At 71.6% G+C, this 53,977-nt stretch carries 60 protein-coding genes; 26 read left to right on the top strand and 34 right to left on the bottom strand.

All coding sequences use genetic code 11. The features are described 5' to 3' along the window. The first annotated feature begins 215 nt into the window (after positions 1-215). The gene (locus ABZT02_RS30515) at positions 216-1,337 is read left to right on the top strand and encodes an NADH:flavin oxidoreductase (RefSeq protein WP_356023103.1); all 1,122 of its coding nucleotides are present in this window, start codon (positions 216-218) and stop codon (positions 1,335-1,337) included. Positions 1,338-1,427: 90 nt separating this feature from the next. Then, complete coding sequence (locus tag ABZT02_RS30510) at positions 1,428-2,954, top strand: carboxylesterase family protein (protein ID WP_356023101.1); 1,527 nt, start codon at positions 1,428-1,430, stop codon at positions 2,952-2,954. Between the two features lie 12 nt (positions 2,955-2,966). Here the strand turns inward: ABZT02_RS30510 and ABZT02_RS30505 are convergent, their stop codons facing one another. From ABZT02_RS30505 to ABZT02_RS30480, 6 genes are all read right to left on the bottom strand, one after another. Beyond that, complete coding sequence (locus ABZT02_RS30505) at positions 2,967-3,536, bottom strand: hypothetical protein (RefSeq protein ID WP_356023099.1); 570 nt, start codon at positions 3,534-3,536, stop codon at positions 2,967-2,969. Between the two features lie 31 nt (positions 3,537-3,567). Beyond that, complete coding sequence (locus ABZT02_RS30500; RefSeq protein ID WP_356023097.1) at positions 3,568-3,819, bottom strand: type II toxin-antitoxin system RelE/ParE family toxin; 252 nt, start codon at positions 3,817-3,819, stop codon at positions 3,568-3,570. Beyond that, entirely contained in the window at positions 3,816-4,091 is a 276-nt protein-coding gene (locus tag ABZT02_RS30495) for a type II toxin-antitoxin system Phd/YefM family antitoxin (RefSeq protein ID WP_059206707.1), read from the bottom strand. The genes ABZT02_RS30500 and ABZT02_RS30495 overlap by 4 nt, the downstream gene beginning before the upstream one ends. 47 nt (positions 4,092-4,138) lie before the next feature. Next, on the bottom strand, positions 4,139-4,954 hold the full coding sequence (locus ABZT02_RS30490; RefSeq protein ID WP_356023412.1) for a hypothetical protein: 816 nt from the start codon (positions 4,952-4,954) through the stop codon (positions 4,139-4,141). Between the two features lie 261 nt (positions 4,955-5,215). Next, complete coding sequence (locus ABZT02_RS30485) at positions 5,216-5,752, bottom strand: DinB family protein (RefSeq protein WP_356023094.1); 537 nt, start codon at positions 5,750-5,752, stop codon at positions 5,216-5,218. Between the two features lie 115 nt (positions 5,753-5,867). Beyond that, positions 5,868-6,356: a CGNR zinc finger domain-containing protein gene (locus ABZT02_RS30480; protein WP_356023092.1), complete on the bottom strand. Its 489-nt coding sequence runs from the start codon at positions 6,354-6,356 to the stop codon at positions 5,868-5,870. Positions 6,357-6,420: 64 nt separating this feature from the next. On the opposite strand from ABZT02_RS30480, the gene ABZT02_RS30475 reads away from it, so the two are divergent. After that, positions 6,421-7,101, top strand: a complete 681-nt coding sequence (locus ABZT02_RS30475) for a hypothetical protein (RefSeq protein ID WP_356023090.1) — start codon at positions 6,421-6,423, stop codon at positions 7,099-7,101. Here the strand turns inward: ABZT02_RS30475 and ABZT02_RS30470 are convergent. From ABZT02_RS30470 to ABZT02_RS30460, 3 genes are read right to left on the bottom strand one after another with little or no spacing between them, the layout of a single operon-like run. Then, positions 7,037-7,552, bottom strand: coding sequence for a GNAT family N-acetyltransferase (locus ABZT02_RS30470; protein ID WP_356023410.1), 516 nt, complete (start codon positions 7,550-7,552; stop codon positions 7,037-7,039). The two genes, ABZT02_RS30475 and ABZT02_RS30470, sit on opposite strands and share 65 nt — an antisense overlap. Before the next feature lie 20 nt (positions 7,553-7,572). Beyond that, a complete protein-coding gene (locus tag ABZT02_RS30465) occupies positions 7,573-7,773 on the bottom strand; it encodes a DUF397 domain-containing protein (protein ID WP_356023087.1) in 201 nt (66 codons plus the stop codon). Then, complete coding sequence (locus tag ABZT02_RS30460) at positions 7,757-8,596, bottom strand: helix-turn-helix transcriptional regulator (RefSeq protein ID WP_356023085.1); 840 nt, start codon at positions 8,594-8,596, stop codon at positions 7,757-7,759. Before ABZT02_RS30460 ends, ABZT02_RS30465 begins: the two co-directional genes overlap by 17 nt. Before the next feature lie 115 nt (positions 8,597-8,711). On the opposite strand from ABZT02_RS30460, the gene ABZT02_RS30455 reads away from it, so the two are divergent. The 4 genes from ABZT02_RS30455 to ABZT02_RS30440 are packed head-to-tail and all read left to right on the top strand — an operon-like array spanning position 8,712 to position 11,053. Continuing rightward, positions 8,712-9,104, top strand: coding sequence for a hypothetical protein (locus tag ABZT02_RS30455; RefSeq protein WP_356023083.1), 393 nt, complete (start codon positions 8,712-8,714; stop codon positions 9,102-9,104). Positions 9,105-9,122: 18 nt separating this feature from the next. Further along, entirely contained in the window at positions 9,123-9,809 is a 687-nt protein-coding gene (locus ABZT02_RS30450) for a class I SAM-dependent methyltransferase (protein ID WP_356023081.1), read from the top strand. Between the two features lie 40 nt (positions 9,810-9,849). Beyond that, the gene (locus ABZT02_RS30445; protein ID WP_356023079.1) at positions 9,850-10,488 is read left to right on the top strand and encodes a dihydrofolate reductase family protein; all 639 of its coding nucleotides are present in this window, start codon (positions 9,850-9,852) and stop codon (positions 10,486-10,488) included. Positions 10,489-10,525: 37 nt separating this feature from the next. After that, entirely contained in the window at positions 10,526-11,053 is a 528-nt protein-coding gene (locus tag ABZT02_RS30440) for a GNAT family N-acetyltransferase (protein ID WP_356023076.1), read from the top strand. On the opposite strand, the gene murQ is transcribed toward ABZT02_RS30440, so the two are convergent. Together murQ and ABZT02_RS30430 are read right to left on the bottom strand one after the other, a co-directional pair. Next, a complete protein-coding gene (gene murQ / locus ABZT02_RS30435; RefSeq protein WP_356023074.1) occupies positions 11,050-11,985 on the bottom strand; it encodes an N-acetylmuramic acid 6-phosphate etherase in 936 nt (311 codons plus the stop codon). The two genes, ABZT02_RS30440 and murQ, sit on opposite strands and share 4 nt — an antisense overlap. A 49-nt stretch (positions 11,986-12,034) precedes the next feature. Continuing rightward, complete coding sequence (locus tag ABZT02_RS30430; RefSeq protein WP_356023072.1) at positions 12,035-12,910, bottom strand: MurR/RpiR family transcriptional regulator; 876 nt, start codon at positions 12,908-12,910, stop codon at positions 12,035-12,037. Positions 12,911-12,976: 66 nt separating this feature from the next. On the opposite strand from ABZT02_RS30430, the gene ABZT02_RS30425 reads away from it, so the two are divergent. Further along, a complete protein-coding gene (locus tag ABZT02_RS30425; protein ID WP_356023069.1) occupies positions 12,977-13,372 on the top strand; it encodes a hypothetical protein in 396 nt (131 codons plus the stop codon). Next, on the top strand, positions 13,369-13,629 hold the full coding sequence (locus ABZT02_RS30420) for a DUF4031 domain-containing protein (RefSeq protein WP_356023067.1): 261 nt from the start codon (positions 13,369-13,371) through the stop codon (positions 13,627-13,629). The genes ABZT02_RS30425 and ABZT02_RS30420 overlap by 4 nt, the downstream gene beginning before the upstream one ends. Here the strand turns inward: ABZT02_RS30420 and ABZT02_RS30415 are convergent. Beyond that, positions 13,626-14,732, bottom strand: a complete 1,107-nt coding sequence (locus tag ABZT02_RS30415) for a GNAT family N-acetyltransferase (RefSeq protein WP_356023408.1) — start codon at positions 14,730-14,732, stop codon at positions 13,626-13,628. The genes ABZT02_RS30420 and ABZT02_RS30415 overlap by 4 nt on opposite strands. A gap of 35 nt (positions 14,733-14,767) precedes the next feature. Then, complete coding sequence (locus tag ABZT02_RS30410) at positions 14,768-15,412, bottom strand: hypothetical protein (protein ID WP_356023065.1); 645 nt, start codon at positions 15,410-15,412, stop codon at positions 14,768-14,770. A gap of 43 nt (positions 15,413-15,455) precedes the next feature. On the opposite strand from ABZT02_RS30410, the gene ABZT02_RS30405 reads away from it, so the two are divergent. Both ABZT02_RS30405 and ABZT02_RS30400 read left to right on the top strand, forming a co-directional pair. Beyond that, the gene (locus ABZT02_RS30405; RefSeq protein WP_356023063.1) at positions 15,456-16,121 is read left to right on the top strand and encodes a maleylpyruvate isomerase family mycothiol-dependent enzyme; all 666 of its coding nucleotides are present in this window, start codon (positions 15,456-15,458) and stop codon (positions 16,119-16,121) included. A gap of 89 nt (positions 16,122-16,210) precedes the next feature. Next, on the top strand, positions 16,211-16,909 hold the full coding sequence (locus ABZT02_RS30400; RefSeq protein WP_356023060.1) for a copper homeostasis protein CutC: 699 nt from the start codon (positions 16,211-16,213) through the stop codon (positions 16,907-16,909). Here ABZT02_RS30400 and ABZT02_RS30395 read toward each other — a convergent pair. Both ABZT02_RS30395 and ABZT02_RS30390 read right to left on the bottom strand, forming a co-directional pair. Next, positions 16,906-17,481 carry a hypothetical protein gene (locus tag ABZT02_RS30395; protein ID WP_356023058.1) on the bottom strand — a complete coding sequence of 192 codons (576 nt, stop codon included), beginning with the start codon at positions 17,479-17,481 and terminating at the stop codon, positions 16,906-16,908. The genes ABZT02_RS30400 and ABZT02_RS30395 overlap by 4 nt on opposite strands. A 316-nt stretch (positions 17,482-17,797) precedes the next feature. Next, positions 17,798-19,768 carry a UvrD-helicase domain-containing protein gene (locus ABZT02_RS30390; RefSeq protein WP_356023406.1) on the bottom strand — a complete coding sequence of 657 codons (1,971 nt, stop codon included), beginning with the start codon at positions 19,766-19,768 and terminating at the stop codon, positions 17,798-17,800. Positions 19,769-20,137: 369 nt separating this feature from the next. Between ABZT02_RS30390 and ABZT02_RS30385 the strand changes: the two genes are divergently transcribed. Further along, complete coding sequence (locus ABZT02_RS30385; RefSeq protein ID WP_356023056.1) at positions 20,138-20,320, top strand: hypothetical protein; 183 nt, start codon at positions 20,138-20,140, stop codon at positions 20,318-20,320. A gap of 15 nt (positions 20,321-20,335) precedes the next feature. Here ABZT02_RS30385 and ABZT02_RS30380 read toward each other — a convergent pair whose 3' ends face one another. Beyond that, on the bottom strand, positions 20,336-21,982 hold the full coding sequence (locus tag ABZT02_RS30380) for a DNA repair helicase XPB (protein ID WP_356023053.1): 1,647 nt from the start codon (positions 21,980-21,982) through the stop codon (positions 20,336-20,338). Positions 21,983-22,150: 168 nt separating this feature from the next. Between ABZT02_RS30380 and ABZT02_RS30375 the strand changes: the two genes are divergently transcribed. Further along, positions 22,151-22,696, top strand: a complete 546-nt coding sequence (locus tag ABZT02_RS30375) for a hypothetical protein (protein ID WP_356023051.1) — start codon at positions 22,151-22,153, stop codon at positions 22,694-22,696. A 28-nt stretch (positions 22,697-22,724) separates the two neighbouring features. Here ABZT02_RS30375 and ABZT02_RS30370 read toward each other — a convergent pair whose 3' ends face one another. Continuing rightward, positions 22,725-25,289: a helicase C-terminal domain-containing protein gene (locus ABZT02_RS30370; protein ID WP_356023049.1), complete on the bottom strand. Its 2,565-nt coding sequence runs from the start codon at positions 25,287-25,289 to the stop codon at positions 22,725-22,727. A 156-nt stretch (positions 25,290-25,445) separates the two neighbouring features. On the opposite strand from ABZT02_RS30370, the gene ABZT02_RS30365 reads away from it, so the two are divergent. Further along, positions 25,446-26,489 (top strand): hypothetical protein, encoded by a 1,044-nt coding sequence (locus tag ABZT02_RS30365; protein WP_356023047.1) that lies wholly within the window; start codon positions 25,446-25,448, stop codon positions 26,487-26,489. Between the two features lie 52 nt (positions 26,490-26,541). Next, the gene (locus tag ABZT02_RS30360) at positions 26,542-27,168 is read left to right on the top strand and encodes a haloacid dehalogenase-like hydrolase (RefSeq protein WP_356023044.1); all 627 of its coding nucleotides are present in this window, start codon (positions 26,542-26,544) and stop codon (positions 27,166-27,168) included. Here ABZT02_RS30360 and ABZT02_RS30355 read toward each other — a convergent pair. After that, entirely contained in the window at positions 27,153-27,413 is a 261-nt protein-coding gene (locus ABZT02_RS30355; RefSeq protein ID WP_356023042.1) for a hypothetical protein, read from the bottom strand. The two genes, ABZT02_RS30360 and ABZT02_RS30355, sit on opposite strands and share 16 nt — an antisense overlap. A 163-nt stretch (positions 27,414-27,576) precedes the next feature. On the opposite strand from ABZT02_RS30355, the gene ABZT02_RS30350 reads away from it, so the two are divergent. Both ABZT02_RS30350 and ABZT02_RS30345 read left to right on the top strand, forming a co-directional pair. Next, on the top strand, positions 27,577-27,960 hold the full coding sequence (locus tag ABZT02_RS30350) for a cold-shock protein (protein WP_007382863.1): 384 nt from the start codon (positions 27,577-27,579) through the stop codon (positions 27,958-27,960). Further along, a complete protein-coding gene (locus ABZT02_RS30345) occupies positions 27,960-28,415 on the top strand; it encodes a hypothetical protein (RefSeq protein ID WP_356023040.1) in 456 nt (151 codons plus the stop codon). Before ABZT02_RS30350 ends, ABZT02_RS30345 begins: the two co-directional genes overlap by 1 nt. Here ABZT02_RS30345 and ABZT02_RS30340 read toward each other — a convergent pair. The 4 genes from ABZT02_RS30340 to ABZT02_RS30325 form a co-directional block, all read right to left on the bottom strand. Continuing rightward, entirely contained in the window at positions 28,408-29,259 is an 852-nt protein-coding gene (locus ABZT02_RS30340; protein WP_356023038.1) for a 1,4-dihydroxy-6-naphthoate synthase, read from the bottom strand. The genes ABZT02_RS30345 and ABZT02_RS30340 overlap by 8 nt on opposite strands. Beyond that, positions 29,246-29,914 (bottom strand): futalosine hydrolase, encoded by a 669-nt coding sequence (locus ABZT02_RS30335; RefSeq protein WP_356023035.1) that lies wholly within the window; start codon positions 29,912-29,914, stop codon positions 29,246-29,248. Before ABZT02_RS30335 ends, ABZT02_RS30340 begins: the two co-directional genes overlap by 14 nt. Positions 29,915-29,928: 14 nt before the next feature. Continuing rightward, positions 29,929-30,432 carry a hypothetical protein gene (locus ABZT02_RS30330; protein WP_356023033.1) on the bottom strand — a complete coding sequence of 168 codons (504 nt, stop codon included), beginning with the start codon at positions 30,430-30,432 and terminating at the stop codon, positions 29,929-29,931. Between the two features lie 72 nt (positions 30,433-30,504). Next, entirely contained in the window at positions 30,505-31,848 is a 1,344-nt protein-coding gene (locus tag ABZT02_RS30325; protein ID WP_356023031.1) for an MFS transporter, read from the bottom strand. A 393-nt stretch (positions 31,849-32,241) separates the two neighbouring features. Between ABZT02_RS30325 and ABZT02_RS30320 the strand changes: the two genes are divergently transcribed. Further along, on the top strand, positions 32,242-33,168 hold the full coding sequence (locus ABZT02_RS30320; RefSeq protein ID WP_356023028.1) for a DUF3027 domain-containing protein: 927 nt from the start codon (positions 32,242-32,244) through the stop codon (positions 33,166-33,168). 214 nt (positions 33,169-33,382) lie between these two features. Beyond that, positions 33,383-36,499, top strand: a complete 3,117-nt coding sequence (locus tag ABZT02_RS30315; protein ID WP_356023026.1) for a molecular chaperone Hsp90 — start codon at positions 33,383-33,385, stop codon at positions 36,497-36,499. A gap of 5 nt (positions 36,500-36,504) precedes the next feature. Here the strand turns inward: ABZT02_RS30315 and ABZT02_RS30310 are convergent, their stop codons facing one another. After that, on the bottom strand, positions 36,505-36,735 hold the full coding sequence (locus tag ABZT02_RS30310) for a hypothetical protein (RefSeq protein ID WP_356023023.1): 231 nt from the start codon (positions 36,733-36,735) through the stop codon (positions 36,505-36,507). Next, positions 36,732-36,977, bottom strand: a complete 246-nt coding sequence (locus ABZT02_RS30305; protein WP_356023021.1) for a hypothetical protein — start codon at positions 36,975-36,977, stop codon at positions 36,732-36,734. The genes ABZT02_RS30310 and ABZT02_RS30305 overlap by 4 nt, the downstream gene beginning before the upstream one ends. A 93-nt stretch (positions 36,978-37,070) precedes the next feature. Between ABZT02_RS30305 and ABZT02_RS30300 the strand changes: the two genes are divergently transcribed. Together ABZT02_RS30300 and ABZT02_RS30295 are read left to right on the top strand one after the other, a co-directional pair. Further along, positions 37,071-37,925, top strand: coding sequence for a DUF5707 domain-containing protein (locus ABZT02_RS30300; RefSeq protein ID WP_356023018.1), 855 nt, complete (start codon positions 37,071-37,073; stop codon positions 37,923-37,925). 133 nt (positions 37,926-38,058) lie between these two features. Then, on the top strand, positions 38,059-38,862 hold the full coding sequence (locus ABZT02_RS30295; RefSeq protein WP_356023016.1) for a hypothetical protein: 804 nt from the start codon (positions 38,059-38,061) through the stop codon (positions 38,860-38,862). Between the two features lie 33 nt (positions 38,863-38,895). On the opposite strand, the gene ABZT02_RS30290 is transcribed toward ABZT02_RS30295, so the two are convergent. Further along, positions 38,896-41,283 (bottom strand): cation-translocating P-type ATPase, encoded by a 2,388-nt coding sequence (locus tag ABZT02_RS30290; protein ID WP_356023014.1) that lies wholly within the window; start codon positions 41,281-41,283, stop codon positions 38,896-38,898. 112 nt (positions 41,284-41,395) lie between these two features. Next, the gene (locus ABZT02_RS30285) at positions 41,396-41,680 is read right to left on the bottom strand and encodes a DUF2530 domain-containing protein (RefSeq protein ID WP_356023011.1); all 285 of its coding nucleotides are present in this window, start codon (positions 41,678-41,680) and stop codon (positions 41,396-41,398) included. Positions 41,681-41,792: 112 nt separating this feature from the next. Between ABZT02_RS30285 and ABZT02_RS30280 the strand changes: the two genes are divergently transcribed. Next, on the top strand, positions 41,793-43,187 hold the full coding sequence (locus ABZT02_RS30280) for an NCS2 family permease (protein ID WP_356023009.1): 1,395 nt from the start codon (positions 41,793-41,795) through the stop codon (positions 43,185-43,187). A 22-nt stretch (positions 43,188-43,209) separates the two neighbouring features. On the opposite strand, the gene ABZT02_RS30275 is transcribed toward ABZT02_RS30280, so the two are convergent. Further along, on the bottom strand, positions 43,210-43,392 hold the full coding sequence (locus ABZT02_RS30275) for a ribbon-helix-helix protein, CopG family (RefSeq protein WP_148008990.1): 183 nt from the start codon (positions 43,390-43,392) through the stop codon (positions 43,210-43,212). A 134-nt stretch (positions 43,393-43,526) separates the two neighbouring features. Further along, positions 43,527-44,693, bottom strand: a complete 1,167-nt coding sequence (locus ABZT02_RS30270; protein ID WP_356023005.1) for an RICIN domain-containing protein — start codon at positions 44,691-44,693, stop codon at positions 43,527-43,529. A 272-nt stretch (positions 44,694-44,965) separates the two neighbouring features. On the opposite strand from ABZT02_RS30270, the gene ABZT02_RS30265 reads away from it, so the two are divergent. Continuing rightward, a complete protein-coding gene (locus ABZT02_RS30265) occupies positions 44,966-45,403 on the top strand; it encodes a MarR family transcriptional regulator (RefSeq protein ID WP_356023003.1) in 438 nt (145 codons plus the stop codon). A 97-nt stretch (positions 45,404-45,500) separates the two neighbouring features. Further along, a complete protein-coding gene (locus tag ABZT02_RS30260; RefSeq protein WP_356023000.1) occupies positions 45,501-46,775 on the top strand; it encodes an MFS transporter in 1,275 nt (424 codons plus the stop codon). Between the two features lie 9 nt (positions 46,776-46,784). On the opposite strand, the gene ABZT02_RS30255 is transcribed toward ABZT02_RS30260, so the two are convergent. Beyond that, positions 46,785-47,315 (bottom strand): GNAT family N-acetyltransferase, encoded by a 531-nt coding sequence (locus ABZT02_RS30255; RefSeq protein WP_356022998.1) that lies wholly within the window; start codon positions 47,313-47,315, stop codon positions 46,785-46,787. Positions 47,316-47,341: 26 nt separating this feature from the next. On the opposite strand from ABZT02_RS30255, the gene thpR reads away from it, so the two are divergent. Continuing rightward, entirely contained in the window at positions 47,342-47,914 is a 573-nt protein-coding gene (thpR, locus tag ABZT02_RS30250) for an RNA 2',3'-cyclic phosphodiesterase (RefSeq protein WP_356022996.1), read from the top strand. A 199-nt stretch (positions 47,915-48,113) separates the two neighbouring features. Here thpR and ABZT02_RS30245 read toward each other — a convergent pair whose 3' ends face one another. Then, complete coding sequence (locus ABZT02_RS30245) at positions 48,114-49,106, bottom strand: aldo/keto reductase (protein ID WP_356023404.1); 993 nt, start codon at positions 49,104-49,106, stop codon at positions 48,114-48,116. 133 nt (positions 49,107-49,239) lie between these two features. On the opposite strand from ABZT02_RS30245, the gene ABZT02_RS30240 reads away from it, so the two are divergent. Beyond that, positions 49,240-50,832: an amidase gene (locus ABZT02_RS30240; protein ID WP_356023402.1), complete on the top strand. Its 1,593-nt coding sequence runs from the start codon at positions 49,240-49,242 to the stop codon at positions 50,830-50,832. A 12-nt stretch (positions 50,833-50,844) separates the two neighbouring features. Here the strand turns inward: ABZT02_RS30240 and ABZT02_RS30235 are convergent, their stop codons facing one another. The 4 genes from ABZT02_RS30235 to ABZT02_RS30220 all read right to left on the bottom strand — a co-directional run bounded on the left by ABZT02_RS30235 (position 50,845) and on the right by ABZT02_RS30220 (position 53,664). Continuing rightward, positions 50,845-51,765: an RNA polymerase sigma-70 factor gene (locus tag ABZT02_RS30235; protein WP_356022993.1), complete on the bottom strand. Its 921-nt coding sequence runs from the start codon at positions 51,763-51,765 to the stop codon at positions 50,845-50,847. A gap of 24 nt (positions 51,766-51,789) precedes the next feature. Beyond that, positions 51,790-52,173: a DoxX family protein gene (locus tag ABZT02_RS30230; RefSeq protein ID WP_356022991.1), complete on the bottom strand. Its 384-nt coding sequence runs from the start codon at positions 52,171-52,173 to the stop codon at positions 51,790-51,792. Between the two features lie 73 nt (positions 52,174-52,246). Further along, the gene (locus ABZT02_RS30225; RefSeq protein WP_356022989.1) at positions 52,247-52,876 is read right to left on the bottom strand and encodes a 1,4-alpha-glucan branching protein; all 630 of its coding nucleotides are present in this window, start codon (positions 52,874-52,876) and stop codon (positions 52,247-52,249) included. 50 nt (positions 52,877-52,926) lie between these two features. Further along, positions 52,927-53,664, bottom strand: a complete 738-nt coding sequence (locus ABZT02_RS30220; protein ID WP_356022986.1) for a helix-turn-helix domain-containing protein — start codon at positions 53,662-53,664, stop codon at positions 52,927-52,929. Positions 53,665-53,977: the final 313 nt, after the last annotated feature.

Here is a 53,977-nt window from a genome sequence, read left to right as displayed (position 1 = left end):
TGTCCCGCTTCCTGCGGGGAGATGCAGGTGCAAGGCCTGCCCAGCGCTCGACAGAAGGCCCGTCCCACCATCGTGGGGCGGGCCTTCTTCATGCCGGTGGCCGGAATCACAGCAGGCCGGGGATGCGTGTGGTGGGCGAGGCGGTTGACGCCTGTGTACTTTGCACATACCGACGGGTATCCCGCTCGTCGCCCGTCCCCTCAGGAGTGCCCCACGTGACCGCCCCCGCCACCTCCCGTGCCGCCGAGATCCTCTCCCGCCCGGTCCACATCAACGGCCTGACCGTCCCGAACCGCATCGCGATGGCGCCCATGACCCGCATGTTCTCCCCGGGCGGCGTCCCCGGAGAGAACGTGGCGTCGTACTACTCGCGCCGGGCGGCCGCCGGAGTCGGTCTGATCGTCACCGAGGGCACCTACGTCGGCCACGAGTCGGCCGGGAACAGCGACAGCGTCCCCCGGTTCCACGGTGAGGAGCAGCTGGCGGGCTGGGCGAAGGTCGCCGAGCAGGTGCACGCGGCGGGCGGCACCATCGTCCCGCAGCTGTGGCACATCGGCATGGTCCGCGAGCAGGGCCAGCAGCCCTACGTCGACGCCCCCGCCGTCGGCCCCTCCGGGGTGCGGCCCGGCGCCGACGAGCCCACCGGCAAGGCGATGACCCAGCGCGACCTGGACGACGTCATCGGCGCGTTCGCCGAGGCCGCGGCCGCCGCCGAGCGCATCGGCTTCGACGGCGTGGAACTCCACGGCGCCCACGGCTACCTCCTCGACCAGTTCCTGTGGGCGGGCACCAACCGCCGCACCGACGCCTACGGCGGTGACCCGGTCGCCCGTACGAAGTTCGCGGCCGAGATCGTGGCGGCCGTACGCGAGACGGTGTCGCCCGAGTTCCCGGTCATCTTCCGGTACTCGCAGTGGAAGCAGGAGGCCTACAAGGCGCGGCTCGCGGAAACCCCGGAGGAGCTGGAGGCGATCCTGGCCCCGCTCGCCGAGGCCGGTGTCGACGCCTTCCACGCCTCCACCCGCCGCTACTGGCTCCCGGAGTTCGACGGCTCCGACCTCAACCTCGCCGGCTGGACCAAGAAGCTCACCGGCAGGACCACCATCACCGTCGGCTCGGTCGGCCTCGACGGCGACTTCATCAAGGGCTTCATGGGCGAGGGCTCCCCGGTCAAGGGCATCGACGACCTGCTCGACGCCCTGGAGCGCGACGAGTACGACATGGTCGCCGTCGGGCGGGCGCTGCTCCAGGACCCCGAGTGGGCCGCGAAGGTACTGGCCGGCCGCTTCGACGAGCTCGCGCCGTACGACGCGTCCGCGCTGAAGTCGTTGAGCTGACGGCACAAGGAACCTCGACTTGGTTGACTCAGGCAAGGGACGTGGGCTGAAGTGAGGCGAAACAGCCCCGACCTGTGAGGAGTTCGACCGATGACGTCAGCCGAGGGTCTCGAAGTGCGCACCGCGGCCGGTGCCGTGCGCGGGCGCGCCGAGGACGGACTGGTGGTCTTCCGGGGAATCCCGTTCGCCGAACCGCCGGTCGGCGAGGCGCGCTTCCAGGCGCCGCGGCCCGTCAGCAGCTGGGAGGGGACCCGGGAGGCGTACGCCTTCGGGCCCCCGCCCCCGCAGGAGTCGGGCTTCCAGGGGCGCGCCGGTGTGCCCGAGACGCCCACCGGCGACGACTGGCTGACGGTCAACGTCTGGACTCCCGCGACGGACCCGTCGGTCCGCCGGCCGGTGATGGTGTGGATCTACGGCGGCGCCTACAAGCTGGGTCACACGGGCAGCCCCGGCTACGACGCCCAGCACCTCGCGCGCGCCGGTGACGTCGTCGTCGTGACCCTCAACTACCGCGTCGGCATCGAGGGGTTCGCCCTGTTGGAGGGGGCGCCCGCGAACCGGGGGCTGCTCGACCAGGTCGCGGCGCTGGAATGGGTGCGGGACAACATCACGGCGTTCGGCGGGGATCCCGGCCAGGTCACGGTGTTCGGGGAGTCGGCGGGCGCCGGGTCGGTGGCCTCGCTGCTGGCGATGCCGAGCGCACGGGGACTGTTCGGACGGGCCGTCGCGCAGAGCGTGCCCGGCACGTACTTCTCCGCCGAACTCGCCCGCGACATAGCGGTGGAGATCGGCAAGGAGGCGGGGCCGGCTCCCACGGCCGCCGCGCTGTCCGCCGTGGACCCGCGTGAACTCCCGTCGGCGGGCGAGCGGTTGAGCCTGCGCATGCGTGAGTACGACGACCGGTGGGGACGGGTGGCGCCCACCGTCACCCCCTTCTCGCCGGTCGTCGACGGCGAGGTGCTGCCGTGCACGCCCTGGGAGGCGCTGGCGGCGGGCGCCGGACGGGACGTGGAGCTGCTCGTCGGGCACAACCGGGACGAGTACCGGCTCTTCCTCGCCCTCGGTGAGCAACTCGGCAGGATCACCGAGGAGCAGGCGGCCGCGGCCCTGCGGATGTTCGCGCCGGGCCCGGACGGTGAACGCTTCTACCGCGAGGCCTTCCCGGACGCCACCCCGACCGAACTCTACGAACGCGTGCAGACCGACTGGCTGTTCAACATGCCGTCCCTGCGGCTCGCGGAAGCGCAGGTCGCGGGCGGTGGCCGGGCCCACCTCTACGAACTGACCTGGCCGGCCCCGGGATTCGGCGGCGTGCTCGGCGCGTGCCACGGCCTGGACGTCCCACTGCTGTTCGGCACGTACGACGCCGACCTCGGCAAGCTGCTGTTCGCGGGGACCGGGGTGCCGGACGAGGCCCGGGCACTGACCGCGCTCTTCCAGTCGGCGTGGACGGGGTTCGCGCGGACCGGCGACCCGGGGTGGCCGGCGTACGACGGCGAGGGCCGCCTGACCCGGGTGCTGGACGGGGCGGCTGCGGAGGTACGGCCGTACCCGGAGGAGGTCTCGCGGCGGCTGTGGGAGGGGTACGACTTCCCGGCGCTGCCGCTGCTGAAGTAGTCCTCGTCGGCTCTAGAGGTTGCCGAGCGGCTCGATGTCCACCCGCACCGGGGTGCCCCACACGCGCAGCACCTCGTAGTCGGTGAACTCGTGGACCAGCCGGTACGCCATCGCGGCGCGCGGCCCGCGGCGCTGGGCGTTGAGGTAGAGCTCGGCCTCGTGCCGGTCCCGCCTCGGCGTCCCGCACAGCTGCCACTCCTGGCCGGTCCACTGCTCCGGCAGCCAGCGCTGCTGGGGCTGCGGCCGGTCCTCGCGGACGCCGTACCGCGAAGGGGCGGGTTCGGTGGAGCGGGTGCGCGCGTAGGGCCCGTTGATCTCGGCGCGGCGGGCCGCCCGGCGCCGGGTCTCGCACAGCAGGCACAGGTCGGGGGCGTTCTCGTCGACCGGGCCGTTGGGGTGCTCGGCGCAGCGGGTGGTGGGGGCGGCGGTGGTGACGCCGGCCTCCAGCAGCTCCAGCGCACGCTTCAGGTCGGTCCTGACCTCGTGCAGCTTGGCGTCCGGCGCGTCGGCGGTGAGCGAGTCACCGTGCTCGCCGAGCACTCGGAGGGCACGGCCTAGGGCGGTGAGCTGGGCGTGGTTCATGGGGTGGCTCCGGTTCTTGCGGGGGCCCGGGTCAGGTGCTGCGGCCGACCTTCAGCACAGGGATGGTGACGGTCTCGCCGTCCGGCTGGTACAGCACTCGCCACGTTCCCACGGGCAGGCGGTAGAAGCCGGGGGTGCCCAGAGGGCGGGTAGCCTCCGGGGTGGGCTCGTCGGCGAGTGCGCGTACTGCCACGGCCGTTGCCTTGGCACCGACGGGGTCGATGGCGCGGAGTCGCCGGAACTCGTTCATGGCGGCGTTCTCCCACACCACTGCGTGGGTCACGAAGCGGCCTCTTGGCGGTCCTCTTCCTCCAGCTGTGCCATGAACTCGTCGTGGGACATCGAGGGGCCGGTCGGCGCTGCCTGCCGAGCGCGCGCTTCAGCGATGTCGGACTCGTCCCGCAGCCGCTGAAGCTCTTCGAGCTCGCTTATCGGGATGAGCGCGGCGGCGGGCTTGCCGTACTCGGTGATCAGGATCTGCTCCTGGCCGTGCCGGACACGGCCGACCAGTTGACCGAGCTGGTTGCGGGCCTCTACGAGGGGATACGTGTCCATGCGAAAACTGTACACACCTGCGAGTGTGTGCGCTGGGCGGTAGCTCGTCATGCGCGCATGCTCTCTTCTCGTTTCCGGGACATCGCGGCCCGGATCGCGCCTGCCCTGGCGTGGACCACAGGGGCGGGCAGGAGTGTGGTGGGGCGTGTAGGGGCGTGTTCGCCTCGGCAGCCTTTGCACACACCCCCCGGCAGGGCCTCCGGACGCCCCAGCACCCCGCACTTCGCGCACTCCAGGATGCGGTGGGGCGGTCGGGGAGGCGGGAGTTCCGGGGGGAGCTTGTCGGCCAGGCGGCGGCGGAGCAGGGCGGCGGGGTGGTGGACCGGGGTGGGCAGACCGCTCGTCAGGGCGTGCCGTACGACGTCCTCGTTAGCTCCCCGCGCGAACCACTCCGCCACCAGCGGGGCGAGGGACGCGCACTCGGCGGCGGAGAGGGACAGGGAAGGGGTCGTGCGGCCCAGCGCGGCGAGGAGGATGTGGGCACGGGAACGGGTCGGCGGGCGGGGTTCGCTGTCGTTTGGTACGTCACCTCTGGTGAAGGCGGCCCACCAGTCGTCATTTCGTGCGGTACGGGTGAACCACGTTCGGGTGATCCAACGGGAACTGCCGGTATCCGAGTCCAGGCGCTCGCGCCCTCGGCGCAAGCGGCCTGCGTTCTGGAGGCGGTTCAGCGCGGTGCGAAGGGCGCACTGTCCGTACGGCAGCTGCTTGGCCAGCGTCTTTACGGAGATGTCGGCGCCGTCGGGGAGGCGGTCGACGTACGCGGCGATGGCGGCTTCGCGGGGTGGGAGATGGGCGAAGTCGTGTGCGGTGCGGGGGTGTTGGTCGGGAGTGCTGCGTTTTCCGTATCCCGGCGTCGCCATGGGATGCGCGGGCGGGAAGGGAGCACTAAACTCGGCGTCAGCCACGGGATCGACTCGCATTCGATTCTGTAGGTCAAGCCCCCGCAGGTGTTGGTAGCACCTGGCGGGGGCTGTTCGGTATGCGGGCACGCTAGACGATCGTGACTGTGCGTGGCAAGTCGGTCGCTTCCCGTCAACTCGCGGGGAGGGTGGGTGGGTTGAGGCCCACCAACCATTCCTTGAAAAGAGGTCTCGGAGCTGGGGACTTGAGCCTCGGGACCGTCAGCCCATGCTCTTGGCGCCGTCCAGGGCCTCCCGGACGATGTCGGCGTGACCTGCGTGCTGGGCGGTCTCCGCGATGATGTGCAGCAGCGTCCTGCGGGCCGACCACTGGGCCCCGGCCTCGAACCACGGGGCCTTGGGCAGCGGATGGGCGGCGTCCAGGTCGGGCAGGGTGGCGACCAGTTCGTCCGTCCGGTCGGCCGTCTCCGCGTAGGCGGCCAGCACGCCGGCCAGGGTCTCGCCGGGCAGCATCCGGAACTCGTCGGCCCGCCGGGCCCAGTCGTCCTCGGTCATGGCGGTGAAGTCGCCCATCGACGACGGGCCTTCCTGGATGAAGCGCACCCAGTTCCGTTCCACCGACGTGACGTGCTTGATCAGGCCGCCGAGACACAGTTCGCTGACGGTGGTCCGCTGCCCGGCCTGCTCGTCGGTGAGGTCACGGGTGGTGAAGCGCAGGAAGTGCCGCTGCTTGGCCAGCGCCTCCAGCAGGTCGGCGCGCTCGCCGGTGGGCAGGGTGGTCTTGGTGGCAGTGGTCATGGTGTGGCCCTCCGTGGATCGCTGTTCCGTGGATCGCGTTTCCGTCGACAGGTCACACGCTAGGAGGCGTATAGGTCAGATCCTGACCTCATGGGAGCGGGATTCCCTTGCTTCGCTAGGAGTCCTTCGCCGCCCGGGCTCGATGGGCCGCGACCGTCGTCCGGCTCGCGCACGCGTTGGAGCAGAACCGTCGCGTCCGGTTCCGTGACTGGTCCACGAAGTAGTTCTCGCACCCGGCAGCGGCGCACCGCCCCAGTGTCACCGCCGGATCTCCGGCCGCGACCAGGGCGAGCTTGGCGGCGATCAGCTGTCCGGCCCACCGCTCGGCCGGAGTGCCGTTGCGGCTGAAGTGGATGTGCCAGCCGCCCCCGTCGTGGTCGGACAGGTGCATTTCCGGCTGGTAGTCGCGCAGCAGACGGTGCACGGCCTCGGGGGCGCTCCCGTCGACCAGTTGTGCGAGGGCGGCGCGCACGAGGTCCGGCAGCTCGCCGTAGTCGCCGCCCGGCGGCGGGGCGACCTCGTGTTCTACGAAGAACGCGGCGACCAGTTCGCCGTGCTGGTCGAGGGTTCCGGTGTTGGCCAGCTCGACGGCCAATCGCGCCACGTTCCCAATGTAGTCACCGTATTGCACTTGACCACCTACATCGCCGCTTCCTAGTGTAGGCGTCATGATACTCGACGACACCTACATGGCCCGCCGCCTGCACCTACTCGGAGAGTGGGACACCGCGCTCGCCGTCCTGGGCCCGGACGCCGAGCCCGAGTTGCGCGCGGAGATCGCCGTCGATCGCTGGTTCTTCCAGATCAAGGGTCATGAGGAGGCCGAGAAGGCCGTCGCCGCACTCGATCCCGCTTCGCCGACCGCGCACTTGCTCACGGCCCGTCTCGCGTACAGCCGTCTGCTGTTCCGGCGCGACCCCCGCGCCGACGACCGTGCCGTGGCCGAGGCCGGCTACCGCGCGGCGGCCGAGAGCGGTGACGAAAAGACGCGCGCTTGGGCCGAGTATCACTGGGCCGTCCTGCTGGACAACATCGACGAGGACCCGGCCGGCGCCCTCCCGCGCTACGAGACCGCTCTCGAGATCGCGAGGAAGACGGGCGACGGCTACTTCGAGTCCTACATCATCCGCCACCTCGCGCCGCACAAGGAGCCCGTCGAGCGGATCGCGATGCTGCGCCGCTCACTCCATCTGCGCGCCGCGCTCGGCGCCCGGCCCCAGGCCGTCGCGGCGCAGGCCACCCTCGCCGAGTACCTCCCCGAGGACGACCCCGAACGCGCGGAGCTCATACGGACGTTCCGCCCGGGCGCGGAGGAACTGCACATCGGCTGGCTCCTGTCCGAGAACTGACCCGCAGGTCGGTCCCCGGGTCGATGGCCCAGTGGTTGCTGCGCAGGACGCGGTCGGCGAAGGGCATGTCCAACTCGCCGAGGAGTTGGAAGCCGAGGGAACGGCAGATGCCGTTCGAGGGGCCGTTGCCGGTGGCGGGGAAGGCGTGCACGACTCCCCAGCGGTTCTCGTCCCGGGCCTGTTCCAGCAGGATGCGGGTGGCGCGCTTGGCCAGGCCCCGGCCCTGGAATTCGGGGAGGACCATCCATCCGATCTCGGAGAAGGGCTCCTCGTCGGTCCCGGGCGCGGGCTCGTGGCACCAGAGGGTCACCGTTCCCGCGACCACGGCCGGGGTGTCCGGATCGGGGACGATCATCTTGAGCCAGGCCTGATCGCTCGCCGCCTCCTGGGCGTCGCGGCGGACCTTGTCCTTCATCCCCGCGCTGGGCAGGGGGCCGCCGAGGTCCGCCATCACCAGCAGCACGCGGCCTCTTACCCGGTCCAGTGGTCTCGGGCGGCGGCCGCCACGAACGCCGACCATGCCTCGGGCCGGAACACGAGCTTCGGGCCGTGGGGGTTCTTGGAGTCGCGGACGGGGACGGTGGTGGGGTGGCCGACGCCCACTTCGAGGCAGTCGCCGCCTTGGCCTCCGCTGTGCGTGGACTTGCGCCAGGACTCAGGGGTGTTCCTCATGTGCGTAATCCTGCGCCACCGACTCGATCAAGACCAGCGAATCGGCGGGGGAAAGGGACGCGGCCAGCAGGAACTTGAACATGCGGGTGTGTCTGGTGACGGTGGCCGGTTCGTCCGTCAGCTTGCCCACGTCGGGTGCCTCCACGAAGGAGAGCGGGGGTGCGTCGTCGAACTCCATCAGCTTCAGGGGACCGTCCAGTGCCGCGTGCGCACCCGCCCTGAACGGCAGCACCTGCACGATGACCCGATGCCTTTGTGCAAGGCTCGCCATGTGGCGCAGCGCCTCCGCCATGACCGCCTTGCTGCCGATCCACCTCCGGAGGGCAGCCTCGTCCAGCACCACCCACAACAACGGCGTTGTTGGATCGGCGAGGATCCTCGTGCGGTCGAGGCGGGCGGCCACCAGCGCCTCGATCTCCCCCTCCGGCGCTGTCGGCCTGTACGCGCGGAACACGGCCTCCGCGTACGCCGGTGTCTGAAGCAACCCCGGGATCAACAGCGGCGCGTACTGACTGATCGCCGAAGCCCGCGCCTCCGCCTCCGCCGCCTCCGCGAAGTGCTCCGGATACTTCGACTTCGCCGCTGCCCCGCAGTTCCGCCGGAAGAAGTCCTCCGTCCCCAACACCTCGTCCAGCAACCGCGCATACTCCGGTTGCATCCGCCGCGTACCCGCCTCCAACTGCCCCACGAACGACCCGCTCACGAACAGCCGTTGCCCCAGCTCCTCCTGGCTGATCCCCGCCTTCTCCCGCGCGTGCCGCAATTCCGCACCCAGCAGCGCTCGCGGTGACGACGACGGGTCCAGATCCTTCGGTCCTGCCATGCGTGACTCCCGATCCACCAGCCGAGGTTGTTGGGGCGCCCTGTCTGGCCAGGTTAGAGCCGTATCGGACACGCTGTGTTGCGAATCACCAACCCAACGTGCCGATGGAGGAAGCGTGCGGTCCACCGAAGAAGTCCTGGAGTCCCTGCGGGAGGCGCTCACCGAGGTCGGCGTGACGCTGCCGTCCCTCGCCGTCGACCCCCTCACCGGTGCCGGTGACGAGCCGTTCCCGCTGGTCGACCTGGGGCGCTGCAACGTCCGCACGGCCGAGCGGCTGGCGTCGGTGCTGCGCGGGGAGCGGCCGCCGGTGGGGGCGTATGTGGTGGACGTACGGGATGGACGCGTGGGGGAGGTGAGGGGGCACCTGGGCGGGAGGGTGCAGCTCAGGCCCCTCGGGGGCGGGCGGGAGTGGGACTGTCCGCCGGAGTCCCTCGGGCCCGCGCCGCAGGGCGAGGTGTTGCGGGCGAGGGTGCGCAAGGCCAACAGGGAGAGGCGCATGCCCTGTTGAACCCTGTTGCAATGAACCATGCCCCTTCTGGACGCCCTCGCCCGCTTCAACCACGCCCACCCCTGGAGCCACAACGCCCACTTCCACCGGTGGATCATGCGCCAGGTGCCCCGCCGCTTCGACCGTGCCCTCGACGTCGGCTGCGGTTCCGGGGACCTCGCCCGGCTGCTGGCCACGCGCGCGGCCCACGTGCACGGCATCGACAGCGACGAGCGGATCATCGGTGAGGCGAGGGAGTCGACCGGTCCTGGGCTTCCCGTCGACTTCTCCGTCGCGGACGCGCTGTCGTACGACGAAGGTGGCCGTTATGACGTCATCACCTGTGTCGCCGTACTCCATCACCTGCCCCTGACCGAGACCCTCAGCCGGTTCGGACAGCAACTGGCGCCCGGCGGAAGCCTGGTGGTCGTCGGGCTGACGCGGGAGGACACCGGGGTCCAGACACTCCTCGGCCTCGCGTCCGTCCCGCTGAACCTCGTCATCGGCTGGGTGAAGAACAGGGGACGTAAGGCACCGCAGCGCCCCGTCGCGATGACCGCACCGACCCGTCCGGCCGACGTCCCCTACACCGAGTTCGCCCGCGAAGCCCGCCGCGTCCTCCCCGGCGTCCGGCTGAGGCGGCGGCTGTTCTGGCGTTACACCCTTGTCTGGAAAAAGGTGCGCGGGGATGTCGATCCAGGCAGGCTCAAATCGACGCAGGGGTGAGAGCACGACACCGCACGCCACCACGCGAGAGGCGAAGACCATGCCCAAGGTCCGTGTACACAACGTGACGATCTCCCTCGACGGCTTCATGGCCGGTCCGAACCAGCGACTGGACGCCCCGTTCGGTGACGGCGTCGGCTGGGGCGACGACCTGCACAGCTGGTTCATCTCCGCGTCGGAGGACGCCGCCGCCGGGAAGTCCGGCATCGACGTCGACTATTTCGTCCGCGGCGACCAGAACATCGGCGCCACGATCATGGGGCGGAACATGTTCGGCCCACAGCGCGGGCCGTGGGAGGACGAGTCCTGGCAGGGCTGGTGGGGCGACAACCCGCCCTACCACCACGACGTCTTCGTCCACACCCACCATCCGCGCCCGACGCTGGAGATGGCCGGCGGAACCACCTTCCACTTCACCGACGAGCCGCCGGAGACGGTCCTCGGGCGCGCCTTCGACGCCGCGGACGGCAAGGACGTACGGATCGGCGGCGGGGCGGCGGTCATCCGGCAGTATCTGCGCGCCGGGCTGATCGACGAAGCACACCTGGTGATCGCGCCGCTCCTCATCGGACGCGGGGAACGCTTGCTCGACGACCTGGGCGACGGGATCGACGGCTACCGCGTGTCCGAACTGGTCAGCTCACCGAACGTCACCCACGCGCTGCTGGTCCGCCGTTGAGCTGACGGCCGGTTCGATTCCCGGTTAGCGTGTCCGGATGGAAGATCTTGGACCCGTCGTCTGGCCGCCCGAGCCGATCAGGACCGAGAGGCTCGTGCTCCGTGAGCCCGAGCCCCGGGACCGTGCGGCGTTCATCGAGCTGCTCGCCTCGCCGGAGGTGCACACCTACCTCGGTGGTCCCCGGCCGCGTGACGAGCTGGAGCGCGAGCTGCCCGGGGTGCCCGAGCAGTGGCCCGGGAGCTTCGTCGTCGATCTCGACGGGGCGATGATCGGCCAGATCCTGCTCAGGAGGGCAACCGGGCACAGCCGCCCGGCCGCCGCGGGCAAGGCCGATCTCGGCTATCTGTTCCTGCCACGGGCATGGGGATCCGGGTACGCCACCGAGGCATGCGCGGCGGCGCTCGGCTGGCTCGATCGCGCGCTTCCCGGTGAGGCGGTGGTGCTCACCACGCAGACCGCCAACGTCGGCTCGATGCGTCTCGCGGCGAAGCTGGGGTTCACCGAGGTGGAGCGATTCGAGGCCTGGGGCGCCGAGCAGTGGCTCGGCATGCGCTCTCACCTCTAGCGGGCCGTCGCCGCCAGTGCCGCCCGCAGGTGGCCCCCCGACTCCGCCAGCAGGTGGGCCGCAGTGGGCCCGTCGATGTCGGCCAGGATGGTCAGGATCGCGTTCTTCACCTCGCCGTCCGTGGCGGCCAGCGCCCGCTCGACCTCCTCGTCGCCGGCGCCGGTGGCGAGGGCGACGATGCGGCGGGAACGGGCGCGCAGCTTCTCGTTGGAGGCGCGGACGTCGACCATCAGGTTTCCGTAGGTCTTGCCGAGGCGGATCATCGTGATCGTCGACAGCATGTTGAGGACGAGCTTCTGTGCGGTGCCGGCCTTGAGGCGGGTGGAGCCGGTGAGCAGTTCGGGGCCCACGACGACCTCGATACCGTGCTCGGCGGCCGCGGCGAGCGCGCTGTCGGCGTTGCAGGACAGGCCGACGGTCAACGCCCCCTGTGCACGGGCGTGTTCCACCGCGCCGACGGCGTAGGGGGTACGTCCGGACGCGGACACCCCGACCACCGTGTCCGCGGGCGTCACCGCGAGGGCGTCCAGGTCGGCGCGCGCCAGGTCCGCGGAGTCCTCGGCGCCCTCGACGGACGTGACCAGCGCCTCGGGGCCGCCCGCGATCAGGCCCACGACCTGCGCCGGGTCCGTGTTGAAGGTCGGCGGGCACTCGGAGGCGTCCAGGACGCCGAGGCGTCCGGCGGTCCCGGCACCGGCGTAGATCAGCCGGCCGCCCCGGGCCATCCGCTCGGCGATCGCGTCGATGGCGGCGGCGATCCGCGGCAACTGCCGGGACACCGTGGCGGGCACGGAGGCGTCCTCGCCGTTCATCAGCCGGGCGATGTCCAGGGTGGGCAACCGGTCGATGTCGGCGAACTCGGGCCGAAACGCCTCGGTGGTGAGCGTCTCCAACTGGGCTTGCAGATCACGGGGGTCGGAGGTGGAGGTCATGAGGGAGTGGCTCTTTCTTCGTGACCGACGTCTGCCGGGTGACTCGTCTCTACCGACGGTGCCGATGGGCCAGCGCCTCGTAGGACGCGGCCAGCGCGGGCGCCGCCGTCTCGTACGTCCGTTGCGCCACCCCCACGAACAGACAGTCCACCACCAGCAGCTGGCTCGTCCGTGACGACATGGCCGCGGGCCGCAGCTCGCTCTCCCGGGCCGTGGACGTCGTCAGCACCTGGTCGGCGTACTGCGTCACCGCCCCGTCCGGCCGCCCGGTGATGGCCACCGTGGTGGCGCCGCGCTCGAACGCGACCCGCAACGGCTCGATGACGTCCCCGGTCGACCCCGAGTGCGTGATCGCGATCGCCACGTCCCCCGCCCGCAGCTGCACCGCGTTCGTCACCGCCAGATGCGGATCGCTGTGCGCCTGCGCTATCAGCCCTATCCGGAGCAGCTTCTGCGTGAGGTCCTGTGCGACGAGACCGGAGGCCCCCACCCCGTACACGTCGATCCGTCGCGCCGAGGCCGTCGCGGTGACCGCCGCCCCCAGCTGCACGGTGTCCAGCCCGGCCGCCGTGTCCGCGAGGGTCTGCTGCTCGTCGTAGGCGAGCTTGGCGACCACGTCCGCGATCGGATCGTCCACCGCGATGTCCGTGGTGATCGCCGGCGCCCGCCCGGACTGCTGCTGCGCGGCCAGCCCGGCGAGGGCGAGCCGCAGGTCGCGGTATCCGGGATAGCCCAGCAGCCGGGCCGTCCGCACGACCGTCGCCTCGCTCGTCCCGGTCAGTTCGGCGAGGCCCGTGACGGTGAGCGCCGCGCACCCCGCGGGGTCGGCGGCCACGGCCTCGGCGACCCGGTGCATGGAACGGGTCATGGACGGACCCAGCGTGCGCACCTTCGCGGCGAGAGCGCTGCCGAAAATTTCCTTCACTTCCTGGGGCACGACTGAAAGATATTTTCGGCTCGGTTCGTGGTCAAGAGCCCGCACAATGGCTCCATGGAGTCCATCGGTCCACTTGAGCAGTCCCTGCACACGGCACGCGCCCTCGTACTCACCGACCTGGCCGCGAGCCAGGTCGCCGCCGCGGACGTGGTGTCGATGGTCGAGGATTCCGTCGTACAGCGGCGCTGGTGGGTGGAGCAGTGGCCGGAGGGCGCGGAGTTCGTGGCGGGCCTGATCGCCCAGGACGTCCAGGACGCCCTCCTCGAGCGCCACGGCCGCTGGCCCCTGTGCCCGGTGTGCGGCTCCGGCGACCCGCACGCCTTGGAGATCGAGCCGGAGCTGGGCCCCGATCCGCACTGGGTGTGCCACCAGGCGGGCGTGAAGGTCGCGCCGGTCGGCTCGCTCGGGACCGCGATGGGCGGGGCGGCGGGCGGGGACTCCGCCTCGTGACCGTCTACATCGACCCACCGACCTGGCCGGGCCACGGCCGCATGTGGTCCCACCTGATCAGCGACGTCTCCTTCGACGAACTGCACAGGTTCGCCGAGGAGCTGGGAGTTCCGCCACGGGCCTTCGAGCGGGATCACTACGACATCCCGTCGCACCGGTACGCCGACGTGGTCGCGGCGGGCGCGGTGGAGGTGAGCAGCCGGGAGGTGGTGCGGCTGCTGACCGGGTCGGGACTGCGCCGGCCCAAAGGCCGCTAACCGGCCCCGCCGGGAAGGACGTACAGCCACAGCCCCGGTTCCACATCCCCGTACACCTGCTCCTCCTCCACGCTCGCCCGCGCGAACCCGGCCCGGGCGATGACGCGTTGGGAGGCGGCGTTGTCCGGCTCGATGGTGGCGCAGAGGCTGCGCACGTCGTCGCGGGCCAGGGCCCAGTCGCTCAGTGCGCGCAGGGCCTCCGTGGCGTAGCCCTGACCGCGGGCGGAGGGGGCGAGGTCGTAGCCGACCTCCGCGCGGCCGTCCTCGTCGGGGGCGCCGTGGAAGCCCATACCGCCGATCGCGCGGCCGTCCTGTCGCCGGACGAGGGCGAAGAGGCCGAACTCCGGGCGGTGGACGCCCGCCTCGTAGGCCTTGATGGTCATGCCGGCGGCCTCGCGGGTGCCCTCGAAGGGGCCGTCCTCGACCCACTCGAAGTCACCGTCGCCGCCCGCGGCCAGTTCGGCGGCGGACGCGGGCGTGACGCCCTGGAGGGTCAGGCGCTCGGTGGGCAGGACGAGGTTGTTGCTCCAGCGCCACCCGGTGCGCGGGGCGCGGCCGGGCAGGTCACCGCGGCCGGTGGCCCACAGGAGGGTGCGCCAGGGGTCGGGGCCGGGCTGGACGTCGGGGAAGATCCGGGTCAGCACGTACTCGGGGAGCCGGGCGGGGGGCTCGTACGTCAGGCCCAGGCCCTCCGCGATGTCGTACGTGTGCAGCAGGACCTCGGCGATGCCCATCGCGGCGAAGCCCACGCGGTTCGCGCTGCGGAAGGGGTACGGGTGGAAGGCGCGGACCTCGCGCGGGGTGCTGCGCAGGGTCGCCGCGAGCAGCGTGCCGGCCGTCTCGATGACCTGGAGGGCGCCCTCGGCGTCCGTGTCGTCCTCCAGGAAGATCTCGAAGGGGACGTACTTCTCCTGCGCCCGGCCCGCCAACTGCCCCGCGTACGCGATCAGATCACTCGCGATGTGCTCGGCCGTCTTCAGACAGCTCCACTCCACCCGGCCGGCCGGCACCCCGGTCCAGTCCCGGTCCACCGCCGTCCGCAGTACCGCCACCGCGTCCGCGACGGCCTCCGTCAGCCGTTCCGCGCCCAGGTCTTCGCCCATGTCAGCCATGCGGGCAGGCTATGGCGCCGGGCGCCTCAGAGCGACAGCATTTCCAGTTCCGAGGTGAGGTTGTAGCGGGCCGTGGCCTCCCACTCACGCTCCCCGTACGGCGTCCTGAAGAGCCGGGGCAGATCGAGCAGTTGGCGGAGGATCGCGGACCGGCCCTCGCGGAAGGCGTCGCTCGGGACGAAGCCGTACTCCTCGCGGACGGCGGCCGTGTAGGCGGCGTACGCGGAGGGCGGGGCGGCGAGGATCGCGAGGTCGGCGTCGCAGAGGACCTGGCCGTCGCGGTCGTCGTCGGCGGGGTCGTGGGCGGTGGTGAGGCGGACCAGGCGGGCGACCTCGGCCGTCGCGGCCCCCGGGAGGCCGGCTTCGGGGAGGGCGCGTTCGGCCAGACGGGCGGAGCGCTCCTCGTTCTCCGAGCGGTCCGGCAGGTAGACGGCGTCGTGGAACCAGGCCGCGAGACGGACCAGGTCCGGGGCCTGCGCGTACTCCTCCAGTACGTCGATGTGGTCGAGGACCGCCGTGAGGTGTCCGACGGTGTGGTACCGCCGCTGCGGCTCCTGCCAGCGGGCGAGGAGGTCGTCGGCGTACGGCGCCGGATCGGGGCCGTCGGTTCCGGGGCGGGCGCCCTCCAGGGCACGGGCGAAACGGTCGCGGAGGTCGTCGAGATCGGCCATGGCGTCATTGTCCCCCCGGCCGCCCCCTGGCACCTTGGGCCCCATGACTACAGACGCCGAACGCGACCCCGAACTCCCCGGCCGCCTCCTGACCACCGAACGCGACGCCCTGATCCCCCTGCTGCGCTCCCGCCCGGACACCGACTTCGCGCTGCCGACGGCCGGGTGCCCGGGGTGGAGCGTGCGCGATGTGCTGGCGCACTGCTCGTCCGCGCTGACGCGGGTGGTGGAGGGCAGATTCGAGAAGGGCGTCTTCTCGCCCGCGTCGAACGACCGGGACATCGCCGAGCGCGCGGACTGGACGAACCAGCGGATCGTCGACGAGCTGGAGCGCGGGATGACGGAGGCGGGGCCGGTGATCGCCGCGGCGGGCGGGGTGCTGGACATCATCGGGCTGGGCGAGTGGGTGCACGCGGGAGACGTCCGGGAGGTGTTCGGGGAGCCGGGCGCTTACGCGGGCGCCGGTCTCCCGGACGCGCTCGCCCTGCTGGCCCGCACGACCCGGGAGCGCGGCCACCTCCCCCTGCACGCCGACCTCGACGACCTGGACGAACCGGTCCGCCTGGGCGATGCGGCGGGCGACCGCACGCCGGCCCGTTACATCGGGGACGCGGCGACGCTCGTCCGGCTGTACTCGGGGCGTCCGGTGGAGGGGCGGGCGTACGAGCTCGCGGGGGCGGAGGCGAAGGAGCTGAACATCTTCGGCTGAGACGCGCCGGTGAGGGGGACCCCGTGGCGGCGTATTCTGGAATTGGACTAGACCTGTAGCCGCCCGAGACCGTCGACGAATGGGGTCCCATGAGCAAGCGTGCAGTCCTGGAGGTGATCGCCCTCGACACCGAGGACGCGATCGCCGCCCAGGCCGGAGGCGCGGACCGGCTGGAACTGGTGACCGACATGGCGGCGGACGGTCTGACGCCGACGGTCTCCACGGTCACCGCGATCCGGGCCGCCGTGGACATCTCGGTGCGGGTGATGCTGCGGCTGTCGGACGGGTTCGCTGCGGGGGACGTCTCGCAGGTGGCCCGGGCGGCCCGGGAGCTGCGGGACGCCGGGGCCGAGGAGTTCGTACTCGGGTTCCTGGACACGGCCGGCGAGGTGGACCTCGCGGCCGTGGAGCGGGTGGCCGAGGAACTGGACGGCTGCCGCTGGACCTTCCACCGCGCCATCGACCACGCGTCGGACCGCAACGCCCTGCGCAAGCAGCTGGCCGACCTGCCGGGGCTGGACACCTACCTCACGGCGGGATCCGCGGCGGGCGTGGACGAGGGGCTCCCCGTACTGCTCGCGGAGGCGGGCAGGGCGGGGGAGCCGGGGTACGAACAGCAGCTTCTGGTGGGTGGCGGGCTACGACTCGACCATGTGCCGGGACTGCGGGCGGCGGGGATCGACGCGTTCCACATCGGCGGGGCGGCGCGGCCGGACGGCTGGGGAGCGCCGGTATCGGCGGAGGCGGTGGGGGAGTGGCGGCGGGCGGTGGACGAGGTGCGCGATTAGCCCTTCAGCGGCCGCAGGCACAGGGCCGTGTTGCCGTCCTCGCTGTACTCGAGGTAGGCGTAGTACTCGCCGGACTCGCACGAGACGGCCGGTTCGTAGACGCGGTACTGCGCGGCGGAGGAGTCACAGGCCTCGGGCCTGAGCTCCTGTGCCGGCCAGGTGGCGTCGTTGCGGGCGCAGGAACCGGACGTCAGGGTCGGGGTGTCGGCATCGCGGGCACCGGAGCCGGCACTGTCGTCCCCTGGTCCGACCACCAGCCCGATGACCAGAAGCGCCGTGAACGCGAACACCGCCAGGCCCAGCAGTCCCACCGGGATCAGCGCCAGGATGCCCGCCGGCCGCCTGAACACCGGCTTGCCGGGATCCAGCGGCGGCCGGAACCCCGGCGCGACCGGCTCGGGGATGCGCCGGATGCCGGACAGCGCGCTGAGGTTGGTCAGCAGGGTGAAGGGGGTGATGAGCACCGACAGCGGCCCCCACCAGCCGAGCACCATGGTCTCCGCCTGCATGTCCCGGAAGCTCGCCAGCGCGCAGGTGCGGCAGAACACGCCCTCCCGCCGCAGGAACCGCATGATCACCACCATCCCCTGGTGACCCCGGATCGTCACCGGGGCGGCGGGGGCCGCCCCACAGATCTGGCAGGCGGCCGTCGGCGGGTAGGGCCCCGAAGCCTGCGGGTACGGTCCGGGAGCCGGTTGGTACGGCCCGGGCACCTGCGGGTACGGCCCGGGAGCCGGTTGGTACTGGTACGGGCCCGGAGCCGGAGTCTGCTGGTACGGACCGGAATGCGGAGGGTGGGGCCCCGAAGTCGGCTGGTACGCGGGGTGCGAGGGCGGCGGCGTGCTCAACGGGGGCCTCTCCGGGGGGACATGTGAACGGAGCAGCACCTTACTCGGCGAGCGCCGCGGGCAGCGGTGCCGCGTGCGTCACGATCAGGCCCGACACCGCTCGGGTCAGGGCCACGTACAGCCGGCGCAGCCCGGTCCGCTCGTCCGGTTCGCCGTCCACCACCGCCTGGGGCTCGTCCAGGACGACGTAGTCGTACTCAAGACCCTTGGCGAGGGACGCCGGGACCAGGGTCAACCGGGTCTCGGCCGTGGTCTCCTCGCCCGGCGCGAGATACGGGATCCCCGCCGCCGTCAGCGCCTCCGCCAGGGCCGGTACCCGCGCGTCCGCCGCGATCAGACCGGTCGAGCCCTCGTTGCGCAGCAACTCCTCGCAGGCGGCGACCACTTCGGCCGTACCGTCGATCTCCCGGACGTCGAAGAACCCCGGGTTCTCACGGACCGACGCCACCGGGGTCAGGCCCGGCGCGATGTGCGGCAGGAGCCGGGAGGCGTAGGTGATGACGTCCGTCGGCACACGGAAACCGGCCGTCAGCTCCTCGATCACCCCGTCGGACTTGCCGAGGTGGGCCAGTGCCTCGTCCCAACTCCGCGTCGCCCACGGCGTGGTGCCCTGCGCGAGGTCGCCGAGGACGGTCGCCGAACCGGTCGAGCAGCGGCGGCCGACTGCGCGGTACTGCATCGGGGAGAGGTCCTGCGCCTCGTCGAGCACCACATGCCCGAGCGAGTGCGTGCGCTCCACGAGGTCCGTCGCCTCGTCGATCAACACCGCGTCCGCGGAAGACCACTTGGCCGACTTCACCGACCGCACCGGCTTCGCCCACAGGATCGTCTTCTGCTCGTCCTCGTCGAGGACGCCCGCCGCGTGTTCGGCGAGGAAGTCCGCGTCCGTCAGCAGCCGGAGCACCAGCTTCGCCGGATCCACCGGCGGCCAGATCGCCTTCACCGCCGCCTTCACCGCGGGGTTGCGGGCCACCGCGTCCTGCACGCGGTCGTCCGGCGCCTCCCCGGACCGCTCCATCTGCACCAGCACGGTGTGCGCGACGCGCTGCGGGAGCGCCTCGCGGGCGGCGCCGTAACGGATGCCCCGGTCGAGCAACTCCCGCACCATCTCCTCGATCTCGTACGCCGGGACCCGCCACCTGCGTGACCCGCGTACGACCATCACCGGTTCGGTCGGCATGGTCACGTGGGAGTAGACGGCCCGCCTCAGCACCTCCGCCATCCTCGCGTCGCCCTTGAGGACGGCGGCGGGCGCGTCATCGGTGCCGCGCACCTCCAGGCCCGCGGCCACCAGGTCGTCGACGGTGGCCTGCTTCACCGCCAACTCACCGAGCGCGGGCAGCACTTGCTCGATGTAGTGCAGGAAGGACCGGTTCGGTCCGATGACGAGCGTGCCGGTGCGGGCGAGCCGCTCCCGGTGGGCGTAGAGGAGATAGGCGACCCGGTGCAGGCCGACGGCGGTCTTCCCGGTACCCGGGCCTCCCTGGACGCAGACCGTGCCGCCGAGCCCGGACCGTACGATCTCGTCCTGCTCGGGCTGGATCGTCGCCACGATGTCGCGCATCGGGCCGACGCGCGGGCGCTCGATCTCCTGCTGGAGCAGCTTGCTGGTGGCCGCGGCCTCAGCGGGGTCGGAGAGGTGCTCGTCCTCGTACGCCGTGATGTCCCCGCGGGTGTATCCGAAGCGGCGACGCAGCCCGACGTCCATCGGGTCCTTCTTGGACGCCCGGTAGAACGGCTGCGAGACCGGCGCCCGCCAGTCGATCACCATCGGGTCGCCGTCGTGGTCGTGGACGTGCCGGCGCCCGATGTAGAAGCGCTCTCCCTCCGCGCCCTCGGCCCGGTCGGCGCCGGGGGAGTGCAGGTAGTCGAGGCGGCCGAAGAACAGCGGGGTGTCGCTGAGGTCGGCCAGCGCCTTGATGCGCTCGCCGATCTGGCGGGCCAGGACCTCGGCGTTGACCCAGTTCGCGGTGACGTCCTTGATGTTCAGCGACTCGGCGTCCTCGCGCATGGCGCGCAGTGCGGCACGGGAAGCGGCGAGGTGGGAGCGTTCGCGGGCGAGGGGGTCGTCGTCGAGGGGCGCGGGCAGGGCAGACAAGGGGGTGCCTCCGAAGGTGCTGCGGGGTGGCTGGCTGCCGGGTGATGGCAGCGAGGTGCCGACCGGTTTCCGTCCGGTCGGCGGCACTCCGGGAGGGAGGCGGGCAGGAGCGGAGATCCTAGGGCAGGCCCCCGGCGCGGCGCCAACCGTCTTTCCATCCCCTAGGGGGTCACCCCTCCGCCCATCAGGGGAGGCTCCCCCCACAGGGTGTACTCAGGTAGCACAAGAAGTGGCTACCTGGGACCGATGCCCTCCTTATGCCTCGAAAGCCACTATGGAGGCATGAGCGCAGCGACCTTCACCCCAGCACCCGGTCGCCCGTCCGGGGCGACTCCCCTCTCCGGTATCCACAGCACCCACCCCCTGGGCAACGCCCTCCGGGCGGTCCGCGTCTTCGCCGGCGCCGCCTTCGACGTCGTCATACTCGGCGAGTACGGCGAGGAGGCGGGCGTCCGCCGCCGCTGAGCGGATGGCGCCGGCTCAGGCCCCGTCCGCCAGCAGCTCGTCCGCGTCCACGATCCGGTAGGCGTACCCCTGTTCCGCCAGGAAGCGCTGGCGGTGCGCCGCGAAGTCCTGGTCGATGGTGTCCCGGGCGACGACGGAGTAGAAGTGGGCCTGGTGGCCGTCCGCCTTCGGGCGCAGCACCCGTCCGAGCCGCTGGGCCTCCTCCTGGCGGGAGCCGAAGGTGCCCGAGACCTGGATGGCGACCGTCGCCTCCGGCAGGTCGATGGAGAAGTTCGCCACCTTCGACACCACCAGCACGCTGATCTCGCCCTCCCGGAAGGCGCCGAAGAGCTTCTCCCGCTGGGCGTTGGAGGTCTCGCCCTTGATGACGGGGGCGTTCAGATGCTCGCCGAGTTCGTCGAGCTGGTCGATGTACTGGCCGATCACCAGGATCTGCTGACCCGCGAACCGCCGTACCAGAGCCTCCGTGACCTTCCGCTTCGTCGCGGTCGTCGCACAGAAGCGGTACTTCTCCTCCTGCTCGGCCGTGGCGTAGGCGAGCCGCTCGGAGTCGGTCAGGTTCACCCGCACCTCGACACAGTCGGCCGGCGCGATGTACCCCTGTGCCTCGATCTCCTTCCACGGCGCGTCGAACCGCTTGGGCCCGATCAGCGAGAAGACGTCCGACTCCCGCCCGTCCTCGCGCACCAGGGTCGCGGTCAGCCCGAGTCTGCGCCGGGCCTGGAGGTCGGCGGTGAACTTGAAGACGGGCGCCGGCAGCAGGTGCACCTCGTCGTAGAGGATGAGCCCCCAGTCCCGGGAGTCGAAGAGCTCCAGATGCGGGTAGACACCCTTCCGCCGGGTCGTCAGCACCTGGTAGGTGGCGATGGTGACGGGTCTGATCTCCTTGCGCGTCCCGCTGTACTCGCCGATCTCCTCCTCGGTCAGCGAGGTCCGCTTGATGAGCTCGTGCTTCCACTGCCGGGCCGAGACGGTGTTGGTGACGAGGATGAGGGTGGTCGACTTGGCCTGCGCCATGGCCCCGGCGCCGACCAGCGTCTTACCGGCACCGCACGGCAGGACGACGACCCCGCTGCCGCCGTGCCAGAAGTTCTCCACGGCCTGCTTCTGGTACGGCCGGAGTGCCCAGCCGTCCTCGTCCAGCTCGATGGCGTGCGCCTCGCCGTCGACGTATCCCGCGAGGTCCTCGGCGGGCCAGCCCAGCTTCAGCAGCGTCTGCTTGATCTGCCCGCGCTCGGAGGGGTGCACGGCCACGGTGTCCGGGTCGAGCCGCGCCCCGACCAGCGGGATGATCCGCTTCGAGCGCAGGATCTCCTCCAGCACCGGCCGGTCGGTGGTGGTGAGCACGAGCCCGTGGGCGGGGTGCTTGCTGAGCGTGAGCCGCCCGTACCGGTCCATCGTCTCGGCGACGTCGACGAGCAGGGCGTGCGGCACCGGATACCGGCTGTACTGCACCAGCGCGTCGACCACCTGCTCGGCGTCGTGCCCGGCGGCCCGCGCGTTCCACAGGCCCAGCGGTGTCACCCGGTAGGTGTGGATGTGCTCGGGCGCTCGCTCCAGCTCGGCGAACGGCGCGATGGCCCGACGGCACTCGTCGGCCTGCTCGTGGTCGACCTCGAGCAGCAGGGTCTTGTCGGACTGGACGATGAGAGGACCGTTCACGTACATGCATCCTTCCGCACGGGCCAAACGTCCAGTGTGCCTCAACCAGGGACGATCAAGGGAGCCCGAGGAAGGCCGGGAAGGGCCGGAGAAGGCCGAACGGTCTCCCGGGCAACCCAGGCCCCCGCTCGTGTGTCTTGACTGGCGGGAGTGGGCCGGGGAGGACACATGGGGATGTCTGCGGGCAGTTGGGCGGTCGGCGGGGGAGCGGTCGTGGTGCTGGTGGCGACCGGTGCCTGGGCGCTGCGGCCGGTGGGCGCCGACACCCAGCTGTGGAACCAGGTGCGGCCGGCCATCGAGGCGCGGCTCGTGGACCAGTCGCGGGGCGCCGGGTACGGGGAGAGCGAGCCCGGGCTCCGGGCCCGGTGGTTCTGCCGGGCCCAGGAGGTGGACCTCGACGAGCGGGACGGGCTCGTGCGGGCCGGCGTCAACACCCTGTGCCTGGAGTACGGGGTGCGCGCGGGGAGCCTCGTGGAGTGCGGCGGCGCCGCGGTCCCGCAGGTGCTGCGGCTGCGGCGGGAGGCCGGCGGCGGCTACGTGGTCGTGTCGCAGGAGGAGCCGCCCGACGGCGCGGGCAACGCGAAGTGGCTGACGTCCCACTTCGGGCACGCCACCACGGCCGCGTTCGACGACACCCTGCCGTCGACCACCCTGGAGTCCGCGGCCCGTACCCACTTCGGCCTGCCCGCGGACTCCCCGGTCACGGAGTGCTGACGCGGGCCCGGGGCCCGTCCGAAAGGACCTACTCCTCCGCCAGCTCCGCCACCCCGGTCACCCGGTGCAGCGGGTACGTGCGGACCTCGTCCGCCGTGTGGTCGTACGCCGTCACGAAGCCGCCCTCGACGCGCACGGGGGCGATGACGCGCTGGCTCGCGGCACCCTCGGCGTTGACGTAGCCGATCCACAGGGCCTCGCCGGTCAGGACGGCGGCCTGCATGGTGGCGAGGGTCTCGGCGGAGCTGGTGCGGGGGAGTGCGCCGGTGGCGGGCAGGGACTCGTCGGCCTGTCTGCGGGGGGTCGTCGAGGCCAGGTCACCGGCCCGGATGGCCCGGATCGCCGCCGACAGGAGGGTCGCGTCGGGGACCGGGGGGCCGTCCGGGACGGGTTCGGGGGCCGTGCGCGGCGGGGTGCGGTGGGCGTGGGCGCGGGTGATCAGGACATCGCCCTCCGCGGACTCGGCGGCCGGGGCGAAGCCCATCGCGCGCAGGCCGTCCAGCAGTGCCGCCGGGTCGGCCTGCGCGGCCAGCACGGTGGGGGCCAGGCGGCGCAGGCGCAGGCCCGCGGCGCGCTTGTCGGCGAGGATCTCGTTGAGCACGGCGTCGTCGTCGCAGCGGACGTACGCGGAGGCCGCGCCCACCCGCAGATGGCCGTGCCTGCGCGCCACGTCGTCGATCAGATACGTCAGCGGCTGCGGCACCGGCGTGCGCGCGTGCGCGGCGAGGAAGGCGTGCAGGTCGGAGGCGGACTGGCCGGCGTCCAGGGCGCGGCGTACCGAGGCGGGGGTGAAGCGGTAGACCGTCGCCCCGCCCTTCGACTCCACGTCGGCCAGCACGTCCAGCACCTCGGCCAGCGACCGCTGCAGGGGACCGGGGGCCACCGCCGTCAGGTCGGCCTGGAGCAGGACGTGGTCGAGCGGCTCGGGCAGCAGCGGCGCGAGCAGCCGGGCGGCCGCGGCGGACGCGGTGGCCTGCTCGGCCGGGGAGAGGGGTTCCGTGCCGGCGGGGCCGTGGTGTGCGTGGCCTCGGTGCACGGCATCGACGGTGGAGCGGTGGTGCACGGGAAGCTTGTCGCCGGGGCCCTCCGGCGCCTTGCCCGGCGTCTTCGGCGCAGCAGTCGCGCCCAGCAACGCCCGCCCGTGCCCCGACAGCGCCCCGCGCCCCGTCACGCCCAGCAGCTCCGCCTCCGTCAACGTCCACTCGGCGAGCCGGGACCGCAGATCGTCCTCGCGCTGCGGCCCCCGCAGCGGACGCTCCCAGCGCAGCCGGGCCAGCACCGACTCCCTCGACGGCGACGCCCCCTCCGGCAGCCCCGCCAGCAGCGTCAGCACCCGGTGCCGTACCTCCGGTGCCGCGCTGCGGTCGAGTCCCGGGCCCAGCGTCGACAGCGTGCGGTCCTTCGCGTCCCGGCCGCCCACCAGGCCGGACACCCGCGTCGCCGTCAGCCACGCCTCCGCCAGGCGGGCCCAGCGCTGTGCCGGAGGCTGCTCCAGCCACTCGTCGTGGGCCGGGGTCGCCGCGTACCGCTCGTCGGCCTCGCCGTCGGAGGCCAGCAGGCCCGCCGCGTACGCCAGCTCGACCCAGAACGCGGCCACCGGTTCGGCCACGTCCAGGGCGACGGCCGTGCGCTTGAGGTCGCGGACGCTCAGGCCGCCCGCCCGCAGCACCGCGGGCCCGCCCTCGTCCCAGTCCTTCAGCAGCTCCTCGACGGTCGCGAGCGCGGTGTACGCCTGCCCGGCCGCCGTCGCGTCCACCACCTGTGGACGGTGCGTCGCCGCGGGCTCCACGGCCGGCGGCAGCGGCTCCACCTCGCGGTGCGCACGGCCGCCGCGCAGATGCAGGGCCACCTCTCGCGGGAGTACGACCGTCCCGGGCGCCGTCGGCACCAGCAGCCCCAGATCCAGCAGACGGCGCAGATGGGCCGCCGGGTCGGCGGTGACCTGGCCGTACGGCGGACCCCACACGAGCCGCGAGAGTACCTCCCGCGACTCCTCAGGGAGCCCGGCGAGCAGCGCCGACATCCGCTTCCGGTCGGTGAACAGGGCCGTCAGCGACGCCACCGCGGAGACCGCGTCGTGGGTCGAGCCGAGCCCCGCCGCCGCGACGATGTCCTGGATGCGGCCCGGCGACATCCCCGCCGTGGCCTCCTGCACGGTCGGCCCGAGCCCGGTCGGCGACGGATGCTGCGGTGAGGGCGCGAGCAGCTCGCGGGCCGTGCGGACCAGCCGCAGCCGATCGTCGTCGCCCCACACCAGGGCCTGCTCCCGCAGGGTGCCCAGGGCACGCGGGAGCGCCGCCGAGACGGCCGGATCGCCGCCGTCGCCGGTCAGCAGCGCGAGCAGTTCACCGTAGGACGCCGGGTCCGCCGCCACCGCCAGCGCCTCCGCCGTCTGGAGCGCGAAACGGTCCAGCCGCTCCAGCGCCCGCACCACCGACGCCCGCGTCCCGGCCCGGGTCGCGAGCTGGGTGAGGTCGGTCGGCACGGGGGTGATGAGGTCGGGGCGGGCACGCAGAAGCGCGGCCAGGGAGACGTCGTCCCTGGCCCGGAGCGCTTCCGCGAGGGAGCGCGGCGGTACGGCCGGGTTGCTCATCCGACCAACGGTAGCGGGTGGCGGGGCGGGGCAGGGGTGTCGAACCCCGCGCCCGCGGAACCGTCCCCGTCGGCGCCGGGGCCCGTCCGGTCGGCGGCTGCCTGCGCTAACGTCGTCCCACGGGGTATCCAACGCACCCGCCCCGGAGGGGACTTCGTGGGTATCGAGAGCGATCAGGTCGTCTACGAGTATCTGAGCCGCGTCGGCGATGTCGCGCAGCAGCGGCAGTTGCCGTCGTCGACCCGTATGCGGCTCGTCTCGGAACTGCGCAACGAGATCGACCGGCGGCGCGCCAAGGTCACCGTGGACTCGCCGGCCGCCGTCCGCCGGATCCTCGCCAAGCTGGGCAGTCCCGACGAGGTGGTCACCGCAGCCGGGGGCACGGCGGGCAGCGCCCTGCAGGCGCCGGTCGTCGCCATGCCCGTGCAGCGGGACCGGGAGTCGGAGGAGACCGAGCGGCCCAAGGGGCTGCGGAAGGTCGTCCCCCGGCCGCGCCCCGGCACCCCGCCGCAGCCCGCCCCCGCCCCCGACCGCGACACGTCCCACGGGCCCCACCTGGCCGGCCTGGACGAACTCGGCGACAGCGCGACCCAACCCGACTGGTGGCGGGTGGACAGCAGTCCGTTCGGCGTCGGGGACAGCGTGCCGGGGTTCGTGGGCGGCGTGGAGATTCCGGAGCTGCTGAAGCCCCCGCCGCCCAAGGAGGAGAAGAAGCCCGAGCCCGCGCCCGCCGTGGAGCAGACGGCGCCCGTGCCGGTGGTGAAGGCCCGGACGGCCTGGTGGAAGCCCAGGAAGGCCGCCAAGGTCGCGGAGCCGGTCGTCGAGGCCGTCCCCGTCCGCCGACGCCCCTTCCTGCGCGCCGGGAGCTGGAGCAACCCCCTTCTCCTCCTCGCCGCCGCCCTTCTCGTCGCCGGTGCCGTGCTCGGCAACCTGCTCGTCCTCGTCGTCGGCTGGCTCATCGCGTGGGCCTCGCGCCGGCTGTCCGACGCCGAGACCAAATGGGCCGTCGTGTTCCTGCCGAGCCTCTCGCTCACCGCCGGGGTCGTCTGGCTGTGGGGGAGGAACGAGGGCCGCTGGGGCGAGCCGATCGCCCAGGGACACCTGAACGACGCGGTCGCCGAGACCTGGCCATGGGTCGTGCGAGGGGCGGCCGTGGCGTCGGCGCTGTTCCTGGTGTGGCGCTCGCAGCGGCAGCGGTAGATCACCGGAAATCGTTGTCCGGCGGTCGTACCGCTTGGGCACAATGGCTCATATGGCCTCTACAAGCACCTCCGCGCCGACCGTCGGCTTCGACCTCGACATGACGCTCATCGACTCCCGCCCCGGGATCCACGCCTGCTGGGTGGAACTGGCCGAGCGGACCGGGACGTACGTCGACGCCGACCTGGTGGTCAGTCGGCTCGGACCGCCGCTGGCGGAGGAGATGGCGTACTGGTTCCCGGCGGACCAGGTCCCGGCGATGGCGGACCTCTACCGCGAGCTCTACCCGTCGTACGCCATCACCGGCACCCAGGCGATGCCCGGCGCCCGCGAGGCCATACGCGCCGTGCAGTCCGCCGGCGGGCGGGCGATCGTCGTGACGGCCAAGTGGGAGCCCAACGCCAGGCTGCACATGAAGCACCTGGGCATGGAGCCCGACGCGGTGATCGGCAACCTGTGGGCCGAGCAGAAGGCGGACGCGCTGCTCGAGCACGGCGCGCGCGTGTACGTCGGCGACCATGTCGGCGACGTCCGGGGCGCGCGCAGGGCCGACGCGGTGTCGGTCGCGGTGGCCACCGGGCCGTGCAGCGCGGCGGAACTGACCGAGGCCGGTGCGGACGTGGTGCTGACCGACCTGACGGAGTTCGGGGAGTGGTTTTCGGACTACGACGGCTGCTGACGTCCGGTCCGTGCCTGACGCCTTCCCGCCGCCACGGATTGCAGGACGCCGGCACCGGCCACGACGAATCCGACGGCCATGAGCATGCTCAATCCGAACATGTATGTCGGAAAAGGCGTCGTTCCGAGCAGGAACGGGGCCACGGTGACCAGAGTGGCCACCGCACCGACGAAGAACACGATGGCTCCGGCACGGATCAGTCGGTCACCGGGAGCGGCGGAATTCGTTTGGGTTTTGTCACGCACCGGACCAGGGTAGTTCCCTGCGCGAAGGAACAACCGGGCGACGTCTTGTCACCGGCCTGAAGACCATTAGCCTTGGTACCGGCGGGTCCCGACGACCCGCCCCAGTGCTATCAAGAGCCGTTTCAGAAGCAGTTTTCCGACGAGTACGAGGACGAGGACAGACGTGCCTACCGGCAAAGTCAAGTGGTTCAACAGTGAGAAGGGCTTCGGCTTTCTCTCCCGCGACGACGGCGGTGACGTCTTCGTCCATTCCTCGGTCCTCCCCGCCGGAGTCGAGACGCTGAAGCCCGGGCAGCGGGTGGAGTTCGGAGTGGTCGCCGGGCAGCGGGGCGACCAGGCCCTCTCCGTGGCCATCCTGGACCCGACCCCCTCGGTCGCGGCGGCGACGCGCAAGAAGCCGGACGAACTGGCCTCCATCGTGCAGGATCTGACGACCCTCCTGGAGAACATCACGCCGATGCTGGAGCGCGGCCGTTATCCCGACAAGGCCGCCGGCGGGAAGATCGCCGGTCTGCTGCGAGCGGTCGCCGACCAACTCGACGTCTAGTGAGCGACATACGGACCGAGGCGCCGTCCCCCCAGCTGCTGGAGCACATCCGGCGGCAGCGGCGCCACACCCTGGAACTGCTGACCGTCTGCGCCATAGGCCTGGTCCCGTGGACGGTCCTGCTGGCCTTCACGCTGCCCAGCGGGTACACGGTCCGTCAGTGGCGCACCACCTGGGTCGGCTTCGACGTGCTGCTTCTCCTCGCGATGGGCGCCACGGCCGTGCTCGGCTGGCGTCACCACCGGGGGGTCGTGGTGGCGGCCGTGTCGACGGGTGCCCTGCTGGTCTGCGACGCGTGGTTCGACGTGTCGCTGGCCCTGGGCACCCCGGACGTCTGGTGGTCGGTGGCATTGGCGGTGTGCGTGGAACTCCCGCTGGCGGGCTTCCTGATCCACCGGGTCCTGGGAATGTTGAAACTGGCCCAATGGCCGAACGCCCCGAAGCGCCTCAGATAAACGACAACGCGTCGGGCTTCAAAGCAGGCACAAGACCTTCCGCGGCCGCCCGGGTCAACAGCCCTCGAATCGCCGCATATCCGTCTTCTCCGAGGTCCGCGGTGAACTCGTTGACGTACAAACCAATGTGCTGATCGGCGACCGCGGGATCCATCTCCTGCGCGTGTTCCATGACATAGGGCCGGGAAACCTCGGGCTCGTCCCAAGCGGCCCGCACGGACGTACGGATGGACTCGGCGAGCAACGACAGCCGCTCCACGCCCAGCGACCGCTTCGCGATGATCGCACCCAGCGGAATCGGCAGCCCGGTCGTCGACTCCCAGTGCTCGCCCATGTCCGCGAGCTTGTGCAGCCCGTAGTTCCCGTACGTGAACCGCGCCTCGTGGATGACGAGCCCCGCGTCCACGCGACCGTCCCGCACGGCGGGCATGATCTCGTGGAACGGCATCACGACGATCTCCCCGACCCCGCCCCCCAGGACGTCCGCCGCCCACAACCGGAACAGCAGATACGCCGTCGACCTCTCCGACGGCACGGCGACGGTACGCCCGGTGAGGTCCACTTCGGCCTCCCGCGTCAGCACCAGCGGCCCGCACCCCCGCCCCAGCGCACCCCCGCAGGGCAGCAGCGCGTACTCGTCGAGGACGTAGGGCAGCACGGCGTACGACACCTTCAGCACATCGAACTCACCGCGCTCCGCCATCCCGTTGGTGATGTCGATGTCGGCGAAGGTCACGTCCAGCGCGGGCGCCCCGGGCACCCGGCCGTGCGCGACGGCGTCGAAGACGAACGTGTCGTTCGGGCAGGGGGAGTAAGCGATCTGCAGCGGCTCAGTCGTCGTCATGGTGTTTCCAACTCTCCAGTACGGGCGTCAGCTTCCCGAACCCCTCCGTCAGGGCCGCGAGCGCGTCGCCGATGCGCCAGGCGGCCCGGTCGCGCGGACCGACCGGGTTGGAGACGGCACGGATCTCCAGCACGGGCACGCCGTGCGCCCCGGCCGCCTCGGCGACCCCGAAGCCCTCCATGGCCTCGGCGAGGGCGGTGGGATGGCGTTCCCGCAGGGCGGTGGCGCGGGCGGCCGTACCGGTCACCGTGGAGACGGTGAGCACGGCACCGGCCCGCGCCCCGGTCGCGGCCACGGCGGCCCGTACGAGTGTTCCGGGCGGACGGTGGGTGACGGTCCCGAACCCCAGCTCGGTCACCGGCACGAACCCGTCGGCGGTCTCGGCCCCGAGGTCGGCGGCGGTGATCTCGTCGGCGACGACGAGGGAGCCGACCGGCGCGTGCGGCAGGAAGCCGCCCGCGATCCCGGCGGAGACCACGAGTCCGTAGGGAACGCCCTCCAGTGCGGCCCGGGTGAGCGCGGTGGCGGTGGAGGCGGCGGCGAGGGCGGGCCCCACCCCCACGGCGAGGACGTCGAGGGCAGGCGACGGGCCCGCGAACGCACGGGCCACCGCGTCCCGTTCGACCGGGACGGCGGTGGCCACGAGGATGCGCATCGGGATACGGCGGATCAGTAGTCGGAGTTCTCCAGCTTGAAGTTCCACACGCCCTTGTACGCCTTGCTCTGGCCGGAGGACTGCTTGTCCTGCTCGACGATGCTGATGTACAGCGTCTTCTGCGGGGCCTGGCCCTGCTGCTGGGCGAAGAGGTCGACGCCGTCGAAGGCGTAGTACGACTTCTTGTACACGTAGGTCATCTGCTGGCCGTTGATCCACAGGGCCCAGCCGGTGTCCGCGATCTTCTGGTCGACGCCGACGCGCAGGGTCTCGCTCTGCTTGACCTTGATCGTCTTGACGTCCGACTTCTCCAGGGCGCACTTGGCGGCCTTCGCCTGGCCGAGGTCGTTGCCGTCGTCGTAGCAGACGGCCTCGGAGCTCACCGAGGTCGAACCGACCGTGACGGTGACGCGCGGCGTCGGCTTGTCGCAGGCCGACAGGACGAGCAGTCCGGCGGAAACGAGGCCGGCGGCGGCGACGGCGCGGCGGCGTCGCACAGCGGATTGCAGCGTGGTCATGGCGGAAGGTTATCGGGCACGTCCTACGGTCCTCCTATGCGGGGTACGGCGTGCCGTGCGTGGGGGGCCGGGTTAGGCCACTCGCGCCCTGGGGGAGCTGCCGTGCCGGGCCGAGCTGAGCAGGCCCCTCGCGGTGGCCAGCCAGCCCGTGGCGACCACCGCGGCGGCCACCGAGAGGCCGAGGTAGCCGTTGAGCGGCATCACGATGCCGACGGCGCCGCCGAACACCCAGGCCACCTGGAGCAGCGTCTCGGAGCGGGCGAACGCCGAGGTGCGGACCAGTTCGGGCACGTCCCGCTGGATCAGCGCGTCCAGGGACAGCTTGGACAGGGCCTGCGAGAACCCGGCGACCGCCGCCAGACACGCCACCAGGAACGCCCCGAAGAAGATCGCCGCCGTGATCGCCGCGCCCAGCACGATGGCCACCACGGTCAGGATGATGATCTCCGGCGCTCTCGATCTGAGCCAGGCGCCGACCGCCGTGCCGAGCGCGTTGCCCACGCCCGCCGACACGGCCACCAGGCCCAGGGAGACGGCCGCGCTCTCGCCGGTCAGCGGATGCTCGCGCAGCAGGAAGGCGAGGAAGAAGGTGAGGAAGCCGGAGAGCCAGCGCAGGGCGGCGTTCGCGCCGAGGGCGTGGGTGACGGCGGTGCCGACCGTGCGCAGCCCGGGCCGCTTGACCTCCTTGAGGTGCGGTCCGTGCAGGTGTTCCTCGTCGGCGGCGAGCAGTGCCACGTCCTCGCCCTTGGCCGAGTCGACCTTCGGTGGCAGGGAGAAGGACAGGAACGTGCCGGCGATGAAGATCACGAAGGCGCCGTAGAGCGGCCAGCGCGGTCCGATGGCCTGGAGCCCGGCGCCGACGGGAGCCGCGATGCCGGTGGCGAGGAGGCCGCCGAGGGTGACGCGGGAGTTCGCCTTGACGAGGGAGAAGCGCGGCGGGAGCAGCCGGGGCACGACCGCGCTTCTGACGACGCCGTACGCCTTGGAGGCCACGAGTACGCCGAGGGCCGCCGGATACAGCTCCAGGCTGCCCGTGGCGACCGCCCCGGAGATGATCAGCGCGAGCATCGCCCGGGCGAGCATGGCGCCCGCCATGGCGGCACGGCGGCCGTGCGGGAGGCGGTCCAGGAGCGGGCCGATCACGGGCGCGAGGACGGTGAAGGGCGCCATGGTGATGGCGAGGTACAGGGCGACGCGCCCACGGGCCTCGTCGGTCGGCACCGAGAAGAACACCGTCGAGGCGAGGGCGACGGTGATCATCACGTCCCCCGCGCCGTTGACGGCGTGCAGTTCGATCAGCTTGCCGAGGCCGGACTCGCCCGCCCCGTGCGCATGGGTCGCTTTGCGGATGCCGCGGGCTGTTCCGGTGAAGGGGGAGTGCAGGGCGCGGCCGACAGCGCGCACGGACCCTGTCATCCGGCCCGTACCGCCACCGATCCCGGTGGCTCCCTGGTGTGTCCTCGAGGCTGCCACCCCGTCATAGTGCCCCGAGAAAGCTGTGAGTAGTGCGGTTACCGCGCGTATGAGCGCATATGAAGTGCCCCTGGAGGCCCACTGGAGACCTGCCGGAGGCAATGAACCATCACGTCGGTGTAGGCCGAGCGGCGGCGAACAGGTAGCGTGCGTAGCGCGCCGTGGCGAACGTTCTCGGCCGCGCGCCTCTCCGGCATCCCGCAGAATGGATGGGAGCAGGTGCGCCCGAGCGCGATCGGGCGCGGACGTCGACGCGGTCCTCCGGTCCGCTCCGTCCGCACCCACCGCCTTCAGGCCGGCGCACCCGAGTGACGGCGTAGGAGAGAAGCGATACCTGTGAGCGCAGCGACAACGCGAAGCCGCACCCCCGACCGCCTGTGCGCCGAGGCCGTCGACCTCGCCCGTGCCGCCGCCGAGGAGGCCGCCGCGCCCGGTGTGGTGGGCGAGCACGCGGGACTGGTCTCCGAGGGAGACCGTGTCGTCACGCACTTCTTCGAGTGCAAGGAGCTCGGGTACCGGGGCTGGCGCTGGGCCGTGACGGTGGCGCGCGCCTCCCGCGCGAAGCTGGTGACGCTGGACGAGGTCGTCCTGCTGCCCGGCCCGGACGCGCTGCTCGCGCCGGAGTGGGTGCCGTGGAGCGAACGCCTGCGCCCCGGGGACATGGGCCCCGGCGATCTCCTGCCCACCGACGCCGAGGACCTGCGCCTGGAGCCCGGCTACACCGGCGAGGACGAGCCGCTGCCGAGCGCGCCCGTCTCCGAGGAGATGGCCGAGCTGGTCGAGGCGGAGGACGCGGAGCTCACCGCGGGCACCCCCTCGAACCTTCCGGTGGCCCCGACCCGCGGCTCGATCGCCGCCGTCGCCGAGGAACTGGGCATGCGCCGGGCCCGGGTCCTGTCCCGCTACGGCCTCCATGTCGCCGCCGACCGCTGGGAGGAGTCCTTCGGCGCGCAGACGCCGATGGCCCAGGCGGCCCCGGCGCCCTGCGTCAGCTGCGGCTTCCTGGTCCCGCTGGGCGGTTCGCTGGGCCAGGCCTTCGGCCTGTGCGCGAACGAGTTCGCCCCCGCGGACGGCCGCGTGGTCTCCCTGTCCTACGGCTGCGGGGGCCACTCGGAAGCGGCCGTCATGCCCAAGCCTCCGCAGCCGCCCCCGCCGGTGATCGACGAGACCCGAGTCGACCCGTTCCCGCTCCGCCCGGCACCGGACTCCGGGTCGGTGCCGGTCCTCGCGGACGAGGACGCGGCGGAGCTGGGCCACTCGTAGGACGCGGCGGAATCGGGTCACTCGTAGGAGGGGCGCCCGCTCAGGGGCGCGGCCCTTCGCCGCTGGCGCGCGGTGACGTTCGGGCTTTCACCCGTGCTTCGCCGCCCCGGGAATCCGGTTCTCCTCCGTGCCGGGGCGTGGGCCGCAGGGGCGGAGTTTCCCTCTCCGCTCGTCGCGGTACCTTCATCGTCACGCCGACGAGGAGAGTGTGAACGTGAGCAAGTTCGTGCGGCCCGCTGCCGAGGGTGCCGACCCGTTCGGGACCGCCCGTCTCAGGCGAGGGGTGCTGGACGCCTGGGCGACCAGCCCGGCCCGGTTCCGGGAGGACGCCAACGCCGAGGAGGACCTCGTCCTCGGCGGGTACCGGGACCGGCTCGTCGTCGAACTCGCGCAGAACGCGGCCGACGCGGCGGCCAGGGCGGGCGTGCCGGGACGGCTGCGGCTCACCCTCCGCGAGGGCGTCCTGTTCGCGGCCAACACCGGCGCCCCGCTGGACGCGGCCGGTGTCGAGTCCCTCTCCACGCTGCGTGCCTCCGCCAAGCGCGACAACGCGGACGGTTCGATCGGCCGCTTCGGCGTCGGCTTCGCCGCCGTCCTCGCCGTCACCGACGAGCCCGCCGTCGTCGGCCGCCACGGCGGGGTCCGCTGGTCCCTCGGCGAGGCCCGCCATCACGCCGCCGAGACCGCCCGCCACAGCCCCGGGCTCGGGGACGAGATCCGCCGTCGCGACGGCCATGTCCCGCTGCTGCGGCTCCCGTTCGCCGCCGAGGGCAGCGCGCCCGACCCCTACGACACGGTCGTCATCCTCCCGCTGCGCGACACCGCCGCCGCGGACCTGGCCGAGCGTCTTCTGCACGCCGTCGACGACGCCCTCCTCCTCGCCCTCCCGGGCCTGGAGGAGGTCGTGATCGAGACGGACACGACCCGCACGATCAGCCGCCGCACCGAGGGCGACCTCACGGTCGTGGAGGACTCGCGGGACGGCACGACCCGGTGGCGTACGGCGTCCGCGCACGGGCCGCTCACTCCCGAACTGCTCGCCGGCCGGCCGGTCGAGGAGCGGCTGCGGCCGCACTGGTCGCTCACCTGGGCCGTGCCCGCCGACCCCGACGGCACCCCGGCCCACCCCCGCACCAGCCCCGTCGTGCACGCACCCACGCCCAGCGACGAACCGCTCGGTGTCCCCGCGCTGCTCATCGCCTCCTTCCCGCTGGACACCACCCGCCGGCACACGGCGCCCGGACCGCTCACCGACTTCCTCGTGCAGCGCGCGGCGGACGTGTACACCGAACTCCTCGCCGGCTGGCGCCCGGTGAGCGAGGGGATCATCGCGCTGGTACCCGGCCCGCTGGGCAAGGGCGAGCTGGACGGGGCGCTGCGGCAGGCGATCCTGGAACGGCTGCCGCGCACCGCGTTCCTGCCGCCCGCCCTGAAGCCCGGTGACGACTCGGAACTGCCGGAGGTCCTGCGTCCGCGCGAGGCCGAGGTCGTCGAGGGCGCGGGCGCCGACACCGTACGGGTGCTCGCCGAGGTGCTGCCCACGCTGCTGCCCGCCGGTCTCGAACGACGCGTCGAGCTGCGGACGTTGGGCGTCGCCCGGGTCCCGCTGACGGAGGCCGTCGACCGGCTCGCGGGCCTGGAGAAGGAACCGGAGTGGTGGCAGCGGCTCTACGACAGCCTCGCGGGCGTCGACCCCGACCGGCTCTCCGGCCTTCCCGTGCCGCTGGCCGACGGACGTACGACGGTCGGGCCCCGGCAGGTGCTCCTGCCCACCTCGGACGGGCCCCTGATCGACCCCGAGATCCTCGCCCGGCTCGGCCTCAAGGTCGCCCACCCGGACGCCGCCCACCCGCTCCTGGAGAAGCTGGGCGCACTGCCGGCGACTCCGCGCGCGGTGCTCACCACGCCCCAGGTGCGGGCCGCCGTGGCCGCCTCCCTGGACGACGACGGCGGCATGAGCTGGGAGGAGGACACCCCGGACGCCGAGGAGTTGGCCGACACCGTCCTCGCGCTCGTCCGGGACGCGGGCCTGGAGCCCGGCGACGAGCCGTGGCTGGGCGCGCTCGCCCTGCCCGACGAGGAGGGGGAACTGGTCCCCGCCGGTGAACTCGTCCTCCCCGGCAGCCCGTTCGCCCAGGTCATGCGCGAGGACGAACTCGCCTACGTGGACGCCGAGCTGGCCGGGAAGTGGGGCGAACAGCCCCTCGCCGCGTGCGGAGTGCTCGCCAACTTCGCCCTGGTCCGGGCCACCGACGTGGTCCTCGACCCCGACGAACTGGAGCCCCGCGAGGGCGACTTCGCGCAGCCGGACGACGCCGGGCTCCTCGACGCCGTGGACGTGTGGTGCGAGGACATCCTCGACCGCTTCCCGGACACACCGGTACCGCCGGTCGCCACCGAACTGGTCGCCGTACGCGATCTCGACCTGGTCGACGAGGACAAGTGGCCCGAGGCCCTCGCCCTGCTCGCACAGCCCCCGCTCAGGGACGCTCTCACCCAGCAGGTCCGCATCCTCCTGCCGGACGGCACGCACGAGCTCGTACGGCCGTACACCGCCTGGTGGCTGCGCGGGAACCCGGTGCTCGACGGCCGCCGCCCCGCCGGTCTGCTGGCGGCCGGGGGAGACCCCCTGCTCCGTGGCCTGTACGAGGAGGCGGACGCGACCGGGTTCGACGACGAGCAGGTCCTGCGGGCACTGGGCGTACGGACGTCGGTGGCCGCGCTGCTGGAGGAGCCGGGGGGCGCCGCGGAGCTCCTCGACCGGCTGACCGACCCGGAGCGGCCGGTGTCCTCCGGCCAACTGCACGCGCTCTACGGCGCGTTGGCCGACCTGGACCCGGAACAGGTCACCCTGCCCGACGAGCTGCGGGCCGTCACCGACGGCCGGGTCGAGGTCGTGGACGCGGCCGACGCGGTGGTCGTCGACTCGCCGGACCTTCTCCCCTTCACCGAGGGCGTCCCCCTGCTGCCGGTCCGCCCGTCCCGGGCCGCCGAACTGGCCGAACTCTTCCAGGTCCGCCGACTGAGCGAGTCCGTGACCGGCTCCGTCGACTCCGAGGGCACGGAGCACGAGGTCCCGGAGCCGGTGCGGATCCTGCTGGGCGCGAGCACCCCGGCCTCGTACGTCGAGCACGAGGAACTCGTCGTCGACTGCGTGGAGATCGACTGGCGCCTCACGAACGACGGCGTCCTGCACGCGGCCACCCTGGAGGGCGTGGCAGCGGGCCTGGCCTGGGCGGCGCGCCAGTGGCCCCGCCGCTTCGAGGTGGCGGCCCTCCTGGAGGACCCGACCCGCACGGAGGAACTGGCGCGGGACCGCTGGTTCGACTGAGCGGCTCAGCCGGAGCCGGGGTCCAGGAAGTATGCGTAGTTCTCCAGGTCGAGCGTGACTCCGGTCAACTGCCGGACACGCTCGGCATGCTCCTCCGTCAGCGGCACATCCCCGACCAACTCGTCCGGCGCAATCCCCACGAGGTCCGCGAGGACGTCCACGCCGACCGCGGTGACGTCGACGGACGAGTCGAGGAACTCGCCGTCCTTCGGGAAACGGGAGATGGCGAGTCTCACGCGGAACCGTCCCGCTCCGGTTCCAGGAAGTAGTCGTACGTCTCCAGGTCGAGCGTGATGCCGGTGAGGTCCCGGACACGCTCGGCGTGCTCCTGCGTCAGCGGATACACGTTGACCAGTTGCTCCAGCGGGGTCGCCAGCAGTTCTGCCCAGGCTGCCCCGCCGGCCGCGGTGACGTCGACGGACGAGTCGGGGAACTCGCCGTCCCTCGGGTAACGGGTGATGTTGTAGACGATGCTCACACAAATTTCTTACCAGGTGTGCAACGAGTCGGCCCGGGCGCGCATCTGACCCCACGAGCCGCCAGGCTCCACGACCAGTCCCTGGGGGAACGCATGCGCATCCGCACCACCGTGGCCGCCGTCTCCGGCGGTCTCGTCCTCGCCGCCCTCGCCGTCCCGGTCGCACAGGCCGATGACGGGGGCCTGCACAAACCCACCGCCGCGGAGCGTTTCGGCGTCTCCAGAGCCGCGATGAGCGCCGCCGCGGACGACGCGGAACTGCCGGTCGTCTCCAAGGTGACGGTCAACGGCGGCAAGAGCATCGTGGCCGGTACGACCGGCACCAAGACCTTCGCCGTGTCGCTGACCGCCAGCCACTCCGCCGGTATCCAGGACGCGTACATCGACCTGTGGCACGGCAGGGACCACGCCCACGTCGATGGCGTGTTCGCCCCGAACGAGCAGAACGCCACCTGCACCGCGGTCAACGCCACCACCTCGACCTGCAAGCTCACCATCACGGTCGATTTCAGCCGAGAGCTGTACATGAACTCGCTGGCCGGTACCTGGCACGTGACGGCCGCCGCGATGGCCGCCGACGAGGCCGGCACCGACTACTGGAACGACTTCTACGGCACCCACAAGGTCCAGCGCCTCTCCAAGCTCACCGCCAACGCCTCCCCGGAACCGGTGAAGAAGGGCAAGACCATCACCGTCACCGGCAAGCTGACGCGCGCCAACTGGGAGACCCGCAAGTACGCCGGTTACACGTCCCAGCCGGCGAAGCTGCAGTTCCGGAAGAAGGACTCCGACACCTACACCACCCTCAAGACCGTCAAGACCAACAACAAGGGTGATCTGAAGACCACGGTCAAGGCCACGGTCGACGGGTTCTTCCGCTGGAGCTTCGCGGGCACCTCCACCACCCCGGCGGTCAACGCCGCGGGTGACTTCGTCGACGTCAAGTAGGTCGAAGAGAAGTAAAGCGTTGCGCATGTGCGGCCAAAATCATGCCCCACCCGTACAACCAGTCCCCTGAGTCACGGATCTACGGAGTGAGTCATCAGACTCCGAGATCCTTCTCTCCTCATGGGGAACGCACATGCGCATACGCGCCCTCGTCCTCGTCGCCTCCGGCGCCGTGGCACTCTCCGCCCTCGCCGTGCCGTCCGCCTCGGCCGCCACGGCCGGGCCCGCCGTCACCTTCTCCAACCTGAAGGTCAACAGCGGCAAGAACATCGTCGTCGGTTCGACGTCCATGGTGACGGTCTCGGCGACCTACACCGTGACCAAGCCGGCGAACCTGAGCGCCAGCTCCTTCCAGACCGGGCCCGTCCTGTACCGCGGCGCCACGCTCAGCCTGGACTCCGACGACCTGCTCGGCGGTGACGGCCCCGGCACCTGCACGGCCTCCTCGTCGACGGTCCTGAAGTGCTCGGCGAAGATCCAGTTCCGCCCGAAGTCCTCCGACGAGGACATCGACCTGGTCAGCAGCGAGGCGGGTACCTGGAAGCTGGGCGCCGTCGCGGTCAACACCAGCAATGACGGGATCACCTGGCAGGGCAACCTCGGCAGCACCCACCTCCAGCGCCGGGCCACCCTCACCACCGACGCCTCCCCGGAGCCGGTGAAGAAGGGCAAGACCATCACCGTCACGGGCAAGCTGGCCCGCGCGAACTGGGACACCAACAAGTACGCGGGTTACTCGACCCAGCCGGTGAAGCTCCAGTTCCGCAAGAAGGGCAGCAGCACCTACACGACCCTGAAGACCATCAAGACGACGTCCACGGGCACGCTGAAGACGACGACCACGGCGACGGCCGACGGCTACTACCGCTACAGCTTCGCGGGCACGACGACGACCTCGCCCGTGAGCGCGGCAGGCGACTTCGTCGACGTCCAGTAAGCAGAACGGGCCCGTCCCGGCTGAAGCCCAGCGCTAAGCGGGAACGCGGCGGTCGACCCACCTCCACAGGAGTTCCAGGACGGCCGCCGCCACCACCGAGATACCGACCGCGATCCACGGCATCGTCACCCCGACCAGCTTCAGCGCGAAGAAGTCCTGCAGCCACGGCACCGCCAGGACCAGTACGAACCCGAGGCCCATCGCCGCGACGAGCGCGAGCCGCCACCACGTGTACGGCCGGGCGATGATCGCCAGCACCCACATCGAGATCAGGAACAGGGTCAGGGTCGCCGCGCTGGTCTCCGCGTCCAACGAGCCCTCGCCCGTGTAGTGGTGACGGGCGATCAGATACGTCACGAAGGTCGCGATCGCCGCCACCACCCCGCCCGGGATCGAGTACCGCATCACCCGCCGCACGAAGTGCGGTCGCGCGCGTTCCGTGTTGGGCGCGAGGGCCAGGAAGAAGGCCGGGACGCCGATCGTCAGCGTCGACAGCAGCGTCAAGTGCCGTGGCAGGAAGGGGTATTCGACCTGCCAGCACACCACGAGGACCGCGAGCAGCACCGAGTAGACGGTCTTCACCAGGAACAGGGTCGCGACCCGGGTGATGTTGCCGATGACCCGGCGGCCCTCCGCGACCACGGATGGCAGCGTCGCGAAGCTGTTGTCGAGCAGCACGATCTGCGCGACCGCCCGCGTGGCCTCGGACCCGGAGCCCATCGCGACCCCGATGTCGGCGTCCTTCAGGGCGAGCACGTCGTTGACCCCGTCACCGGTCATCGCGACGGTGTGCCCGCGCGATTGCAGCGCCCCCACCATGTCCCGCTTCTGCTGCGGAGTGACCCGGCCGAAGACCGTGCCCTCGTCGAGCGCCTTCGCCATCCCGTCCGGGTCGGCGGGCAGGTGGCGCGCGTCGACCACGCTGCCGTTCAGCCCCAGCTTGGCCGCCACCGCCCCGACCGACACCGCGTTGTCGCCGGAGATGACCTTGGCGCGGACATTCTGTTCGGCGAAGTACCGCAGGGTGTCGGCCGCGTCGGGCCGCAGCCGCTGTTCCAGTACGACGAGGGCGGTCGGCCGTGCTCCCCGGGCGACCTCGGGATCGTCGAGGTCACGGGAGGCCCGGGCCAGCAGCAGCACCCTGAGGCCCTGCTCGTTGAGCCGCCCGGTCTCGGTGAGGGCGGGGTCGTCGGGGGGCAGGAGCACGTCCGGCGCCCCCAGCAGCCAGGTACTGGACTCGCCGTCGCCCTCGCTGAAGGTGGCCCCGCTGTACCTGCGGGCGGAGGAAAAGGGGAGCGACTCGGTACAGCGCCACTCCTCGACGTCCGGGTAGGCGTCGATGATCGCCTGGAGGGAGGCGTTCGGCCGCGGGTCCGACTCGCCGAGGGCGCCCAGGACGTTGCGTACGTACGACTCGTCGGCGCCCCCGAGCGGCCTGAGCTCGGTGACGTCCATGCCGCCCTCGGTGAGGGTGCCGGTCTTGTCGAGGCAGACCGTGTCGACGCGGGCCAGGCCCTCGATGGCCGGGAGTTCCTGGACAAGGGCCTGTTTCCGGCCAAGCCGGATGACGCCGATGGCGAAGGCGACCGAGGTCAGGAGGACGAGCCCCTCGGGGACCATGGGCACGATTCCGCCGACCGTCCGGGCGATGGAGTCCTTGAGGTCGTTGTCCTTCACGAACAGCTGGCTGACGACCAGGCCGATCGCGGTCGGGACCATCATCCACGTCACGTACTTGAGGATCGTGGAGATGCCGGAGCGCAGTTCGGAGTGGACCAGGGTGAACCGGGAGGCCTCCTCGGCGAGCTGGGCGGCATAGGCCTCGCGGCCCACCTTGGTCGCCCTGAAGGCGCCGCCGCCGGCGACCACGAAGCTCCCGGACATCACCTGGTCGCCGGGCCGCTTCACCACGGGGTCGGCCTCGCCGGTCAGCAGTGACTCGTCGATCTCCAGGCCGTCGGCCTCCACGACCTCCCCGTCGACCACCGCCTTGTCGCCGGGGCCGATCTCGATGAGGTCGTCGAGGACGATCTCCGAGGTGCTGACCGGCGTCGCGGTCCCGTCCCGCCGTACCGTCGGCCTCGCCTCGCCGATCACCGCGAGCGAGTCGAGGGTCTTCTTCGCCCGCCATTCCTGGATGATGCCGATCCCGGTGTTGGCGAGGATGACGTACCCGAACAGGCTGTCCTGGAACGGCGCGACGAACAGCATGACCACCCAGAGCACACCGATGATCGCGTTGAACCGGGTGAAGACGTTCGCCCGGACGATCTCCGCCAGGGTCCGGCTGCTGCGCACCGGTACGTCGTTGACCTGGCCCCGCGTCACCCGCTCGGCGACCTCGGCGGCGGTCAGCCCGGTCACGGCCGGGGACAGGGCCGTCGTGCGGTCGAGTTCGGCGCCCGCGTCGGTGTGCGTCATGCATTCGACGGTACGTGCGGTTTTGCGGCTTCACCCGCCGAGTGACCGGAAGTTCCGACCTGGGGAGGAGACCGGAAGGGGCGAGTGATGCCGTGGTACTAGGGGGTGTTCGTCACTCGGGTGCAGGGCCGGCGGCCGAGTCCGTGCCGGTCGCCTTCCTGATCGCCGCGTCCCGCTTGCGCACGTACCAGGTGCCGTACAGCCCGAGCACGCCCCCGGCCAGGCAGGTCCACAGCCACCAGGTGTGGTCGTGGTCCGAGAACCAGCCGTAGAAGGGCAGCTGCACGAGGAAGAGCACGAACCAGAGGATCGTGCCACCGGTGACGGTGGCGACCACGGGGCCCTCCAGGGGCTCCGGAGCCTCGTGCTTGATGGGTCCCGAAAAAAAGCCGGCCATGGGGGACAGCTTACGAGGCGATCACATCTACGCGCGGAGATGGCCCCGCCGAACTTATACGTTCATACTGAAACAGTTTGTGCCTGTCCACTTCTGCTCGTAGGAACATCCAATGCCGACCGCCCTCGACCGCTACTTCAAGATCTCCGAGCGGGGCAGCAGCCTGCCGCGCGAGATCCGGGGCGGCTTCGCCACATTCTTCGCGATGGCCTACATCATCGTGCTGAACCCGATCATCCTCGGCAGCGCCAAGGACATGTACGGCCATCACCTGGACAACGGCCAGCTGGTCACCGCGACCGCCGTCACCGCGGCCTTCACCACGCTCCTCATGGGCGTGGTCGGCAACGTCCCGATCGCCCTGGCCGCCGGGCTCGGCGTGAACTCCGTCGTCGCGCTCCAGCTCGCGCCCCGGATGTCCTGGCCGGACGCGATGGGCATGGTGGTCCTGGCGGGCTTCATCGTGATGCTGCTGGTCGCCACCGGCCTGCGCGAGCGGGTGATGAACGCGGTGCCCTTCGGGCTGCGCAAGGCGATCTCCATCGGTATCGGCCTGTTCATCATGCTGATCGGGCTCGTCGACTCCGGCTTCGTCTCGCGCATCCCGGACGTCGCCCAGACCACCGTCCCGCTCCAGCTCGGCGCCGACGGCCACCTCAACGGCTGGCCCGTCCTGGTGTTCATCCTGGGCGCCCTGCTCACCCTCGCGCTCATCGTCCGCAAGGTCTCCGGCGCGATCCTGATCTCGATCGTCACGATGACGGTCGTGGCGATGATCATCGAGGCCGTCGCCAAGGTCCCCTCCTGGGGGCTCACGGCCCCGAAATGGCCCGGCAACCCGGTCGCCACCCCCGACTTCGGCCTGCTCGGCAAGGTCAGCCTCTTCGGCGGCTTCGACAAGGTCGGCGTGCTGACCGGCATCCTCTTCGTCTTCACGGTCCTGCTGTCGTGCTTCTTCGACGCGATGGGCACGATCATGGGCGTCTCCGACGAGGCCAAGCTCACCGACGCCCAGGGCCAGATGCCCGGCATCAACAAGGTCCTCTTCGTGGACGGCCTCGCGGTCGCCGCGGGCGGTGCGAGTTCGTCGTCGGCGACGACGGCGTTCGTGGAGTCCACCGCCGGCGTCGGCGAGGGCGCCCGCACCGGTTTCGCGAACGTGGTCACCGGCGGGCTCTTCGCGATCGCGCTGTTCCTCACGCCCGTCGCCACGATGGTCCCGTCCCAGGCCGCCACCCCCGCGCTGCTCGCGGTCGGCTTCATGATCCTGGCCAACTCGGTCCGGGACATCGACTGGGCCGACTGGACCATCGCGATCCCGGCCTTCGTCACCATGGTGATGATGCCGTTCACCTACTCCATCACCAACGGCATCGGCATGGGCTTCATCACCTTCGTGGTGCTGCGCTTGGCGGCGGGGCGGGGCCGGGAGGTTCCGGTTCCGATGTATGTCGTGGCCGCGGTGTTCGGCTTCTACTACCTGATGCCGGCACTGGGCCTGACGTGAGCCGCCCTCACGTGTCCAGCCCTCACGTGACCCCGTAGAACTTCTCGGTCTCGTCGACGGCGGTCTGGAACCGCTCGTCGAAGTCGTCCCGGATGAGCGTTCGGACCACATAGTCCTGGACGCTCATCCCCCTTTTGGCCGCATGGTCCCGGAGCCGATCGAGCAGCTCCCCGTCTATCCGCAGGCTGAGCACGCTGGTCCCCATGGAGACGAGGGTCGGTCGTCCGCGGGGGGCAGCGTTCACTTTCCGCACCCGGCTCACTCGTTCGGGTGAAGATCCGGTTTCGCTGCCCGCCGGGGCGGGGAGCCTGCGCCTTCGCAGACCGGGGCGCCCCCCCGCTACCAGGTCCACCTCTGGTCATTGTTCGCCGAGCACGTCCACTGAATGGCCTTGGTGCCGATGTCGGGGTTGGAGGCCGGGATGGCGAGGCACTTGTCGCTGTTCAGGTTCCGCAGCCGGTCGAGGCTGTCGTGGATCCAGACCTGCTCCTTGCCGCCGTTGCAGGTCCACTGGATGGCCTGGGTGCCGTCGGCGACCGAGGCGCCCGGCATGGCGAGGCACCGGCCGCTGTTGGCGTTCTTGACGACGTAGCGGTCGCCGTTCCCGCCCGCGACCGGCGTCAGGTGCCACTTCTGTTCGGCGCCGCCGTTGCAGGTCCACTGGATCAGACCGGTGCCGTTCTCCGTGTCGGCCCGGGGCACGGCCAGGCACTTCGCTGTCCCCTTGTTGTTCAGGGGGCGGGCGGCGGTGACGGCGGTGTCGATCCAGGAGGCCAGTCCGTCGACACGGGCCGCGACGCCGCCGGTGCGTGTCTCGGCCGCGTCCGTGCCGTAGCAACCGCCCTGGTACGAGCGGCTGGTGAGGGCCACCAGCCGGTCGGTTCCGTTGGTCGTGCGCACTACCGGGCCGCCGGTGTCACCGGCGCACGCGGCCACCCCGTCCACGCCGGTGACCGTGGCCGTGTTCGCGTCCGAGGCGTCCACCGAGAGCGTGCCGGTGTGCAGTTTCAGGGGCGCCCACTCGGTCCTGGTGCGTCCGAACCCGGCGAACGCCAGCTTCTCGCCGGTGGTGGGCTCCCCCGTGGCCAGGGCGATGGGGGTGACGTTGGTGACCGCCTGGTTCAGCCGGGCCAGGATCACGTCGCGGCCGGTGGTGCTGGGCACCAGCTCGACGACCTGGCGCACCGCGCCCGCGCCGGTGGTGAGGTCGGAGCGGCCGATGGTCGCGGTGGTCGGCGACGCCGGCCTGCCCGCGGGGACGGCGAGGCTGGTGGCCGGGTCGTCGGCGAAGCAGCTCGCGCCGGTGAGCAGCCACTGGGGGGCGACCAGGACACCGGAGCAGCCGCGGTCGTGGTCGCCGACGACGACCTGCGCGGTGTAGCCGAACGTGGTGTCGGCGACGGGAGTGCCAGTGACGGCGGGCGCCGGTACGGCGGACCACGCGGTCGGAACCGCTGCCAGGAGCACGGCCAGCGCGGCGAGACGTAGCTGTCTGAGGTGTCGCAAGGCGGGATTCCTCGGGCTGGAGAGTGGAGGTCGCGGACGGGACGCGGCACGACGAGCGGAAGGAACATGCTGATGTAACCCTGTGCTCCCGACGCTGTCCACCGCGTGAAATCTCCTAAATGGGGCGGCAGTTGAGGTTCCGGTGTGAGGTGGATCACGGCCGTCGAAGGTTGTGCAGGATCGGATGACGAATGCGTGACGAGTGGCCCGCGTCACGGGAATCCCCGTGCGCGCCAGCTTGTTTAGCCAGAGTAATGAGTTACGCTAAAGAGATGCCGGACCTAACCCATGGCGACGACGCTGCCGCCGTGAACTCCCTGCGATCAGCCGTGATGCGACTGTCCCGTCGGCTCAAGCACCAGCGGGTCGACGAGTCGCTCAGCCCCACCGAGATGTCGGTGCTGGGCACCCTCTCCCTCTGCGGCAAGGCCACCCCGGGGGAGCTCGCCCGCAAGGAGCACGTCCAGCCGCCGTCGATGACCCGCATCGTGGCGCTCCTTGAGGCCAAGGGGCTCGTCCGGCTGGAGCCGCACCCCGAGGACCGGCGCCAGAAGGTCGTCACGAAGACCGAGCAGGCCGAGGCCATGCTCGCGGAGTCCCGCGCCAAGCGGAACGCCTTCCTGGCCACCCTGGTCGACAACCTCGACGAGGACGAGTGGGCGAAACTGCGCGCCGCCGCCCCCGTGCTGGAGAAACTCGCACACCTGTAAGCCGCGAAGAGGAGGCGAACGCACTTTGAGTACGGGACCCGGAGCACCTTCCGTCCCCGCACCGATCCCTTCTACCTCTGTGTCCCGCAAGTCATCCATGTTCAGCTCGCTGAAGGTCAGGAACTACCGCCTGTTCTTCCTCGGCCAGGTCGTCTCGAACATCGGCACCTGGATGCAGCGCATCGCCCAGGACTGGCTGGTGCTCAGCCTCACCGGCTCCGCCACCGCCGTCGGCGTCACGACCGCCCTGCAGTTCCTGCCGATGCTGCTCTTCGGCCTCTACGGCGGTGTCCTCGTCGACCGGCTGTCCAAGCGCCGCGCGCTGCTGTTCACGCAGTCCGCGATGGGCCTCACCGGCCTCGCGCTCGCCGTCCTCACCCTGACCGGCCACGTCCAGGTCTGGCACGTCTATCTCGCCGCCTTCGCCGCCGGTCTCGCGACGGTCGTCGACAACCCGGCCCGCCAGTCGTTCGTCTCCGAGATGGTCGGCCCGGACCAGCTCCAGAACGCGGTCAGCCTGAACTCCGCGAACTTCCAGTCGGCCCGGCTGATCGGCCCCGCCGTCGCGGGCGTCATGATCACCGGCGTGGGCACCGGCTGGGCGTTCCTCGCCAACGGCCTGTCCTTCGTCGCCCCGCTCGTCGGTCTGCTGATGATGCGGGCGCGTGAGCTGCATGTCGTCGAGCGCGCCCCGCGCGGCAAGGGACAGCTGCGGGAGGGCCTGCACTACGTGGCCGGACGGCCGGACTTGATCTGGACCATCGTCCTGGTCGGGTTCGTGTCCACCTTCGGCTTCAACTTCCCCGTCTACCTCTCCGCCTTCGCCGACGACGTCTTCCACGCGGGCGCGGGCTCCTACAGCCTCTTCAACACGGTGATGGCCGTCGGCTCCCTGGCCGGCGCCCTGCTCGCGGCCCGGCGCGGCACCGCCAGGATGCGGGTGCTGGTCGTGGGCGCGGTGGCCTTCGGCACGCTGGAGATCGTGGCCGCGATCGCCCCGTCGCTGTGGCTGTTCGCCCTGCTCATGGCCCCGATCGGGATGTTCGGGATGACGGTCAACGTCACCGCGAACACCAGCGTCCAGATGGGCACCGACCCGGCCATGCGAGGCCGCGTGATGGCCCTGTACATGATGGTGTTCATGGGCGGCTCCCCGATCGGCGCGCCGATCGCCGGCTGGATCACCGACGCGTACGGCGTCCGCGCCGGCCTCGCGGTGGGCGGCGCGATCGCCGCGGCTGCGGCCGCGACGATCGGCCTGGTCCTGGCCCGCGTCGGCAACCTGCGCCTGTCGGTCGGCTGGAACCGCGGTCACCCGCACGTCCGGTTCGTGCCGCGCGAGGCGCGGGAGCAGCTGGCCGCGGCGGCGTGAGCGCTACGGCTACGGCCGTACCCGCATGGCCAGAACCTGGCCCGGCCAGTCGTTGTTCGCCCCGGCGGTGTACGTGTCCGTCGGGGTGAAGCCGTTCGCCTCGTAGTAGGCGACCAGCTTGCGGTCGTCGCCCGCGTAGCAGTCCACCCGCAGCAGGGCGACGCCCGCGCGCCGGGTCTCCTCGGCGGCGTGCGCGAGGAGGGCGCTGCCGACGCCGTGGCCCTTGAAGCGGCGGTCGGAGGCGAGCCAGTGGATGTACCGCTCGGGTTCGCCGGGCGGCGGGAGATGCGCCAGGTAGGCGCCGGGCGCGTCGGTGATCGTGAGGGTCGCGGCCGGGGCACCGTCGGCCTCGGCGATGAACACCCTGCCCTCGTCGATGTACCGGGCGACGGACTCCACGGTCCTCGGGCTCCCCGACAGCGGCGTCGTCCCCCACTGACCGGGACGGCCCTGCGCGACCAGCCACTTCACGCAGCTGTCGAGCATGCCGAGGATCACGGGTATGTCGTCGGGTCCGCCGTCCCTGATGCTGATCTCCATGCCCTCATGGTGACAGGCTGGCCCTCATGAGACTCTTCGCCGCGGTGCTGCCTCCGCCGGATGTCACCGAGGAACTCCTCGCCGTGGTCGCCGAGTTGAGGAAGCTGCCCGGCGCGGAGGGGCTGCGCTGGACCGGCGTCCCCGGCTGGCACTTCACGCTCGCCTTCTACGGCGAGGTCGACGAGGCCGTCGTACCGGAACTGTCGGCGCGGCTGGAGCGGGCGGCCCGGCGGACCCCGTGCTTCCCGCTGGCCCTGCGCGGTGGCGGGCAGTTCGGGCACGGGCGGGCGGTGTGGGCGGGCGCCTCCGGCGAGCTGGCGGTGCTGCGGCTGCTGGCCGAGCGGGCGGAGGCGGCGGGGCGGAAGGCGGGCGTGGAGATGGGGGAGCACCGGCGCTACAAGGCCCACCTGACCGTGGCGCGGAGTCGGGAGGCGGTGGACGTGCGGCCGTGTCTGGAGGTGCTCGACGGGTTCACGAGTCGTACGTGGACGGTGGCCGAGCTGGCGCTGGTGCGGAGCAATCTGCCGCGGTCCGGGGTGCCGGGGGAGCAGCCCCGCTATGAGGTGGTCGGCCGCTGGGCGCTGGGCGGGGCCGGTTAGGCTCGATGCGTGGACCCGAAGACCCGGAACCGGATCATGGCCGGTGTGCTCGTGATGATGTTCGTCGTTGTTGCTCTTGCTGCGGCGCTTGGTAGGTAAGGGGAGCTGTGGCCGGTTGTCGGCTGCTGCGCCGTTGTGGCTGGTCGCGCCCGCGGGGCGGAGCCCCACATCGACTCCGCCCCGCGCCCCTGAAGGGGCGCTACCAGGCGAAGGCCTCCGGAGACGGACCCGGGCCGGGGAAGATCTCGTCCAGGCCCGCCAGGACCTCCTCACTCAGGTCCAGCTCGACGGCCCGGATCGCCGACTCCAGCTGCTCCGCCGTACGCGGGCCGACGATCGGCCCCGTGACGCCGGGGCGGGTCAGCAGCCACGCCAGGGCCGCCTCGCCGGGCTCCAGGCCGTGCTTCTCCAGCAGGTCCTCGTACGACTGGATCTGGGCCCGCTTGGCCGGGTCGGCCAGGGTGTCGGCGGCCCGGCCGGAGGCGCGGCGGCCGCCCTTGGCCTCCTTCTTGATGACCCCGCCGAGCAGACCGCCGTGCAGCGGGGACCAGGGGATCACGCCGAGGCCGTACTCCTGGGCGGCCGGGATGACCTCCATCTCGGCGCGGCGCTCGGCGAGGTTGTAGAGGCACTGCTCGCTGACGAGCCCGATGGTGCCGCCCCGCCTCGCGGCGATCTCGTTGGCCTGGGCGATCTTGTAGCCGGGGAAGTTGGAGGACCCGACGTACAGGATCTTGCCCTGCTGGACGAGGGTGTCGATCGCCTGCCAGATCTCCTCGAAGGGAGTGGCGCGGTCGACGTGGTGGAACTGGTAGATGTCGATGTAGTCCGTCTGGAGCCGCTTGAGCGAGGCGTCGACGGCACGGCGGATGTTCACCGCCGACAGCTTGTCGTGGTTGGGCCACGCCTCGCCGTCCGCGGCCATGTTGCCGTAGACCTTCGTGGCGAGGACGACCTTGTCGCGGTGGGCGGCGCTCTTCGCGAACCAGTTGCCGATGATCTCCTCGGTACGGCCCTTGTTCTCGCCCCAGCCGTAGACGTTGGCGGTGTCGAAGTAGTTGATTCCCGCGTCGAGAGCCGAGTCCATGATGGCGTGCGAGTCGGCCTCGTCGGTCTGCGGGCCGAAGTTCATGGTGCCGAGGACGAGTCGGCTGACCTTGAGTCCGGTGCGTCCGAGCTGCGTGTACTTCATGGTGGTCAAGCCAACGCCTTGGAGTGGACTCAAGGCAAGCACCGGCTTCGGGGGGATTGCTCCCCTGCGGAACCGGGGGACAGCCGGAGGGAGTTGGGGCGGATTCGTCTCTAGCGTGCAGTGCATGACACGCATGGAGCAAATCCGCGCGACCCGGCGGAACGTGCTGGCGCTCGGCACCGCGGCGGCGGCCACACCCTGGCTGGGCACCGCCCCGGCCCGGGCCGGCACCGCCGGCGGGGAGTTCGACGAGCTGGGCATCACCGAACTGCGCGCGCTCATGGAGCGCGGGCGCCTCGACGCGGAACGGCTCACCCGCTACTACCTGGAGCGGATCGAGCGCATCGATCCCATGCTGCACGCGGTGATCGAGGTCAACCCCGACGCGCTGCGGGAGGCGCGGCGGCTCGACGCGGGCGGACGCCCCCGTAGCCCGCTGCACGGCATGCCCGTCCTGCTGAAAGACCTGGTCGAGACCGCCGACCGGATGCACACCACGGCCGGCTCGCTGGCCCTGGAGGGGCTGCGGCCCGCGCGGGACGCCACGGTCGCCGCCCGGCTCCGGGCCGCCGGAGCCGTCATCCTCGGCAAGACCAACCTCAGCGAGTGGGCGGGCGGCCTCTCCCTCACCCACCACGCCGGGTGGAGCGCGCGCGGCGGCCAGACCCGCAACCCGTACAAGCTCGACCGCTCACCCAACGAGTCCAGCTCCGGCACCGGCGTCGCCGTCGCGGCCAACCTGTGTGTCGCCGGCATCGGCACCGAGACCAACGGCTCGATCATCGACCCGTCGTCGGCGAACTGTGTCGTCGGCGTCAAACCGACCGTCGGACTGGTCGGCCGGGGCGGAATGATCCCCGGCGTGCCGAGCCAGGACAGCGTCGGTCCGATGGCCCGCACGGTCCGGGACGCGGCGATCATGCTCGGCACGCTGGTCGGGGTCGACGGCAGGGACCCGGCGACGACGGCGAGCCGGGGACACGTCCACCGCGACTACACCCGGTTCCTGGACGCGGACGGGCTGCGCGGGGCACGTGTCGGCGTCCCGCGGACCGTGTACTTCGGCTACAGCGACCACGCCGACGACATCGCGGAACGGGCGATCGAGGTGCTGCGCGCGGCCGGGGCGGTGATCGTCGACCCCGCGGACATCCCCACGGCCGAGCAGCTGGAGGACCTGCCCGGCTCGATGGTCGTCCAGGCCTACGAGTTCAAGCGCGCCCTGAACACGTACCTGGCCGCGGCCGGTGGCGAACACCCCCGCGACCTCGGGGAGTTGATCGCCTTCAACCGCGCGCACGCGGACCGTGAGCTGCGTTACGCACGGCAGGACGGGCTGGAGGCGGTGGAGCGGCTGGACTTCTCGCGGCGGGAGTACGAGGAGGCGCTGGCCGTGAACCGTCGGCTGTCGCGGGCGGAAGGGATCGACGCGGTGTTGCGCCGACACCGCCTCGACGCCCTCGTCATGCCGACCACCGGCCCTCCGGCCAAGATCGACCTGATCCGGGGGGACTCGTACGGCGGCGGCGCGTCCACGCCCGCGGCGATTGCCGGGTATCCCGCCGTGAGCGTGCCGGCGGGGTTCGCGTTCGGGTTGCCGGTCGGGCTGACGTTCATGGGGACGGCATGGAGTGAGCCGGTGCTGCTGCGGCTCGCGTACGCGTACGAGCGGGCGAGCCGGGTCCGGCGGGTGCCGACGTATCGCGGGGCGGATGTGGGGTTCTGACGCGGGGTCGGGTCATCGCGCGGGGCGCCTCGACCGGATCTCCCGGTCGATCGCCCACGCGTCCGCCACCGGGCCCAGGTGCGCGAGTTTGTCGGGGTTGACGACCGTGCGGATCGTCCGGACCCGGCCGTCGACGATGTCGAGGGTCAGGGTGTGCAGGACCCTGCCGTCACGGTCGTAGAAGATCGCGCCCGGTTGGCCGTTGAGGTCGTGCGGTGCGAAGGTCACCTCGACGCGGGACATCCGCGGGAAGACCGAGCCGAGCAGCCGGGCCACGTTCGACGCGCCGACGACCGCGCGGGCCAGCTGCGGTGCCTTGCCACCGCCGTCGCCGACCATCGAGACGTCGGCGGCGAGCAGTCCCTGGAGGCCGTCGACGTCGCCCTCTCGCAGGGCGTCGAAGAACCGGGACGCGAGTTCCGCCCGCTCCTCCCGGTCCGCCTCGAAGCGGGGGCGGCCCGCCGCCATGTGGCGCCGGGCCCGGGAGGCGAGTTGGCGGCAGGCCTGTTCGGAGCGGCCCACCGCGGACGCGACCTCGGGGAAGCCGAAGTCGAAGACCTCCCTCAGGACGAACACCGCGCGCTCCAGCGGGCTGAGCCGCTCCAGGAGCAGCAGGGCCGCCATCGACACCGAGTCGGCGAGTTCGGCCGCCCGCTCGGGGTCGTCGTAGGGGTCGTCGAGGAGCGGTTCGGGGAGCCAGTCGCCGACGTACTGCTCGCGGCGGACGCGCGCCGAGCGCAGTACGTCGATCGCGATCCGGGTCACCGTGGTCGAGAGGTAGGCCTTCACGGACCGGGGTTCGGTGTCGGTGGACTCGTAGCGCAGCCAGGTCTCCTGGACCGCGTCCTCGGCCTCGCCGACACTGCCGAGGATGCGGTAGGCGATCGAGAACAGCAGCGGTCGTAGTGCCTGGAACTCCTCGGTCCTGCTCATCCCTGTTTCCTCGGTGGTCGTGGGTCAGCCGGTGAAGGACTCGGGGCCGAAGCGGCCCCACGCGATGAACACCGCGAGGGCCAGGTAGGCCAGGTTCAGCGCGACGAGTGCCGACTCGCCGCGGCGGCCGTGGGTGATCATCGCGCCGATCATCAGGAGGATCCAGCAGACGGCGGTCACGGGGACCAGCACCGGTGCGATGTCGAGCGCGGCGGACAGGACCAGGCCCGCCGCGGCGAGGACTTCGAGGACGCCCAGGCCCTTGACGAAGGCCGTACTGGCGTCCCCGGTCCAGCCGCCGCCGTGGGCCGCTGCCAGCGTCTGCCTGGGAACGAAGATCTTGGTGATGCCGGCGGCCAGGGCCAAGGTGCCCAGCAGTCCGGCGGCGATCCACAGCGCGAGGTTCATCGTCCACTCCTTGATCGAGGCTTGCCTGCACCTCTCGGGACGAGACAGCCGCCTCCGCTGTGACATCCCCTTGTCAGGGGGTGTGCAGGCTCGCGAAGACGACTCGGGCGCGGGTGCCGTCCGGCGCGTCCCAGGCGCCGGAGACGTGGCCTGCCGCGCCCTCGGGGGCCGTGGCTCGAACGTGCCGGTGCAGACGGAGGACCGTGCCGCCCGGGAGGGACAGAGCGGTGCCGTCCCGGTCGTCGGTGACCTCGGCGGGGCCGGTGGGCAGGCCGGGGCCGGTGTAGGCGTGGGTGACCTCGTGGTCGGGGGTGTCGCTGATGCTCTGGGCCATGGCCCGGGCACGGCCCTCGAACAGGGCGAGGAGTTCGGCGCGCAGCACCGGGTCGTGACTGCCGTCGTAGGCCCAGCGGGTGCCCAGGACGCCGTGTTCCATGGTGCCGACGAGCGCGTGTTCGGCGCCGGGGAGCGGGGCGGCGCGGTAGGTGAGGGGGGTCGGATAGGCGACGGGCTCGGGGCCGGAGGAGTCGACGGCCACCATGAACTCGATCCCGACCTCACCCTCCGGATCGTCCAGCCGGAACCCGCCGGCCTTGGCCAACTCCGGTGTGCCGGACCCGGCGTACCACGGGCGGGTGGGCAGCCAGGTGGTGAGCAGTTCCAGCTTGGTGGGCTTGAGCGTGGTGTTGTGGATGATCGCCATGCGGCGGATTGTGTCAGTCAGTCGCGGGGGAACTCATCAGTTGAGCGAACTCAGTCCGTGCCGTCGGGAGCCTGCTCGGGCTGGGTGTAGAGGACATCGCGGGCCTGGTCCGCGGCGCGGATGATGCTCTCGGAGACGAAGTCGAGGAAGCGGGCGATGTTCTCGAGACGGACGGCGGCCGGCGTGCCGGAACCGAGGACGCCCACACCCTGGCGCGCGGTCTCGGCGAGCTGGGTGGTGCCGCGGGCGCTGGCGACCATGGACTGGTACCAGACGTCGTTGTCGGCGACATAGCGCTCACGGCGGCTGTCGTCGCGTTCCCGGCGCACCAGGTCCTGGCTCTCCAGGAAGCTGATGGCCTTGGAGATGGAGGCAGGGCTGACCTGGAGGCGCTGGACGAGCTCGGCGGCGGTCAGACTGCCGGTGTCGCTGGTGTAGAGGCAGGTCAGCACCCTCGCCATCATCTTGGGCGCGCCCGTCTGCATGAGGACGGTGGTGAACGTCTCCTCGTACTCGCGCACCGCCTCGGGGTCGCGCCCGTGGGCCGCTTCGGGCGCCGCCTGCGTCCCTCGGGGTGTGGCCTGGCGGCGGCGGTGGGCCCGGCGTTCGCTGGCGCGGTGGGCGAGGTCGGCGCGGTAGGCGGTGGGGCCGCCGTTGCGCATGACCTCGCGGGTGATGGTCGAGGTGGGGCGCTCGAGGCGGCGGGCGATCTCCGCGTAGGCGAGGCCGTCGGCCACTCCCAGCGCGATCTGCTGACGCTCCTGCTGGGTGAGCCTGCCTCCCGGCATCGCGGTCTCCTTCGTGGTTCCTGGTGTCCGCAGCATAGCGTTCACTTCGGATCTGTTGCAACGGACCGGTGGCTGGCGTTGCGTTGATTTCCGATTCGTTGCAATGAAATCACTGCATCTACCTGCTGTGATAGCAGTTATGTGCAACGAGTCTCTTGCTCGGATAGTGAATGCAACGTAGCTTTTCGTTCATCGGAAACAGCGACGAACGCAGGAGCACCTGATGCAGAAGTTCGACACCCCCGCCCCCGTCACCGCCGTCATCGACCTGCCCGCCGGGCGCGTCCAGGTCATCGCCGCCGACCGTGCCGAC

Origin of the sequence: Streptomyces sp. NPDC005402, from assembly GCF_040606575.1 — a bacterium.
Taxonomy (GTDB): Bacteria; Actinomycetota; Actinomycetes; order Streptomycetales; family Streptomycetaceae; genus Streptomyces.
The sequence above is the reverse complement of the archived record's forward strand: the minus strand, read 5'-3'. Positions and strand labels throughout refer to the sequence as shown.

Bases quoted from the DNA above. Each gene is read 5' to 3' on its own strand.
- ABZT02_RS30410 (WP_356023065.1), bottom strand. From the start codon at position 15,412: ATGGCCGATCTCGACGACCTCCGCGACCGTTTCGCCCGTGCCCTGGAG.
- ABZT02_RS30255 (WP_356022998.1), bottom strand. From the start codon at position 47,315: ATGGAGATCAGCATCAGGGACGGCGGACCCGACGACATACCCGTGATC.
- ABZT02_RS30280 (WP_356023009.1), top strand. From the start codon at position 41,793: ATGCCGACCGCCCTCGACCGCTACTTCAAGATCTCCGAGCGGGGCAGC.
- ABZT02_RS30295 (WP_356023016.1), top strand. From the start codon at position 38,059: ATGCGCATACGCGCCCTCGTCCTCGTCGCCTCCGGCGCCGTGGCACTC.
- ABZT02_RS30405 (WP_356023063.1), top strand. From the start codon at position 15,456: ATGACTACAGACGCCGAACGCGACCCCGAACTCCCCGGCCGCCTCCTG.
- ABZT02_RS30440 (WP_356023076.1), top strand. From the start codon at position 10,526: ATGGAAGATCTTGGACCCGTCGTCTGGCCGCCCGAGCCGATCAGGACC.
- ABZT02_RS30260 (WP_356023000.1), top strand. From the start codon at position 45,501: ATGTTCAGCTCGCTGAAGGTCAGGAACTACCGCCTGTTCTTCCTCGGC.
- ABZT02_RS30510 (WP_356023101.1), top strand. From the start codon at position 1,428: ATGACGTCAGCCGAGGGTCTCGAAGTGCGCACCGCGGCCGGTGCCGTG.
- ABZT02_RS30220 (WP_356022986.1), bottom strand. From the start codon at position 53,664: ATGCCGGGAGGCAGGCTCACCCAGCAGGAGCGTCAGCAGATCGCGCTG.
- ABZT02_RS30275 (WP_148008990.1), bottom strand. From the start codon at position 43,392: ATGGGGACCAGCGTGCTCAGCCTGCGGATAGACGGGGAGCTGCTCGAT.
- ABZT02_RS30340 (WP_356023038.1), bottom strand. From the start codon at position 29,259: ATGACGACGACTGAGCCGCTGCAGATCGCTTACTCCCCCTGCCCGAAC.
- ABZT02_RS30415 (WP_356023408.1), bottom strand. From the start codon at position 14,732: ATGGGCGAAGACCTGGGCGCGGAACGGCTGACGGAGGCCGTCGCGGAC.
- ABZT02_RS30445 (WP_356023079.1), top strand. From the start codon at position 9,850: ATGCCCAAGGTCCGTGTACACAACGTGACGATCTCCCTCGACGGCTTC.
- ABZT02_RS30245 (WP_356023404.1), bottom strand. From the start codon at position 49,106: ATGAAGTACACGCAGCTCGGACGCACCGGACTCAAGGTCAGCCGACTC.
- ABZT02_RS30290 (WP_356023014.1), bottom strand. From the start codon at position 41,283: ATGACGCACACCGACGCGGGCGCCGAACTCGACCGCACGACGGCCCTG.
- ABZT02_RS30230 (WP_356022991.1), bottom strand. From the start codon at position 52,173: ATGAACCTCGCGCTGTGGATCGCCGCCGGACTGCTGGGCACCTTGGCC.
- ABZT02_RS30235 (WP_356022993.1), bottom strand. From the start codon at position 51,765: ATGAGCAGGACCGAGGAGTTCCAGGCACTACGACCGCTGCTGTTCTCG.
- ABZT02_RS30395 (WP_356023058.1), bottom strand. From the start codon at position 17,481: ATGCGGTTCCTGCGGCGGGAGGGCGTGTTCTGCCGCACCTGCGCGCTG.
- ABZT02_RS30265 (WP_356023003.1), top strand. From the start codon at position 44,966: ATGCCGGACCTAACCCATGGCGACGACGCTGCCGCCGTGAACTCCCTG.
- ABZT02_RS30325 (WP_356023031.1), bottom strand. From the start codon at position 31,848: ATGACAGGGTCCGTGCGCGCTGTCGGCCGCGCCCTGCACTCCCCCTTC.
- ABZT02_RS30285 (WP_356023011.1), bottom strand. From the start codon at position 41,680: ATGGCCGGCTTTTTTTCGGGACCCATCAAGCACGAGGCTCCGGAGCCC.
- ABZT02_RS30465 (WP_356023087.1), bottom strand. From the start codon at position 7,773: ATGAGGAACACCCCTGAGTCCTGGCGCAAGTCCACGCACAGCGGAGGC.
- ABZT02_RS30495 (WP_059206707.1), bottom strand. From the start codon at position 4,091: ATGGACACGTATCCCCTCGTAGAGGCCCGCAACCAGCTCGGTCAACTG.
- ABZT02_RS30485 (WP_356023094.1), bottom strand. From the start codon at position 5,752: ATGACCACTGCCACCAAGACCACCCTGCCCACCGGCGAGCGCGCCGAC.
- ABZT02_RS30375 (WP_356023051.1), top strand. From the start codon at position 22,151: ATGGGGATGTCTGCGGGCAGTTGGGCGGTCGGCGGGGGAGCGGTCGTG.
- ABZT02_RS30490 (WP_356023412.1), bottom strand. From the start codon at position 4,954: ATGGCGACGCCGGGATACGGAAAACGCAGCACTCCCGACCAACACCCC.
- ABZT02_RS30385 (WP_356023056.1), top strand. From the start codon at position 20,138: ATGAGCGCAGCGACCTTCACCCCAGCACCCGGTCGCCCGTCCGGGGCG.
- ABZT02_RS30225 (WP_356022989.1), bottom strand. From the start codon at position 52,876: ATGGCGATCATCCACAACACCACGCTCAAGCCCACCAAGCTGGAACTG.
- ABZT02_RS30450 (WP_356023081.1), top strand. From the start codon at position 9,123: ATGCCCCTTCTGGACGCCCTCGCCCGCTTCAACCACGCCCACCCCTGG.
- ABZT02_RS30360 (WP_356023044.1), top strand. From the start codon at position 26,542: ATGGCCTCTACAAGCACCTCCGCGCCGACCGTCGGCTTCGACCTCGAC.
- ABZT02_RS30330 (WP_356023033.1), bottom strand. From the start codon at position 30,432: ATGACCACGCTGCAATCCGCTGTGCGACGCCGCCGCGCCGTCGCCGCC.
- ABZT02_RS30370 (WP_356023049.1), bottom strand. From the start codon at position 25,289: ATGAGCAACCCGGCCGTACCGCCGCGCTCCCTCGCGGAAGCGCTCCGG.
- ABZT02_RS30390 (WP_356023406.1), bottom strand. From the start codon at position 19,768: ATGCGCGAGGACGCCGAGTCGCTGAACATCAAGGACGTCACCGCGAAC.
- ABZT02_RS30425 (WP_356023069.1), top strand. From the start codon at position 12,977: ATGGAGTCCATCGGTCCACTTGAGCAGTCCCTGCACACGGCACGCGCC.
- ABZT02_RS30335 (WP_356023035.1), bottom strand. From the start codon at position 29,914: ATGCGCATCCTCGTGGCCACCGCCGTCCCGGTCGAACGGGACGCGGTG.
- ABZT02_RS30400 (WP_356023060.1), top strand. From the start codon at position 16,211: ATGAGCAAGCGTGCAGTCCTGGAGGTGATCGCCCTCGACACCGAGGAC.
- ABZT02_RS30300 (WP_356023018.1), top strand. From the start codon at position 37,071: ATGCGCATCCGCACCACCGTGGCCGCCGTCTCCGGCGGTCTCGTCCTC.
- thpR (WP_356022996.1), top strand. From the start codon at position 47,342: ATGAGACTCTTCGCCGCGGTGCTGCCTCCGCCGGATGTCACCGAGGAA.
- ABZT02_RS30470 (WP_356023410.1), bottom strand. From the start codon at position 7,552: ATGGCGGACCTCGGCGGCCCCCTGCCCAGCGCGGGGATGAAGGACAAG.
- ABZT02_RS30240 (WP_356023402.1), top strand. From the start codon at position 49,240: ATGGAGCAAATCCGCGCGACCCGGCGGAACGTGCTGGCGCTCGGCACC.
- ABZT02_RS30505 (WP_356023099.1), bottom strand. From the start codon at position 3,536: ATGAACCACGCCCAGCTCACCGCCCTAGGCCGTGCCCTCCGAGTGCTC.
- ABZT02_RS30475 (WP_356023090.1), top strand. From the start codon at position 6,421: ATGATACTCGACGACACCTACATGGCCCGCCGCCTGCACCTACTCGGA.
- murQ (WP_356023074.1), bottom strand. From the start codon at position 11,985: ATGACCTCCACCTCCGACCCCCGTGATCTGCAAGCCCAGTTGGAGACG.
- ABZT02_RS30460 (WP_356023085.1), bottom strand. From the start codon at position 8,596: ATGGCAGGACCGAAGGATCTGGACCCGTCGTCGTCACCGCGAGCGCTG.